At 40.5% G+C, this 57,671-nt stretch carries 48 protein-coding genes and 3 pseudogenes (1 of these 51 running past the window's edge); 9 read left to right on the top strand and 42 right to left on the bottom strand.

Features of this window, described 5'->3' with window-relative positions; translation table 11 throughout:
* From DOT_RS22475 to DOT_RS22425, 11 genes are all read right to left on the bottom strand, one after another.
* Window positions 1–711: the 5' portion of an FMN-binding glutamate synthase family protein gene (locus DOT_RS22475; RefSeq protein ID WP_040413239.1), read on the bottom strand. It extends 693 nt beyond the left edge of the window; the window shows 711 of its 1,404 coding nt (coding positions 1–711); the start codon lies at window positions 709–711; the stop codon falls past the left edge of the window.
* Between the two features lie 28 nt (window positions 712–739).
* The gene (locus tag DOT_RS22470) at window positions 740–2,128 is read right to left on the bottom strand and encodes a cbb3-type cytochrome c oxidase subunit I (RefSeq protein ID WP_009623817.1); all 1,389 of its coding nucleotides are present in this window, start codon (window positions 2,126–2,128) and stop codon (window positions 740–742) included.
* Window positions 2,125–2,520: a c-type cytochrome gene (locus DOT_RS22465; RefSeq protein WP_009623816.1), complete on the bottom strand. Its 396-nt coding sequence runs from the start codon at window positions 2,518–2,520 to the stop codon at window positions 2,125–2,127. Before DOT_RS22465 ends, DOT_RS22470 begins: the two co-directional genes overlap by 4 nt.
* A gap of 89 nt (window positions 2,521–2,609) precedes the next feature.
* Window positions 2,610–3,620 (bottom strand): hypothetical protein, encoded by a 1,011-nt coding sequence (locus DOT_RS22460; RefSeq protein ID WP_009623815.1) that lies wholly within the window; start codon window positions 3,618–3,620, stop codon window positions 2,610–2,612.
* 340 nt (window positions 3,621–3,960) lie between these two features.
* Window positions 3,961–4,848: a hypothetical protein gene (locus DOT_RS22455; RefSeq protein WP_009623813.1), complete on the bottom strand. Its 888-nt coding sequence runs from the start codon at window positions 4,846–4,848 to the stop codon at window positions 3,961–3,963.
* A 15-nt stretch (window positions 4,849–4,863) separates the two neighbouring features.
* On the bottom strand, window positions 4,864–6,144 hold the full coding sequence (locus tag DOT_RS22450; RefSeq protein ID WP_139024280.1) for a multiheme c-type cytochrome: 1,281 nt from the start codon (window positions 6,142–6,144) through the stop codon (window positions 4,864–4,866).
* Window positions 6,145–6,431: 287 nt separating this feature from the next.
* Entirely contained in the window at window positions 6,432–6,623 is a 192-nt protein-coding gene (locus DOT_RS22445; RefSeq protein WP_009623811.1) for a ferredoxin, read from the bottom strand.
* Between the two features lie 71 nt (window positions 6,624–6,694).
* A complete protein-coding gene (locus tag DOT_RS22440; RefSeq protein ID WP_009623810.1) occupies window positions 6,695–7,672 on the bottom strand; it encodes a bile acid:sodium symporter family protein in 978 nt (325 codons plus the stop codon).
* A 222-nt stretch (window positions 7,673–7,894) separates the two neighbouring features.
* Window positions 7,895–9,004, bottom strand: coding sequence for an alanine racemase (locus tag DOT_RS22435; protein WP_242833899.1), 1,110 nt, complete (start codon window positions 9,002–9,004; stop codon window positions 7,895–7,897).
* 61 nt (window positions 9,005–9,065) lie between these two features.
* Window positions 9,066–9,815, bottom strand: a complete 750-nt coding sequence (locus tag DOT_RS22430) for a hypothetical protein (RefSeq protein WP_009623808.1) — start codon at window positions 9,813–9,815, stop codon at window positions 9,066–9,068.
* A 291-nt stretch (window positions 9,816–10,106) separates the two neighbouring features.
* Entirely contained in the window at window positions 10,107–10,592 is a 486-nt protein-coding gene (locus DOT_RS22425; protein ID WP_009623807.1) for a ferritin family protein, read from the bottom strand.
* Window positions 10,593–11,016: 424 nt separating this feature from the next.
* Here DOT_RS22425 and DOT_RS29120 point away from each other — a divergent pair, with 424 nt between their 5' ends.
* On the top strand, window positions 11,017–12,933 hold the full coding sequence (locus DOT_RS29120) for a LytS/YhcK type 5TM receptor domain-containing protein (RefSeq protein ID WP_009623806.1): 1,917 nt from the start codon (window positions 11,017–11,019) through the stop codon (window positions 12,931–12,933).
* Between the two features lie 213 nt (window positions 12,934–13,146).
* Here the strand turns inward: DOT_RS29120 and DOT_RS22415 are convergent, their stop codons facing one another.
* From DOT_RS22415 to DOT_RS22360, 11 genes are all read right to left on the bottom strand, one after another.
* Window positions 13,147–13,827, bottom strand: coding sequence for a membrane protein (locus tag DOT_RS22415; RefSeq protein ID WP_040413235.1), 681 nt, complete (start codon window positions 13,825–13,827; stop codon window positions 13,147–13,149).
* 406 nt (window positions 13,828–14,233) lie between these two features.
* Window positions 14,234–15,949, bottom strand: a complete 1,716-nt coding sequence (locus tag DOT_RS22405; protein WP_009623803.1) for a HAMP domain-containing methyl-accepting chemotaxis protein — start codon at window positions 15,947–15,949, stop codon at window positions 14,234–14,236.
* Between the two features lie 336 nt (window positions 15,950–16,285).
* Entirely contained in the window at window positions 16,286–16,564 is a 279-nt protein-coding gene (locus tag DOT_RS22400; protein WP_009623802.1) for a hypothetical protein, read from the bottom strand.
* An 866-nt stretch (window positions 16,565–17,430) separates the two neighbouring features.
* Window positions 17,431–17,802, bottom strand: a complete 372-nt coding sequence (locus DOT_RS22395; RefSeq protein ID WP_009623801.1) for a hypothetical protein — start codon at window positions 17,800–17,802, stop codon at window positions 17,431–17,433.
* A 426-nt stretch (window positions 17,803–18,228) separates the two neighbouring features.
* Window positions 18,229–18,765 (bottom strand): universal stress protein, encoded by a 537-nt coding sequence (locus DOT_RS22390; protein WP_040413231.1) that lies wholly within the window; start codon window positions 18,763–18,765, stop codon window positions 18,229–18,231.
* A 379-nt stretch (window positions 18,766–19,144) separates the two neighbouring features.
* The gene (panB, locus tag DOT_RS22385; protein WP_009623798.1) at window positions 19,145–19,957 is read right to left on the bottom strand and encodes a 3-methyl-2-oxobutanoate hydroxymethyltransferase; all 813 of its coding nucleotides are present in this window, start codon (window positions 19,955–19,957) and stop codon (window positions 19,145–19,147) included.
* Window positions 19,958–20,288: 331 nt separating this feature from the next.
* Window positions 20,289–21,107, bottom strand: a complete 819-nt coding sequence (locus tag DOT_RS22380) for a TIM barrel protein (RefSeq protein WP_009623797.1) — start codon at window positions 21,105–21,107, stop codon at window positions 20,289–20,291.
* A gap of 290 nt (window positions 21,108–21,397) precedes the next feature.
* A complete protein-coding gene (locus DOT_RS22375) occupies window positions 21,398–21,979 on the bottom strand; it encodes a poly-gamma-glutamate hydrolase family protein (protein WP_009623796.1) in 582 nt (193 codons plus the stop codon).
* Window positions 21,980–22,066: 87 nt separating this feature from the next.
* Window positions 22,067–23,545 carry a long-chain fatty acid--CoA ligase gene (locus DOT_RS22370; RefSeq protein WP_009623795.1) on the bottom strand — a complete coding sequence of 493 codons (1,479 nt, stop codon included), beginning with the start codon at window positions 23,543–23,545 and terminating at the stop codon, window positions 22,067–22,069.
* Between the two features lie 450 nt (window positions 23,546–23,995).
* Entirely contained in the window at window positions 23,996–24,232 is a 237-nt protein-coding gene (locus tag DOT_RS22365) for a hypothetical protein (protein WP_009623793.1), read from the bottom strand.
* Between the two features lie 98 nt (window positions 24,233–24,330).
* A complete protein-coding gene (locus DOT_RS22360; RefSeq protein ID WP_009623792.1) occupies window positions 24,331–25,101 on the bottom strand; it encodes a hypothetical protein in 771 nt (256 codons plus the stop codon).
* Between the two features lie 54 nt (window positions 25,102–25,155).
* Here DOT_RS22360 and DOT_RS22355 point away from each other — a divergent pair, with 54 nt between their 5' ends.
* Window positions 25,156–25,518, top strand: coding sequence for a hypothetical protein (locus tag DOT_RS22355; RefSeq protein ID WP_009623791.1), 363 nt, complete (start codon window positions 25,156–25,158; stop codon window positions 25,516–25,518).
* Between the two features lie 127 nt (window positions 25,519–25,645).
* Here DOT_RS22355 and DOT_RS22350 read toward each other — a convergent pair whose 3' ends face one another.
* A complete protein-coding gene (locus tag DOT_RS22350) occupies window positions 25,646–26,401 on the bottom strand; it encodes a nitroreductase family protein (protein ID WP_009623790.1) in 756 nt (251 codons plus the stop codon).
* A gap of 268 nt (window positions 26,402–26,669) precedes the next feature.
* On the opposite strand from DOT_RS22350, the gene DOT_RS22345 reads away from it, so the two are divergent.
* Window positions 26,670–27,272, top strand: coding sequence for a class I SAM-dependent methyltransferase (locus tag DOT_RS22345; protein ID WP_009623789.1), 603 nt, complete (start codon window positions 26,670–26,672; stop codon window positions 27,270–27,272).
* 796 nt (window positions 27,273–28,068) lie between these two features.
* On the opposite strand, the gene DOT_RS22340 is transcribed toward DOT_RS22345, so the two are convergent.
* The 3 genes and pseudogenes from DOT_RS22340 to DOT_RS22330 all read right to left on the bottom strand — a co-directional run.
* Entirely contained in the window at window positions 28,069–29,184 is a 1,116-nt protein-coding gene (locus DOT_RS22340; RefSeq protein WP_009623788.1) for an amidohydrolase, read from the bottom strand.
* Window positions 29,185–29,198: 14 nt separating this feature from the next.
* A complete protein-coding gene (locus DOT_RS22335; protein WP_009623787.1) occupies window positions 29,199–29,651 on the bottom strand; it encodes a DUF1285 domain-containing protein in 453 nt (150 codons plus the stop codon).
* A 121-nt stretch (window positions 29,652–29,772) separates the two neighbouring features.
* Window positions 29,773–30,021: pseudogene (locus DOT_RS22330) on the bottom strand (aminoacyl--tRNA ligase-related protein); the annotation flags it as partial.
* A 714-nt stretch (window positions 30,022–30,735) separates the two neighbouring features.
* On the opposite strand from DOT_RS22330, the gene DOT_RS32550 reads away from it, so the two are divergent.
* The gene (locus DOT_RS32550; protein ID WP_282433489.1) at window positions 30,736–31,902 is read left to right on the top strand and encodes an exosporium glycoprotein BclB-related protein; all 1,167 of its coding nucleotides are present in this window, start codon (window positions 30,736–30,738) and stop codon (window positions 31,900–31,902) included.
* 693 nt (window positions 31,903–32,595) lie between these two features.
* Here DOT_RS32550 and DOT_RS22315 read toward each other — a convergent pair.
* Window positions 32,596–33,039, bottom strand: coding sequence for a C-GCAxxG-C-C family protein (locus DOT_RS22315; protein ID WP_009623783.1), 444 nt, complete (start codon window positions 33,037–33,039; stop codon window positions 32,596–32,598).
* A 93-nt stretch (window positions 33,040–33,132) separates the two neighbouring features.
* Between DOT_RS22315 and DOT_RS29115 the strand changes: the two genes are divergently transcribed.
* A complete protein-coding gene (locus tag DOT_RS29115) occupies window positions 33,133–33,441 on the top strand; it encodes a helix-turn-helix domain-containing protein (protein WP_083824252.1) in 309 nt (102 codons plus the stop codon).
* Window positions 33,442–33,953: 512 nt separating this feature from the next.
* Here DOT_RS29115 and DOT_RS22310 read toward each other — a convergent pair.
* From DOT_RS22310 to DOT_RS22300, 4 genes are all read right to left on the bottom strand, one after another.
* Entirely contained in the window at window positions 33,954–35,006 is a 1,053-nt protein-coding gene (locus tag DOT_RS22310; protein ID WP_009623782.1) for a fibronectin type III domain-containing protein, read from the bottom strand.
* Window positions 35,007–35,255: 249 nt separating this feature from the next.
* On the bottom strand, window positions 35,256–35,432 hold the full coding sequence (locus DOT_RS30760; RefSeq protein ID WP_009623781.1) for a hypothetical protein: 177 nt from the start codon (window positions 35,430–35,432) through the stop codon (window positions 35,256–35,258).
* A gap of 497 nt (window positions 35,433–35,929) precedes the next feature.
* Window positions 35,930–37,210: a serine--tRNA ligase gene (gene serS, locus DOT_RS22305; protein ID WP_009623780.1), complete on the bottom strand. Its 1,281-nt coding sequence runs from the start codon at window positions 37,208–37,210 to the stop codon at window positions 35,930–35,932.
* 468 nt (window positions 37,211–37,678) lie between these two features.
* Window positions 37,679–38,119: a YiiD C-terminal domain-containing protein gene (locus DOT_RS22300; protein WP_040413224.1), complete on the bottom strand. Its 441-nt coding sequence runs from the start codon at window positions 38,117–38,119 to the stop codon at window positions 37,679–37,681.
* A 537-nt stretch (window positions 38,120–38,656) separates the two neighbouring features.
* On the opposite strand from DOT_RS22300, the pseudogene DOT_RS29110 reads away from it, so the two are divergent.
* The 3 genes and pseudogenes from DOT_RS29110 to DOT_RS22290 all read left to right on the top strand — a co-directional run bounded on the left by DOT_RS29110 (window position 38,657) and on the right by DOT_RS22290 (window position 40,041).
* Window positions 38,657–38,958 (top strand): annotated as a pseudogene (locus DOT_RS29110) (NifB/NifX family molybdenum-iron cluster-binding protein).
* Window positions 38,959–39,015: 57 nt separating this feature from the next.
* A complete protein-coding gene (locus DOT_RS22295; protein WP_009623777.1) occupies window positions 39,016–39,369 on the top strand; it encodes a CGGC domain-containing protein in 354 nt (117 codons plus the stop codon).
* 306 nt (window positions 39,370–39,675) lie between these two features.
* On the top strand, window positions 39,676–40,041 hold the full coding sequence (locus DOT_RS22290; RefSeq protein ID WP_050809941.1) for a hypothetical protein: 366 nt from the start codon (window positions 39,676–39,678) through the stop codon (window positions 40,039–40,041).
* 643 nt (window positions 40,042–40,684) lie between these two features.
* Here the strand turns inward: DOT_RS22290 and DOT_RS22285 are convergent.
* Window positions 40,685–42,568, bottom strand: coding sequence for an acyltransferase family protein (locus DOT_RS22285; protein WP_040413222.1), 1,884 nt, complete (start codon window positions 42,566–42,568; stop codon window positions 40,685–40,687).
* A gap of 397 nt (window positions 42,569–42,965) precedes the next feature.
* Here DOT_RS22285 and katG point away from each other — a divergent pair.
* Window positions 42,966–45,115: pseudogene (gene katG / locus DOT_RS22280) on the top strand (catalase/peroxidase HPI).
* Window positions 45,116–45,600: 485 nt separating this feature from the next.
* On the opposite strand, the gene ligD reads toward katG, so the two are convergent.
* The 10 genes from ligD to DOT_RS22235 form a co-directional block, all read right to left on the bottom strand.
* A complete protein-coding gene (gene ligD / locus DOT_RS22275; protein WP_009623767.1) occupies window positions 45,601–48,042 on the bottom strand; it encodes a DNA ligase D in 2,442 nt (813 codons plus the stop codon).
* 405 nt (window positions 48,043–48,447) lie between these two features.
* The gene (locus DOT_RS30750) at window positions 48,448–48,603 is read right to left on the bottom strand and encodes a hypothetical protein (RefSeq protein WP_009623765.1); all 156 of its coding nucleotides are present in this window, start codon (window positions 48,601–48,603) and stop codon (window positions 48,448–48,450) included.
* A 36-nt stretch (window positions 48,604–48,639) separates the two neighbouring features.
* Window positions 48,640–49,677 carry an ABC transporter ATP-binding protein gene (locus DOT_RS22270; protein WP_009623764.1) on the bottom strand — a complete coding sequence of 346 codons (1,038 nt, stop codon included), beginning with the start codon at window positions 49,675–49,677 and terminating at the stop codon, window positions 48,640–48,642.
* A gap of 9 nt (window positions 49,678–49,686) precedes the next feature.
* Window positions 49,687–50,694: an ABC transporter substrate-binding protein gene (locus DOT_RS22265; RefSeq protein ID WP_009623763.1), complete on the bottom strand. Its 1,008-nt coding sequence runs from the start codon at window positions 50,692–50,694 to the stop codon at window positions 49,687–49,689.
* Between the two features lie 42 nt (window positions 50,695–50,736).
* Window positions 50,737–51,525: an ABC transporter permease gene (locus DOT_RS22260; RefSeq protein WP_009623762.1), complete on the bottom strand. Its 789-nt coding sequence runs from the start codon at window positions 51,523–51,525 to the stop codon at window positions 50,737–50,739.
* 10 nt (window positions 51,526–51,535) lie between these two features.
* Entirely contained in the window at window positions 51,536–52,351 is an 816-nt protein-coding gene (locus DOT_RS22255; RefSeq protein WP_009623761.1) for a DUF169 domain-containing protein, read from the bottom strand.
* A 421-nt stretch (window positions 52,352–52,772) separates the two neighbouring features.
* Window positions 52,773–53,354 (bottom strand): DJ-1/PfpI family protein, encoded by a 582-nt coding sequence (locus DOT_RS22250; RefSeq protein WP_009623760.1) that lies wholly within the window; start codon window positions 53,352–53,354, stop codon window positions 52,773–52,775.
* Between the two features lie 495 nt (window positions 53,355–53,849).
* Window positions 53,850–54,302 carry a hypothetical protein gene (locus tag DOT_RS22245; RefSeq protein ID WP_139024278.1) on the bottom strand — a complete coding sequence of 151 codons (453 nt, stop codon included), beginning with the start codon at window positions 54,300–54,302 and terminating at the stop codon, window positions 53,850–53,852.
* A gap of 221 nt (window positions 54,303–54,523) precedes the next feature.
* Window positions 54,524–55,399 carry a chromosome condensation regulator gene (locus DOT_RS22240; protein WP_040413218.1) on the bottom strand — a complete coding sequence of 292 codons (876 nt, stop codon included), beginning with the start codon at window positions 55,397–55,399 and terminating at the stop codon, window positions 54,524–54,526.
* Window positions 55,400–56,973: 1,574 nt separating this feature from the next.
* Window positions 56,974–57,528, bottom strand: coding sequence for a hypothetical protein (locus DOT_RS22235; RefSeq protein ID WP_009623755.1), 555 nt, complete (start codon window positions 57,526–57,528; stop codon window positions 56,974–56,976).
* Window positions 57,529–57,671: the final 143 nt, after the last annotated feature.

Raw genomic sequence — 57,671 nt, 5'->3', positions numbered from 1 at the left:
CTCTTGTGCTCGACCTTGAAATTCTAGGGCCTCGATACTGACTGCACCCATATCGGCACCTTGCCCCATTTGAACTTCTAACATATCCGCGGAGTCAATTTGCTCCTGAGTTCTTGCCCCCCATGCCCAGCGTGAAATTTGCAAGGTGTATTTTCCAGCTTCCATACGTTCTTCAGGCAAAAAGGGGCCTTCCCCTGAACATGTGCTTGTTTGCAGAGTCTTTGCTGCTCTAGCCAGAGCCCTCTTTGCTTCCTCGCTAAGAGCAATTCCATAGGCCATGGCACCAATCATAATGGGAATATTGATAACCAGCGGCTTGTTAGCTTTCGGACCAATCGTCACTTGCATGTTCATCGCGACACTTTCAGGCAAAGAAAGCCTCGTCATTAAGTGAGGTGCAAACATGAGGTTGTCGAACCCGGGAAAATGCTTAGGGGAGCCGAGAGGTCGGGTAATGATTTTTCCATTTTGTGCCCGAAAACCGAGTTCTAGAATGTTTAAAACGGAAATGCGTTTTCCCGCTGGCCACACTTCCATAAGATTCTGAGTGTATTTGTCCGAAAGTAGTCTGTCGATAAAATCACTAATCTGCTGCCCGATAAGAAAACGCAAAACTGGTTTTATAAAAAGTATTAGTACTATGAACAACTGAAGGGCTAGCAATGCTGTTAATAGCAACAACCAGAACGAACTCGTTATCGTAATTTGCATAGGTTGACCTCTTAAGCTTCATAGTTTACTACTTTTTATACTTCGTCGTTTGCCAAGCCTTAAAGATACGCCAAGACAGCAGAAGGTTGCCGAGAGTAAACATCGCCCCCCCCAATACTCGCATAATTAAATAAGGGTTAATAAGCAACCGCACTTCCATAAAATCCATACCTAAGATTCGCCAAAAATAAGTCTCCATGAAACCAGCAACCAGTAGAGCAGAGGCCATGGTGATCAGCCCTCCATTAAGCAAACATACAGCCAGGACTCCCCTCTTATAGCCTTTGAGTGTGGGTTCACTCCCTCGACTCAGAATGTAATAACACCCAGCTAAAACTACAAAACCAAGGCTGCCAAATAAGGCCAAATGGGCATGACCGGATGTAACATATGTTCCGTGCATATACAGATTGACCCAAGGTATGGTAATGAATAGTCCTAATAAGGAGGCGCCTGTTAGATGATAAAAAACACTGCTCAGCAGCAACCATAAGGTTAGTTTCTCTCTATTACTCCTAACTTTAACGGATTTTAAACCTTTATAGGTCATAATAGCTAGCATTCCTACGGGAATGACTTCTACTACGCTAACCAACGAACCAACGGCTAACCAGACAGCGGGAAAACCAATCCAATAATAATGATGTCCGGTTCCATAAAAGCCTCCAACCACCGCCATACTGGCCTCCAGATAGAGCCATTTTTCAACTTGAGCACGCGGAGCTAAACCAGAAACAACGTAAAACGTGGCAATGAAACCAGCCGATGTTAGTTCAAAGGCCATTTCCTCCCAGAGGTGAACGACCCAGAACTTGGTTACCTCATCGGTGATCGGATTTCTATAGGTTATGGTGTTCGGAAGCAATAGTAAAAACAAAAAGATGATTCCCACCGTCATTGTCGCCGAGGCCGGTGTTATATTCCTCTTGTCCGTCAGCAAAGTTCGGATGAGGTTATAGGAGGCTAGGGCCAATGCTAAACAGATGCCAACATAAAAGATGGGCATCCCTTCAAGAAATTCTCGACCATTACCAATCCGCAGAGCTAGGGTTCCAAAGATAGATACACTAAATAACATAACAATCCAATACTGCCAACGAGCCAGACGGGGAGAATAGATCTCCCGATTAAGTTCTGCAGTGGTAAAGAAGAACACCATTCCCATGGTGCCAATGAGGGGCCATAAGTCGGCCAAACCCAGATGGATCGCTCTTCCAAATTCAAACGGGATCGGTGAAGGTAAATCGGGTATCACTAAATCCAATGACCCTAGCAAAGCCACTACGCTTTGCAGCGCAAAAAAGCTTACAGCCGAGAAACAATACCTACGGCTAATTTTTTGGGCAATAAATTGCTGTTTTCGAGCAATAGATTTATCACCTTTACCTCTAAAGGAAAACCATTTTAACAGTTTCATGAGTCCTTCTCCGCCTTCTCTCGCTGGGGAGGCCACCCTAAAGTCGGTATGGTTTGCACAAACTCTAGGTAGTGCACTAAATTCACTGCATCCATCTCATTGAGAGCCGGATGATGGGCCAATTTATTGGGACGCATCACTGGCGGCTGGACAAGGTAGTTAATGAGGTATGCCGGAGTCTCCTTCGTTGCAACATGCGTTAAATCGTCCCCGACATACCCACCGTTTCCGAATAGGGTGTGGCAGCTCACACAATTATGTCTTTGCCAGACGAGTTTGCCTGCTAAGGCCTGTTCCGTCATTGGAAACGGAAGCCTTGCCGATATCAAGGTAACCCCGACAAATAATCCAAAGGATAAGATGCTTAATATCAAGAAAGTGCGCAGCTTCATGAGATTACCTTCCGATTCTGCCAAATATAGTTATTGTAGTGTTTGCCAAGATTATATAATTATACAAACTATTCATGAAGAGTTTATATCTAGCGTGTTCGTAGATTTTTGGATACTTCTCGCAATAAGCTAAATGAGCGCTCAATACTCGCTGTTCCGTCTCCATTAATTAGACAACAACGGGACGGGGCTAGCCATGATCTGTCAAATAGTAGTGCGTCATCCAATCCCTGCTGATTAAGAAACTTCCATAATTGGAGCAGACGATCCGTTAGTGAGTCGGCAGTCTCCGAACATAATTCGCTAGTCAATGTCGGAATGATTCCCCAGGATATAATTCCCCCGCTTCGCAAAAACTCCTTAACCTCATCAACGTAACGTACCAAGATGTGTCCCCAACTGAAAGCATCTACTGAGAGGATATCAAGCTTTGCTTTTAGAAGAAAAGACCAATCAGGATTACCACATAAATGAACCCCTTTAGGGCCCGGTAGCTTAGATAAGAATGTCCGATATTCAACTAAAGCTACTTCATAGGTGTAGGCACTCAACGAGTTAAAAATCATTTCTAATCCCGGTTCATCCAACCAAACAAAGGGGTTAGGATGAACTCGTTGTAATTGGTTATATTGCCACGTTATCTTTTGATGAAGAAACTCATATAAAATCTCCCGCACGAAATCATTGTAAATCATTGGTTTAAGTTCTTCATCACATATTTTGAGACCGAAACTGATAGGACCAACAGTCTGCCCATGAATCATCGGGTATGAGGAAAGGTCTGTCGACAAAAAACCATTAAACGCTGCAGACGAGTCTCTGTCCAAGGCAAAATACTCTGGAGTGACACCTTGCTCCAGATATTCATCAAGTTCCTGTGCAAATCGTTGGCTGGAGAAAGAAAGCCTTTTGTTAGCTTCGTCTATACTCATTCCTGGAAAATGTTCCGCAAATTGAGCATACATATCTTCTTTGAATCGAAAGTGAGGTAATTGAGGCCAAAAAGGAATATCTAAACTAAGCGCCAACTTCTGTGCATCTTCTAAATTTGTATGTGGTAAAATCCCCATAGCTGTTGTCAACGCTTGACCTAATAACATAATTTCTACCTCTTTTCGTATATTTCAGTAAATTCTGAAATTTTTATTCTTACATATTATTATATCGGTCGCGCTTTAACCGTATAGTGAGTAAAATCACATATTCTTAACATTTTACGGATTAATGAATAAACAACATGAAATAAAGAGATAACCAGTAAAAACAGGTTATCTCTTTATTTCTCTTTAAAATCTTTTGATTCAATTCATAACCCTCGATTTCAACTTGTTTTAATTTTGGGAAAATAACGTTAGTTGCTCCAATATGCTGCATGTGTTTCAGCGAGCACACATCTTAAAAATTATGTTTTTTGCAAAGATGCGATTACATTTTTTGAGTTTAACTTTTAGGACTCTCAGTTCTATTGGGGACCTCGCTTAAAGGATCTAAAAAGACCAACACTCCCCAAATCCCTAAATCAGAAAATAAGAGGGGTACTAGGCCGGGAGCCTGGTAAAATATTCTTGACCATGAGATGTTCCCCCGCCCAGCTAGATCAGCACTCAGATGAAAAGCGAATCCTAATAAGCCCACAATAAAGCTAAGCATCATTGTTGTTCCCAGTAGAATCGATAGTCCATGTTCCGGATGACTATAAGCCTGTAAAAGCAGGATTACTGCGGCGAAGATTCCCATATAGACGGGAATCCACGTATAGTTATTGGTAAACCCTGTTCGAGCATGATCAAAATAAGCAACCATAGCGGTAGCAAGAAACCAAAATGATGTTGCCAGTAGTAGCCAACGGGTTTTTTGAGTCAGGTTATACCTTCTTGAATTAGGATGATCATCTAAAGTCGTTAATAACCCGATACTTCCTAAGGCCACAAAAGCCAAGGGTGCAAAGACAGGATTTCCGCTGGTTAAACCAGAAAAGGATACTGCATCTCCAGCTGAAGCACCTTGGAGATGAAACCCGAATCCCAAGATCCCTATAATAACGCCGATCGCATTAGTAACAAAGTTAAAGAACTTTGTCATACCGGGTTTAGGTTTTACGAACAATAGAATGGCTGAAAGTGCTGCAATGGGGGAAAAAATGACCGGAATCCATTCATAAACCGGGAAAAAACGGTTTAGAGCGTGGGCGATAAAGACATCTAAAAAAACAATAAGATAATTAATACTAAGATAGAGAAGAATGATTCGTGTTTTATCCATAGGTAACTTTATGGGCTTTTGAGTTAACCACTGATAGGAAAAACGCCTCGCAATTGAGGATTTCATAAAAGACTCTCCTTTTTAACGACCTTCTATTTTAGTCGATTTGCTGGTATCCTGCGTCGTTGTTGCAGCTATAGGTAATTTTTTGCCACGAAGGTCAGCATCCCTCTCCTTCAGTTCCGTTAGATCTATTAACTGCTCATAGATTCCATGCCACTGTACATAATCGGGGCCATTCATAAATGCACCAAACCGCATGCGCCGTCCTTCATGGTGCCAAATTTCAAATCCTTTATAATCAATAGAGCTTGAGAAGGGAGCCGTGGGAATAAGGCCATCATCTTTTAGATTCTTAATAATTGTCTGAGCGGTTTTGATGTTCTCATTTCCTGCTAACACCACTTTGTCCGCGTTATCATATAGTGTTTTTATCGATGTTTGAGAATGACACTCTAAACAAACTGTTTGCATGTTAAGACGATGAGTCTCCCAATCCACGCGTTTTTCTGCTTGGGCTGGAGCTAATTTCCAGCTGAGGCGCTGACCAACATCGTGAGTCCCTGGGGCTGAACCGAAGGTCGCCATATGGCAGATTGCGCAGGTGGGGGCATCAAAGTTTTTACTGGATAATGTTCCAACAGGAGCATCCCAATCCCATTGGGCTCCTTTATTGGCATAGAGTGTACCGTGGATTGACTCGTCGTAAATTTCTTTCATTGGATGATCCGGACCGAGGTGACAAGACCCACAGATCTCAGGTTTGCGAACTTGTTCTAAAGAAAATTCATGTCCGGCATGACATTTTGCACAGTCCCCAAAGGTACCGTCAGCGTTAGGTTTGCCGATACTATGGCATATTTCACAACCCATTTTAGTAATTTCAGGACTTTCCATATGATAAAGGTCATTATATTTACCGGCGGCTGACAATCCGTAACGTTTGAGTTGTTCATCAGTAAAAGAGGTTGGACCCGTCTGAGCATACCATGCCGCTGCACTATGACGGCTATGGTCAAACTGAGTCGCTTGACTAGGGTGACACCGAGAACAATTTTGTGGGGTAGGTCGTAAAACGATATTATTATCGTAATGGTTAACAGTAAGCTTACTGCCCGGTTCACCTCGATGACAGTCAATACAGGCAACCTTGTTGGCGGCATGTTTACTTTCGCCGTACTGTTTGACGATTCCAGGTGTTGTTCGATTATGACAGGTTAGACAACTTCCTCCGTTCCCTGCAAAGGACGAGGTGGCGGGATTTACTTTATTAGAAGTACTCCACACTTTGAATACATAACCTGCGGCAATCGTAACTATTAAGGCAATAATCAAATTTCGCCAAAATTTATTGTGATACATACTATCCGGATAAACCGGAACACCTCCCCTGATTAATGGTATGAGGTAGTTTGTTTTAGTCACTTCCTCATTGTTTGATGAAGGTTATTATGTTCTAGAGCTGCTTTTTTATGTATTTAGGAAAGACTGGGCCTTATGTTTCTTGAAGTTTTTAATACTCAAGTCAATGAGCTGATCATCCTTGTAAAGAAAATGCCGTCTCTTCTTAAAATAAATAAAAACTGTAAAATCGAATGATTATTAACATCCGATTTTACAGTTTTTTCATGTTACTTACCTTGTCAATCTTATTCCTCGATAGAAATACAGTGTGCTGGGCAGCCCTCGGCAGCTTCTTTGGCTGATTCCTCACACTCACTGGGGACTGGGTTTGTGTAAGCTACTGCTAAACCATCGTCCTCCATCTTGAACACCTCAGGACAAAATGCCGGGCACGATTCACATCCGATGCACTCATCTTTGTCAACTTCAGCAATCATATTGTAACCTCCTTAAACTATTACTCCCATTGTCAAAAGTAAACATTCCCAATATCTTATCATAAGATGCATTATTTATAAAGTTTCTCATCTGGGCCCATTTGTGCGAATTTACTTCGCGACCAATAATACCCGATTATGGCAGCTAGGGGCTGTTGAAAGAGTATGCCGAGGGTGACCGGAATAGCAACGTCCGGGGTGAAATAGTTTACAGCTATGACAGAACCGAAGCTAATGTTGCGCATACCAACATGATATATCATGGCTCCAATCGTTGCGGGACTGGGATTACGATAAATATAACTTCCGAAATACCCTAGGGCATACCCACAAACAACCAAGAGCAATACAGCAAACAGCATTTTTACCAAGGAAATATTCCAATGAATATCCGGCCCGACTACAGCGGCATTTATTAAGATAACTCCAAACATAGATAGCTTTGCCGAAAGCCCGCCGACGGACTTTGCAAACGAAGTGAGCTTACCCCGAGTCATATCATTGATAAGCATGCCGGCTAAACTTGGACCTGTAACCATTATAAGAAGTTGTAGGGCCATATGCCAGAAATCGATATGTACTGCTTGCCCCACAATGGCAAGAAAAAATGCAGGCAGCCATACAGGTACAATAAAGGTATCGAGCGTAACCACCAGCAGTCCCAGCGCAACATCTCCGTTGATAATCGATGTCCACATGATAGATGTAACTCCAACAGGAATCGACGCTGTAATTAAAAATCCTAGTCTCATCGCAAAATTATCCGGATAAAATATCAAACCAATCGCCCATGCCACAGCGGGAGCTACAATATGAACGAGAAAAAGGGACCAAAGCGGCATATGGGGTTTATTTAGTATACGCATAAATTCCCTCATGCTCGTACCAAGGGCCGTCATAAAAGTCATATAAGAAAATAGGGCGACAAGTAAAGTATTAAACAAGGCGTTAGGACCAGGTGACCAAACGAACCCTATTAGTAATGCCGATAAAACTACTAGAAACATGTGCTCAGCGAGCCAACGATTCCAACCTGCAAATCTATCCATTATTTCATTTTCCCCTTATGTACTACACATTTTTTATCCTACTGTTATTTTCAACCCAAACAATTTTGTCCCCTTAGTCTATCCTTCATATGGGACTCTTACTTATCTCACCGCTTAGTAACTATTCGGCGGAACTTATCGTTTCACAAGGAACGTGGACTGATAAAAAAATGCAACCAAGTAGCATCTTCTACCGAGTACAGCAGTGTACAGGAATCACTATCAGCTATGAAAAGCTTTTGTGGTTGAGTTTCCTCTCATATCGATTTCGATGAGCCTCTCTACTGTATCACCTCTGCAACCTATCAGAAAACTGGTGAGGTTAGCGGATGAACAAGCGTGATTTGGAATTATTTCCACTTTATCGCCGACTCTTAGCGTTGTGGGGCATTCAAGATGTAATTTGGCAACTTCTTCAGAAAGGCTGTAAACAGTAAGTTCTGGATGGCCTTTAACGAAACCAAATCCCTTTAGAGCGTTGTTACCGTGAGCACCTTGATCAAGTCCTAGACATTTGGCACCGGCATCGCAAATAAACAAATCTTTAGAAGGGTGAGAAATTACCGTGGCGTATACTGAAAGAGCGCATTCAGATTCTTTGGCTGTATTTGTTGACATTTGGATGTTGTCATTAAACACATAATTACCAGGATGGAATATATTAATGTTTTCATCAGAAACAGAACCAAAGAAGGTCGGGGTGGAACCACTGGTAATCATCTCAGGATTATAACCTTGAACCCTGAGTATATCAACAGCTCTTCTAACTGCCTTCTTCTCTTGGTCGACATATTGTTGAATATCTTCCTGCTTTATAGCAGAGTAAACATGACCAGGATGCGTGGAAATTCCCTTTAATACTAGGGATTTGAAATCTTTTAAGGAATCCATAAAAACATCGACTTTCTCCGGTGAAATTCCGAAGCGATGTAATCCGCAATCAATGATGATGGTGTAACTCACCATTACCTCAGCTGATTTTGCCGCGGTATTAAGCATTTTAGCTCCTGCATAGTTATCAATACGGACAATGAAGTGGCATTTCTTAGCCAGTGCGATCACTCTTTGAATACTAACATCACTGGCGACTGGGTAAGCATACATTATGTTTTTTACACCTAAATCGCAAATACCTTCACATTCGTCGAGCGTACCACAAAGAAAACCTGTTGAACCTGCAGCTTCCTGCATTTTCACTATTTCTGTGCTTTTATGTGTTTTAATCATCGGCCACAGTTGTTTTCCATTTTCATTACATAACGATTGAAACCTGTTTATATTGTTATCTAGAATATCGAGATCAAGCAAAATAGCTGGTGTTTGAAGTTCCATTTTTTTCAAACTAAATCCCTCCATATCTACGAGTATCTCCACCAACTTCTGCGCATTTCGGTCATTCAAAAATCACCGAACCCTTTTCTTTAAAGGGGTTTCTTCTAGTGGCAAGCGAAAATAGATATGGATAGTCAATCTTTAAGTACTTCATGTAGCATACCCATTCAATTGTTAGGAGGCGATATGCTCTCATGACATCGTTTGACAAATGGGCCATATCATTCTTAGGCAGCTCCTCTAAGCTATCCCTGCTTTCCAGTTCTTCCGAGACATGTAACAGCGCCCAAAGCATTTCGGTAAAGGCATCATGTTCCAATAAATTTGGATTGTCAAACATTCGTAACAAATAGGGTTTATAAGCATGCAAAAACTCTCTCAAGGACACAAGCTGCCTGGCAGTGCACTCACCCTGGAATTTAAAGCCTTTAACCACGTTCGAAGCCTTCTTGAATTCAGCTTCCTTCCATTCCGAATTCACACTCAAAGCACCCTGCAAGTCGGATATATCTAAATTAGAACCAGACATAAGAGAGATAGCAGCAGTACCAAGCTCACTAAAAAAAGCACTTATTACGGTATTCAGCTTCAGCAGTTTTTCTCGTTTCTCTCTTGAAGTCAGCAGCTTGTCCAGAACGAGGGTGACAATGATTACCTGAAGTGGAACGAAGCCCAGATCCTGTAAAAGGTAGAAGAAAGTATCTCGTGGCGATTTAAAGATGTAATATTGAATGCAGTACAATGCTAAGGAACTGATAATTAGCAGGAGTCCAATACGTAGGTTTGCGCTAAAGTTTTTAATGCTAGACACCTCCTATGTTAACCGTCAGTGTCATCACTGACCACCTTTACCTTATCAACCTACTTAACTACCCACAAATTTTTTGGGGCATTCGGAAAAGTCTCTGCTTTGTTCATCTTTTTCTTATCTTCTCAGTTATTCTCAGCAAATCATAACAGAACATAATTTTCATTTCAACTCTACCACTCTATAGAAGCTCCTGTATTTGTGGAACACTGAAACCGGTATATTTTTCCCAACATCAAAAAATCCTCGTCAGCATTTTAATGCTAATCGAGGATTCTTATAATATCTTCAAATCTAGATTTCTCGAAACAAGAGATTGATTTTTTTGATATGCCCTTTCTCTTCATTTATTAACTGTTTTATTATGTCATTACCTGCTTTATCCACGAAATTTTCAAATTCTTGAAAGATCAGGATAGAGTCTTTTTCAAAGCTTAAAGCGAGCTGAAGAATCTCACGATTAGATTTTATTCCCTGAACTATATCTTCAACGTTACTTAGATTAAATATGTGACTATTAATCATTGCCCTCAAGTAATCTCCATATTCTCCGACATAACTCTCATTAGGTACGAATTCCTTAGATAGTTTCTCTGCCAATCTTCCAAAATCAGCAATATGTTGTTCTTCCTCTTTGGCAAGATAGCCTAGCATTTCCTTTAACTTAGTACCTTCTGCATAAGATACGGACTTTTCGTAAAAGGTTTTGCCCGAACGCTCCATTTCCAATGCCAGTTCAATAATTTCTTCTCCGGAAAAATTAATAAGACTCCAAGACATCTGCATCGACTCCTTCTTAAACTAATCTTTGCTATAGGATGCATGTATACTATGAACCTATCCATTTTCTAAGTACGGCTACTCAACTTCAATTCCTCATTTTCAATATTTTATCCCTCCATTTCAAGGTAATGAGTTTCCGAAAGACCGTTTATATTAATCATTATAATATCATATATTTAGAATGATTACTATATTTTTATTAATATTTTATAATATTATTTTCATTATTCTTTTCAGATTAGCAATGTATTTGATGAGACTCTGTGGACATAGAACACTAGAACACCTCCCTTGGCCTTTATTAAAATTCACAGCTCACATTTGTTTTCAAGTTATCTGACAAATGCGACAAATTTCCGCTATCATGTGAGGTACAATTTAAACACTTGACAAGTATTATTCCCAAAGGGAGGTAGGTATTTTGTACTATGACTTTGTAACCAATGTGATTGTTGTCTTATTTCTCTGTGGCTCTGTCATATGGATAGACTTATCTCTCAACAGAAAATACTCTCCTTACATATTAGGGGTTATGTTCGGCCTAGTAACTATTATTGTAATAAACAATAGAATCGTTGTTGTAGAAGGTCGCTTTTTTGATTTTAGACATATCACCATGACTATGGCAGGCTTTATTGGTGGCCCAGTGACCGCTGCAATAGCAACTATCATAAGCGCACTTTATCGGTACAACATGGGTGGAAGTGGTACGATGGGTGGAATTACCAACATTATGGTTTTTGCTTGTTTGGGTAGTATCTTGGGGAAATATTTTAAAGATAAACCAAAAGAAAGACCTCCATTGTATTGGTTTATCATCGGCACCGTCATGGCCTTGATTTTGCTATTAATCATGATATTTATTCCTATATGGCAGAGTGACTCAGCGAGCGTCCTGCGAGTTGTCGCGGGTCCTTTATTAATCATCACTCCGTTAGCAACGACCATAATATTTCACTTCTATTTCCGAATCTATAATTTCTTTGGCAAAGCATCGATTCTAAACAAAATAATTAACTCGAGTCCAATAAACTTGATGATCTTTGACGCTCATGGGCCAATTCTTGTTAGCAAAACTTTTAAAGACCAACCCCAAGATCCTTTAAATATCGAAGATTTGTTTCAATTAAAGGATGCCGAGAAAACGTGGTTGGACACTAGAGAACAACAGCATAGGGAAATCGCTACAGAAGACGGAAGGTACTTCGACGCAGACTTGTCTAGTTTTCAGATGCCTAGTGGCCAATACGCATGTGTAGCGATTGTTAATGAAGTTACCGAAAGAAGATTATCCTATGAAAAACTAATGAAATCTCAAGAAGAAACGGTTTCTATCCTCGAAAGTATGACAGATTGTTTTGTTGCCATTAATAAAAACTGGCAAGTCACCTACATAAATCGAGCAGGAGAAATAGCCTTCGGAAAATCCCGTGATGAGTTATTGGGCCAAACAATGGATGAAATACATAAGCTCAATGGTACGGCACGGATACACTATAATGAAGTAATGACCGAAAAGAGAACAGTTACTTTTGAAATCATTTCCGAGGCCTTGGGTAATAAATGGTTTGAAATAAGTGCTTACCCTACTGAAACAGGAATGATATGTTATCTGCGAGATATTACCAGCCGCAAGATAGCTCAGAACGAAATGGCTCGACTCGACCGTCTTAACCTTGTAGGACAATTAGCTGCTGGAATCGGACATGAAATAAGGAACCCCATGACTACAGTACGTGGTTATCTCCAACTGTTGGGCGAAAAACCTGATTATGCTGCTCGGAAGCCTACCTTCGAGCTGATGATCTCCGAAATAGACCGCGCGAACTCGATTATTACAGAATTTCTCTCGCTGGCGCAAACAAAACAAACTGAACTCAAAATTCAAAACCTCAACGACATTCTTAATCATTTATATCCTCTATTAGAAGCCGACGCGTTTACACAAAATAAACAAATCAAATTTATTCCAGGGGAGATTCCCAACCTAGCCCTCAATGGTAAAGAAATCTCCCAACTAGTTCTTAATTTAACCCGCAATGGATTTGAAGCAATGGAGGAAAGAGGTTGTCTGACCCTTGAGAGTTATTTACAAGATGACAAAGTAGTGCTAGTAATTGAGGATGAAGGATGTGGTATGCTCCCTGAAAATATTAGCAAGGTAGGGACCCCCTTCTTTACCACTAAAGATAATGGAACTGGTTTGGGTCTGGCAACATGCTACAAAATTGCAGAGGCTCATCAAGCAAAAATCTGCGTGGATTCTAATCCCAGAGGGACAACCTTCTTGTTACGATTTCCGTTACCTAAGCAGGAACATGATGAAATGATCACCTAATTAAAAAAATAAAGCATTATTCCTCCCCTTCATCCCACTCTTACTCAAAACAAAATGCGATGGTTGAGAAACGTCATCTTCTCAACCATCGCATTAAATTTCATCTAATTATTCGAGTAGTGTTATGAGCTACGATTACTGCTAAAGGACCCTATTCTAAACACGCACAAAGTATTTCTTAAACACTTGTGTGCCAATATTAATTCCCTAAATTCATTTAATATACGCATCTGCATAGACTATTTTTGCTAGTTTTTCTTTCAGATTCTTGACATCCTCATCAATGAACCTATGCTTGATGCTGCTTACATCGAATTTCAAAATCTTAAAGGCAAACTGAATAATGTATCCTAAAGTTAACGCCATAATCAAGGTTCCTGCTCCCGCATAGCCACCTAATATATATCCTACAATTAGTGCGCTTAATTCAATAGCATTTCGCACGAACCTTACTGACTTACTTGTCTTTTTGGTTAGAGCAATCATTAAACCATCCCTCGGACCAGATCCTAATCCAGCTCCGATATAGAAATAACTGGCAATTCCAATGACTACCATTCCCCAAACCATCATTATTACACCTGATATGACTCCCTTGCATATCGGAATCAAGTGATTAAGCATTATCAGATCCATAAATAGCCCAATAAACAACATGTTGCATAAGGTTCCCCACCCTAATCTCTCTCCTAGGACCGCGTCTAATATTACCAGAATTATTCCTACAGCTATACTTGCCTGACCCATAGTAATACCGACAAGGTGAGTCATTCCCTGGTGAAAAACATCCCACGGCGCCAGACCCAGGTTTGCGTTAATTGTCAAGACTATACCCACGGAATACAAAAAAAGACCTATGAAGAGTCTTATAACCTTTTGCAACATTTGTTTCATTGCTTACCACCATAACCTTATGCAAATTATTCACCCACCTTGGAATTTATTCGCCAGCGAGTAATAAATTCCCTTTTTTGGGCTCACGGGTCAAAACAGAAATCATCTCTGCCTTTCTGCATAGTTTGCCGATTATGGTAAACATTAAAATACAACAAATATTGTGGGGTGATTATATGTTCCTGAAAAAATCGTTTTCTAAAATGCTATCCTATTTGGCCCGGTGTGATCCACACTCATACTATATCCCTTATCCTCTAGAAGAAAGTGAAAATCAAACAAATACTAATGGCCCCAAGATTTAGTGGATCTCTATGAGGCAGAACATATCGTTCCGCGAAAGATCCTTGAACTGACGCGGAACGATACAAATGACATTCCTCATTTACAGATCAATGTCGTAGTTTTATATAGTAAATTTGTTGATGACTTCTTGAAGTTCGAATGCCAAAGTGGACAGACTTTGGGCCGAGGAAGCAACTTGTTCCATCGAAGCAGTTTGTTCTTCTACCCCTGCAGAGACCGTTTGCGCTTGATTTGCCGTCTCCTTACTTATTGAATCAACTTCACGAACCGAACTAACTATTTGCTGGTTACCGCTTGCTATTTGTTGAATGGTAGCAGCTATTTGATCCATTTGAGCGGACACATTTTGAACGAGTTGGGCTATTTCACTAAAAGATTCTCCTGCCACATTGACAACTTCCATGCCCACTCTTACATTTTTCACTCCATCTTCCATGGCATCGACCGCTGTACTAATATCACTATGGTTTTGATTGATTAGGGTCTCTATTTGTTTTGTTGCTTCACGTGATTGTTCTGCCAGCTTTCGGACTTCTTCAGCCACAACTGCAAATCCACGACCATGTTCACCAGCTCTCGCTGCTTCAATAGCTGCATTTAGAGCTAAGAGATTTGTTTGGTCAGCAATCCCAGTGATTACTTCAATAATGTTTCCGATCTTTTTGGAATTCGTCGATAGTTCCAGTATACTGTGTTGTACGCGGTCAGTTCCTGAGCTAATATTGTTCATCTGTTCAACAACTCTATTTAAGGCTTTTTGTCCTGAATTACTTGTTTTCAATGTGTTGGCCATAGAATGAGTAATATCAGCAGAACTGACAGCGACTTCTTCTGTGCTCGTGGAGATCTCTGCAACAACAGATGACGTTTGGTTAACCGCATCTGCTTGTTTTTCTGTCCCTTGGGCTACAAGTTCAATAGACGATGCTATTTGGGTCGAAGCTTGAGTATTTTGTTCAGCTATAGCAGTTAGCTCTTCTGATGAAGCCGCTACTTGTTCCGAGGATTCGGAAACTTGCTTAACCAATACATGTAAATTATTTTTCATCGTATTAAAACTAGTGGCTAACAAACCCGTTTCATCATTTCCTTTGATTATTACATCTTCAATCGATAAATCTCCTGTAGCAACCCGTTCAACGCTTGCCAACACTTTCTTGATAGAATTAGAAATCAGACTCGCCACCGCAAAACCAATCAATAGACATAATATTGCAGATGCGATGGATATGGCAATGATAAGGTTTATGGACATGACATAATCTTCAGTATTTTGCGCTTGAGCATTATCAGCCTTTTTCACACTATAATCTGCCAATTCTCTCAATGTTACGCTAAAGGAATCCAGGTGAGCAAAAGCATTATTAATATAATACTTGTAAGCACCTACTTGGTCTCCACCAATTTTCATATCTAATGCTTTTTGCCTTTCGAGTCTATAAGTAGCTAACTCTTGTTCAAGTTTAGGTAGTTTTTCTTTCTCATAAGGATCAAGATCTAACTTTGTATACGCACTATAATTTGCGTCATAAGCGTTCGATCGTGTTTTCATATCCGCTTGAAGTGTCATTTGAGTAGCTTTATCCGAGGACAGAATAAAATTAAATACGTCCGCTTCTCCAGCTCTGGAATTCACCCGAGCTTCATCTAGATATTTGACCGACATTAAAACATTTGAATAACTATTATTCATTTGGCCGTTTGCCTTAGCATTAAAATAGTAACCTACAAACCCAACGCTGCCTATAAATAAGGTCATCAAAGTGACAAGTGTTAGAATCTTAGTTTTGATTTTCCAACTTCGTAACCAAAGCATTTTTTAAATCAACTCCTTTTTAATAACCCGCAATCTTGATATTCAACTGGGATTTCCAGATTGCACATTGAGTTAATTGTAATAATTTTAAGATTTGCTGTACACCTTATGCTCAAATTGGCCATCGCCCCTGATAGAAAGGTAAATTCCTTACGAAAATAATTCCTTTTCAGGAGATGAGCTTTCCTTATGCTATATTACAACACAATACTATATATTCCTACAGAATATATTCGACATATTTCTTAAACTCCCATGACTAATTCTGGCAACATCTGTATAGCAACTCATCAAGGCCGCCTGACTTTATCAGGCGGCCTTGATGAGTTGCTATAACTAGATAAGGTTTAATGGAGAAAACCACATCTGGTCTTTGTCTACATAGGCAGTGATGCCATTTTGACATCCTATGAAATGAGTCAGTTCACTCTGTACTCGGGTCAATTCATTTTGAAGCTCAATTTCTGTCGTCTTTCCAAATAAGTTAATCCAATTCTCGTATTCCCTTTCGAGCTCTTTAATAGTTGACTTGCTCCTAATCTCCTTTAGGACTTCATTAGAAGCGCATTCGTCCGCATCACAGAGCAGAAATATTCGGATCGGAGCATCATCCATCCACTTTCCTCCTTATCCTCATTTTCATTTTAATTTTTATCAGGTTGTCCACAGGTTTGTGCTAAAAAGTTGCTATATTGCTACGTATGTTTGAAAACTTAATTTTATTCAAGCCACCCATTATAACAGGCGACTTAATTGCTATCTATACAAGCAACATTGACAGATAACCTGCCCTCTTAAACAGAAAAGTGTTCTATTTTGGCACACTATGGTAAGCAACTCCGAAAACCAACTATTCTTCATAAATAAAAATGACGCTTAATACAGCGTCACTCTGTCAGGCAAATCTATAACTTCCTCAATGAATAAGCAACATACCCGGTGATCTATCCCCTTATCCTCCGGGCTTCGCAATAACCAAAAGCCGCCCCACAGCAAGGGCGACTTTTAGTCTTTTTCATGTAAGTTGTTTTCTTTGATTATATCTAGGATATCCTCTGCTATAAGAATACAATAAAGTTCTTGATATTTGATCATTATCATATCAAGAACTTATTAAGATTTTTGAACAAGATACAAAACAAAGACCACCAATCTAAGGCGGTCTTTCGTTAAGGTAAAAGAGACTTGCCTAATTTGCTATTAGACGAGCTCTTCAAAAAGTCCCTCCGAATTGCTGTCCCCGGAGGGCAAATAGGAGCATTACATGAAAAAGACTTAAGGGATTAAACGTCCCTTGACCTTATTATACCATGATAAAGGGCGTTAGCCATTGGTAAGTATAGGTATGATCAATTGTTGAATTTTCTCTGATCATCGCTTGCCATCGCAATAACCTCCACTTGCACCAATTGGACTTTTGATTTGTAATACAGTTATTGCCCCATGAGAGCATAGAGGAAATGTGGCGTGATTTACCTTAATTACAATATGGATTTTACAGCCTCAAAAAGGGCGTCAACAGGCTCTTTCTCCGTAAATATTCTATGGTCTTCTCCAATCCAAATTTCTAGGTTCCATAAACTATGTTCTCCATATTTCATGCCTAGTACTGGCGCACACGGTTCCAACAGACTTAAACACTGACCTATGGTAAGAAGCGGGAGACTAAATGGCTTAATTTTTACATTAAATAATTTCAAATTTTCTTCGTCTTCAGCATCAAACAAATGTTCATCGCAATATTCTTCAAAGGCAAACAAATCGCTAAACTTTGGCTTCCACCATTCTTTTAGTTTATCCTGTTGTTCAGTAGTAAGTTGTTGGAGTTGATCAGCGGTAATTCGTTGCTTCATTTTACATTTACACCATCCTCATAAAGCGCCCAGCAGATAGGCGCATCGTTAAGATACCCACTTTTTCACATATTCCACAAAACCACTTACTGGTACACAACTCAAACTATTCACTCAACTCAAGACTAGCATACTAATCTAACTTAGTATAGTGGAAAAATAATCTTTATATTTGTAGATAATCAAACAAACCTTACTAAATTTTGTTACTTTTTCTTGTGGCTTAATCTTCTCTACAACAATCAAATAAAACTGATCTAAGCCGCCTGTTTTAAACAGGCGGCTTAGGTTTAAGGCAACAACACTAATGATCCTAACAAGCAGGCTTTTAGGGACCATTAAACATAGTTTATGTATTAACAGTCTGATTAAATGATCACAAATCCAATGCCCTTTGGCATATGCGGTTTACAATATCTTTTGTTTTTAATAGTTATCGATAAATTTTTGAGGTAGCTTTTTAATAAGCTGCACCGGCATTGGCGCCCGATTGAGCACCGTGTGGGCGAAACTCCCAAATATTAGTCCTTTGACTTCCGAAAACCCTCGTGTACCTATAATAATCAGTTCAAATGAGTTTTTTTCGGCATAATCAATAAGCGCTTCTGCTGTGTCCACAACATTGTTCTTAGCTACTAAAATTTCATGTTTAACGCTATGACTTCTTCGGGAGAATATCTCATTGGTTCTAGTTAATATGTCTTGGTACTGTTTTTTCGTCTCATCATCAGCATCATTAATAATTTGTTGCATCCAAACAGAGTTAGGACTAATAGGCCAAATATCCATGACGTTATATTCAGACGCAATCACTTCGTCTTCAATACTTTCCTGGAACTGCACAACCGTTATATTCATATTTGAAATATGTTTTAATAGTGTCGCCGCATAAACCGAAGCAGAAAATGAATATTGTGACCCATCAACATAAAGCAACACATTAAACGTAGCATCTTCTGTCATCCCAAATACCCCTTTCATTACTATTACTGATTTTCCCTTAGTATAAACGCTTTCAGGTCATTGAGCCAATTATGTCCAGTAATAATTTTGATAGTCATATAAAACAATCTTATGGTGCATAAGCCTATCCCTAAATAAAATCGATCCTCACACAGATAGAAATAGCTGTCCTAATCACTCAAAATATCATCATTCTACAATTATCATAGATTTCTGTATAAAGTAGTTCGCAAAAACAAAAAAACGGAGCGGCTGAAAGGCTCCGTTTTTTTGTTAAATGCCACACCCACCAACTTCACTAAGCAATGGCATTAATTCTTTTTATGGCTATTAACAATTAACCACGGTTTATATAGTGTTCGACTTTGGTTCTGGGTTATTAAAAAAGGGCTTTAAATTCATGTAATTCATCTGCATCCATATTTCGTACATTATTTTCATGCGGAAATATCCGATTTTCAACTTCATCCTTATATTTTTGAACAGCTTCAAATGTTGAGTTTTTGTAATCTGCATATTCTTTAACGTGAACAAGTTTTCTTTGGGTCATACCAAGCAAATCATTAATGACTTGAACCTGTCCATCGCAATATCTACCCGCTGCAATTCCAATCGTTGGTATCATTAAATATTCCGATATTAATCCCGCAACTTCTTCCGGAACCATTTCTAAGACAAGTAACTTTAACCCCGATGTCTGGAGGCTAAGCGCGCTTTCATACAGTTCTTTGCCTTGCTCGAATGTTTTTCCCTGCATTGATACTTTTTCATGAGTCTGTGGAGTAAATCCTATATGCCCAATAACATCAATATTATTTTTTGTTAGGTACTCAACAACCTTCTCTTCTCGACCTTCAAGCTTTACCGCATCAGCACCTGCCTCAATAAATAACTGAGCATTTTTTAAAGCTATTTCCTTAGTTTCATATGACCTATAGGGCATGTCGGCCACTAGTAAAGCTTTCTCAACTCCTCTTCTGACTGCTTTTAGGTGATGAAGCATATCCTCCAGAGTTACTTCGGTAGCACTCTTATATCCCAGCATATTTGTGCCAACACTATCTCCAACAAAGATAATGTCGATCCCTGCATTCTCCTGAATTACGGCAGTAGGGTAATCATAACAAGTAAGCATAGTAATCTTTTGACCCGCTTTTTTCTTATCCATCATAAAATCAATCGTTTTCTTCATAATCTTTCACATCATCCCTTCTTAAGTCTATTCTCCATGATCCTCCATCCTTGAGTTTCCAGTCCTCATGGCACAAATAAAATAGCCCCCCAACGTAAGTCAGAAGGCATACAGGAATAGCAAAGCCCCCCTTCCGTCTCAGTCCTCTTCAGGTACAAGCATTCGGGTATAAATCTACTGGACTCTCCTTTGGCAACATGTCGGTATGGTCGTTTCAGGTACCATCCGGGTTGTCCTTAGGGAGAAACCAAATATATTCTCACATTATCATATCGCGATCATCGTATCAACCTTTTGTTTATTGTTTCTAAGATATCCTTGAACCTCGGTTTCAAAGCTTTTCGTAGGTTCCCTTTAGTAACAGTGCATCTTTCTCCACCATTGGGCCTTCAGATATTATACAGCCTTTTACGTTGAAGTACTTTATAGCCTTCAGGCAATCCACATAATTGAAGTCACTTTGTAACAACGGGAGATGATTCCGCTCACCTTTTTCATTGTAATTTACTCCGCCTATATGAATATGTAAGTCTTCCAAAGCCGATTCTCCGAGTTCATCCGAGACATACTTAAGTATCTTAACAAAATCAATAAACCCTTTTAGGTTGCCATTATATCTGGCATGGATATGTGCAAAATCAATGCACAATTTACACGAGCTAATTTCCTTACACAAAGATACTAATTCCTCAAGGGTGCCAAATTGTGTTCCCTTGCCAGTTGTCTCTAATCTGAAATCCACCCCTGTTAGGGGAAGACGTAATAAATTATCCCTAATAGTAAAATACGCCTCCTCTTTGGAGTCATTCAAATAAAAGCCTGGATGAAAGATTAGACTCCTCCCCCCAACTTTGGCCAACCCTTCCAGAGCCTTCATAATCCTTTCTAAGGATTGTTCCTGTTTATCCGGCTCATTAGCATTCAAATTGATGTAGTGCGAGCCATGTGCTGATAAGTAAAAATTATTTCTTAATTTAGCTTCTAATATAAGGTTCTTATTGTTATCCGTAACATTAACGTTTCTGACAAATAGAAGCTCCATTGCATCAAGTCCTATCGACTTTGCATAGTCTATCCCACGAGCATAATTAAATTTAATAGAACCGTCCCCTAGCGGAAGACCGGATATACCAAATAAAAGTGTATCCATTATCCTCCTCCTTCTGACCTTACTGGTCTATGCCATGCCATCAATCACCTTACTTATTATTATGTCCAAATGTCAATCTCACTTTTGACTTCTTTTTTAACAAAATTTCATGAAGGGGCAGATGTCTGCAATAAATTAATAATGGCGCCAAAATGCAATCTGCTTTGAAGATATACGCAAAAAATAAACGTTAACCCTACTCGAAGTAGTGTCAACGTTTTGGGACACAGTTCTTAAATATCGTATCTCAAAAAACTCCTCAGCATTAATTAGCTGTGACGCTTTGTCTCTCAACTTCGATCTTTAATGAGCGATTTGATTGTGTCGGTAAACCGAACACCACATTCTGTGTCTTCAACGATTCTTTTTCTTAGGGCAAAACTAATTTCTAATTGAACTCCTTTACCTGTACGTCCTCTGTTACATATATTTGTAGTCCTTACACCACGATATTTTTGTCCACTTTCTTTTACAATGTAACCATAGTCTTGAAGAGTAATTTGCAATTCAGTACCAAGTGTTGTATCTAAGCCTCCAATCATTAAGAATTCGTCAGTAGAATTCTTAAGACCGTGAATTGTCAACACTGTTTGGGCTTGTTGTAGTCCTTTAAGTAGTAACGGCTCATCAAAGTTATGACTGGTAATATGAAGCTTTCGGACATCGACATCTTTAATACCTTCAAAAGAATACCATGCAAACTCTTCGCCTGCTATCCTTTGGGCAATATCCGATGTATAGGGTTCAATTTTACCGCCGTGGGGAGCAATGATTAAGACTGAGTGCCAATTACGGCTCGTTCTTATTCTATAATCTCGTCCTTCTTGTTCATGCAACCGTAACTCTTGGAAATTCGAGTAAGAATCAGGCATAAGTATATTCCTCCTAGTCCAACCAGTGGGAACCTAACTCTAGAGTTTGGGCCGAGTCTCTTTGTCGCACAAAGGTTAGTGGATTAATCACTGAGTTTTAAGCATTCTTTTCAGTATTTTACCAGCGCTATTTTTGGGAAGCTCAGAAATAAATTCTATTTCACGAGGTAATTTATAACCAGCAATATGTTCTTTCAGATAACTGATTATTTCCTTGGCAGTACATTCTTTACCATCTTTAGGAACAATGAATGCCTTTACATATTCGCCTCTCAATTTATCGTCAATTCCCACAACCGCGGTCTCTTTTACCTTAGAATATTGATATATAGCCTCCTCCACTTCTCTTGGATAGACATTCAAGCCTCCAGCGATGACCATATCTTTTTTTCGATCGACAATAAAAATATATCCGTCTTCGTCCTTCTTTGCTAGGTCTCCGGTATGTAGCCACCCATTCTTCAAGGTCTCTTTTGTTTCTTTTTCCTGCTTGAAGTATCCCAACATTACATTTTCACCCTGTACAACAAGTTCACCGACATCACCAACAGTCAGTTCCCTATCGTTTTCATCAACAATCTTGCATTCAACAAAAGCAATCGGCCGACCTATCGAGCCCTCTTTCTTTACTCCATCCAAAGGATTAAAACAGACTACAGGGGATGCTTCTGTCAAACCGTATCCTTCAACGACAGGAAGTTTCAGGATATCCTTAGCCTGTCTAAGTACTTCAACAGGCAATGCTGCTCCCCCGGAAACCGCTAAGCGAAGCTTAGAGAATGTAACATTATTCTTACATGCTTCCAACAAGACGATATACATGGTTGGAACTCCCATGAAAACTGTAATATCATCATTTAACAAAGACTCAATAACTTCTTTTGGCTGAAATTTTTCCAATATCGTAACCGTTGCACCGCTCAATAACGGGTTCAGAACACAGGTTGTAAAGGCAAAAACATGGAACATTGGAAGCACGCACATGTAATTGTCAGTTTCTGTTCCTTGAAATGCAAGACGACACTGTTCAGCATTTGTAACAAGATTTTTATGGCTAAGCATTGCAGCCTTCTGTTTTCCTGTAGTACCGGAAGTATATAAAAATGTTGCTACTGAATTCTCATCCGAAAATTCCTCAAATGATTCAAGAGAGCTTTCAGCGATAGTCCTCTGAAACTCCTCATCCAGAACAATAACTTTAATGCCCAAAAGATCTCGGATAGATTCTTTAGTATGATTCATTTTTTGAATAATCGCAGGATGAAGAATCATAAAAGCAGCTTCCGAATCCTTAATAAAATTTAAGATTTCTTTCATTGTAAGTTGCAAATTAATTGGAACAACAATTCCTGCATTTTTTACCACACTCAAGTAGGAATAGATAAATTCAGGTGAGTTCGGGCAACACAGCAGTACTCGTTCTTGGGCCTTCACTCCCAGCGTCAATAAATGACTTGAATATTGATTAACTGTTTTATCAAGCTGTTCATAGGTAATAGTATTTCTCTTGAATTTTAACGCGATAGAATTAGATTTATATGCATTTTTATAAATGTTGCCTAACATAATGCCTCCCATAATATACTACAATTCGATTATTTATTCTTGAATAAACAAGGATAACAGATAAATTATACTATACATAGCCCGCTAATAATACAAGTTAACATGATAAGACCTTTAATTATTCAAGCATCTATGATTTACCGCTTCATGGAGCATTACCATACTTCATTTAAATAAGGTGGTAATCTATTAGTAGCCGACATTTTGCAATCCCAATAAAAAAGCAGCTCGAAGCAGGACATTTTTTAGTTTAATTATAATCGAAATAATAAAAAGTTGTCTAAACCATTTAGTTTAGACAACTTTTCAACCTTGGCATCGTTACCTCGATCTTATTGTTCTTTTGTATTTTTGTTTTCTTCACTTTGACGCACGGGATTCTCTCCCTTTGAAGCCCCTCCACAATGACCGTGTTTAAAGGGGTGTTCTCCGTGGTGACTACCATGCACTCTACCATGATGTGCATGGTGTTGATGCATGGTGTTGATGCATCGTCTTAAGAAATTGATGAATAGGAGAACCGCTGCCATGATGCTCGAAGCCCGCCTGCTTAGCTTTCTCTTTGAAATTCAGGAACGCCTCAAACGCTTCCAACTTCATTCTTAGCTTATCTTTGTCCCCTTTAAGGAGGACAGTGAAACCTTCTTCTGTTTCTTTGTAGGTAAAGTTAAAGTTCTCTTGACTCATAAATACCTCTCCTTTTCCAATTTGATTTTAATTTTATGGCCTCAAAAGATTATAAGTTTTCTCCTGAAGCACAAGCTTAAGCTCCGGAAACCTATTTCTTAAGGATGAAAACGCGGTTTTCGAAACCCTGAAGATTCGCGCATAGTCCTACTTTTTGGGCCCATTCTCTTTTGCCCTGTAAAGTTTGAGTTGCGTTTCAAAAAGGATAGAAAGATTAGGGCCGAAAGAAGAATCAGCACCATCCCAATCTTAAAATATGGTCTCTCTAACAAAATCACTCCTGATATTAAGAAGCCCATGCTAAAGATCGCACGTACAATCCGGTTGGCCTGGTCTCTCTGGTTTTGTAATAGATTCAGTTCAAAACTCTTTGACGGATGGATTTTAAGCTCACCGACTTCAAATCCCGTAATCAGTCGGTTCAGTTTTTCAGGTAGAGTGATAAACTCGGTGAGTGTTTTCTTTGCTTGGTCGAGAAATAAGCCTTTAGTACCTTTCCCAGATTCTTCTCCTGAAAGCAGCTCCTCCGCATAGGGCCGAAGTGTTTTAACCAAATCGAGCTGAGGGTTCAACCCACCACAAATCCCCATAATCGTTAAGAGCGACTTACCTAGAAACAAGGTTTTCGCTGGAATTTGGAACGGCTGGGAATACATAAATTCTCTTAATTCTAGAAGGAACTCCTCTGAATTGATTCTTTTCAAGTTTGTATCTTCAAAGATGTTACCTAATATGAGTTTAAGTCCTTTAGCTAGGGTTTGTTTATCAGCATGGGGTCGAAGGAAGCCAAGATTTTCAAAGACAGTCACCATTTGATCTATGTCCTTCTTGAATAAGGCTATGACGAAGGAAATCAATTCTTCTCGCATGCTTACAGCAATAAAATATTTTTGTAACTAATATTTTATAAGAGGAAGTTTATTATGACAGAACAGAAAATTCGTGAAGATCAACTTATTACAGCTTTTGAAATGATGTGGGGCAAATATCATGAACCCGTAAGATTAATTCGTCGCGACTTTACAATTATAGCTGTGAATAAAGCTTGCGAAGCTGTTGGCGGTGTTCCTGGCGTAAAGTGTAACGCTACAAGTCCTGAGTTACACAAAGGTTGTCAAGCTATGGAGGCTTTAAAAACAAATGAGCTTAAAATAGTAAATAGTGACCGGGACGGTATCCACTGGACAACTTTCTGGATTCCTGTTTCAGGGATTCCGAATTACTACCTTCACTTTACCAACGGTCTGAACGAATATATGGAAAAACTTAAGGCCACTTCAAAATAATCCACTTAAAACAAAAAGCCAGTTCATCCTGAACTGGCAATACATATTGTCTAAATCAATAGGCAGATGAAGATCGGTGACCAGATATTCTGCCCCCGTCATACAATTCCGTGCCCCAAACTATAATTTAATTTTTACTAATTTTGACTTTAGCCATGAATTCATACCCATTTGGTGCGACATCTTCATCAAAATAATAACTTGCCACTTTGCCTATGCGCTCAACTGAGAGCCCCAAGTGAAAAAGTGCAATGCCAATATCAATCTGATTCATCTTCCCATACACCTGTGCTTTGAGAAGATTCAACTTCTTCCGACTCACTGTAATAACGTCTGAATCTCCACTAAAAAACCAAGCCTGTGTGTTAGAAGCTGATGGAGCGAGGCGAGCAGGCTCTAGCAATGCATCAGCACCAACTACACTAGATATTTCAGACAAATTTTTACGATTAAATTCGGAGGTATTCGTTCTGTGAATTATCTCCGTGGTATTCCCGAAAGCGAGCATAATTACAAACTCCAAGCCGTTCATAAGCATAGGTACGCCTTTTGCGGGCTTTGCCATCCCCAGCCAGCAACTGGCCAGATTGTTATCGGAGAAGTACAGGTCCATCTGCTGGAGCAAAAACCCTGTATTCATCAAATAGTTCCCCTTTTTCTCGGAATACAGACAAATGTAGTGCGGTGCTTTGATAGGAAGGAGATTCCTTACATCTGCTGAACCCAGGTAGGCAAACTCATATCGAATGCTTTCGTCAAGCGGCCTAGCGTTACTAGCAAACTCCTTCAACCTTACAAGCGTGTCGGCGGGGAGTGGGGCCATGTCATATTTACGGGTGGATTTTCTGCGAAATATTGCATTATAGAGCTGAGAATTTGTCATACAGTTACCTCCAGATCTATGAGTCTTTCAATTGTTCATATAGATTAGTTATATCCGTATCTAATAGGTTACATCCAGGTCATCAATGCTTTAACTCCAATATAGCAATATTACGTACTTCACCAACCCCGAATTGGAAGGGCCGTTGCTTTGAAATTTAAATAATGTATAATATTGGATAGAAGAATGACCTAGCAATTTGTTCTGGAGGATGGCGCCAAAAGTAATTCTTAAGAGCACTTTATATGCTGTAGGAGGTAAAAACAAGATGACAGAGGAACATTTCAATAAAAGATATGAATTAGGCAATACTCCCTGGGATATTGGCAAACCTGATTTCAACCTTATTCAAATTGTATCCACAATGGCCATAGAACCCTGTAAAGCACTGGATATTGGTTGCGGAACCGGTAATAACTCCCTCTGGCTTTCTCAAAATAACTTTGACGTGTTAGGTATTGATACTTCAGAGATTGCAATACAGAAGGCTTTAGAAGAAGCTTCAAAAACTAATGTCAAATGCACCTTTTTTGTGAGTAACTTCCTTACAAACAAAATCGAAGGGGCGCCATTTGGCTTTGCCTTTGATAGAGGTTGTTTTCATGCATTGAAATCAGATGAAGACCGGAAGATCTTTGCAGAAAATGTTGCTGCCCATTTATTAAATGATGGCCTGTGGCTGAGTATCGTTGGCAACGCTGATGAACAGCGTGATAGGCCAGGTCCACCGCAGCTTACTGCCAGAGATATTGTTAACTCAGTGGAGCCCTACTTCGAAATCCAGTCGCTCGTTTCAAGCTATTTTGGATCAAATCACCCAATCCCGCCTAGAGCCTGGGTTTGCCTAATGCGAAAAAGGAGCCTTAAATAATGCCCAGCGAATGAACGAATACACAGTGTCAAGAATTCCTTGACACTGTGTATTCGTTTAGTAGTAGTTTATCTTGATAATAAGTAGTTAAAGACTGCAATTAAACAATAACATCCAATCAAGTCCAAAGATGTCACTGTAAAAAATAATCCTTTGTCGATATAAATATAACCTGCTCTATAGGCAAAATATTGAGCTATAAATAAACACGACAAAACTAACGTTTTCACTATCCAATTAAGTTTAGATTTATATAAAATCATTAAATAGTTAAGCACAATAAATTGGTAGACAAAACCAGATGATGTATTGTTTCTATTTACGTCTGTAAAAAATATATTATTCCTTAAGAGTTGGATACCTAATAATCTTTGACCCAAAAAAATAGAAAAAGTACTGAATGAAGCGACACTGAAATAAAGCGAACTATAATTGATAAAGCGGTTAGTTGACTTCTTTGCTATTACATACCATTTTTTGGCCAACAATGAAAAGATGACGAAACCAAAGGAGAGGGATGTCCGTTTAATATCTGTTTTGATGCGAATATTGTATCTTGCCTATTCGTTTTAATATCATGCTCATCTCACCTACTCCAAAGTCAGAGATTCTAAACTAAAAAATTCTAATGTTATAGTTTTATCCCACTGTTTTGACATGTGGATCAAGGTGTAAATCACTTTATCTGGCCTCTACGCCAAACAACCCAAAATTCATAACCAGTTGAAAAAAGAGTTACCTAAACTTAGTGAGATAACTCTTCTGTAACTTTTAAATTAAATTTGATCGTATAAAGTTACAGTTCAGCCAATCCCTTGAATAACTCAACCGCGGTTTCAATGATTTCATCCGGGAAGTCATATTTTAAGGTATGTATAGGAGGATAGTCTTCACCGTTTCCGATGTAGCAGATTGCACCTTTTGTCTTCTTTAGATAGTGGCCGAAATCTTCGGAGGCACGGAAGGCTTCCTCCATTTCAACGAGCTGAATGCCTTTTGCCTTACAGACCAAACGGATCTTGTCCGAGCTTTCAATGTGATTTTTAGTTGCTGGAAAAACATCATGATAAGCGAAACTTACCTTCAGCCCGTACTTTTCTGCTTGAGCCAAAGCAAGTTCTTCTAGGCTTTTTCGAAGCAATTCCATTTCCACTTCATATAGAGCACGAACCGTTAAGAGAAGGTCTCCCTTACTTGCGGATACTCCGAAGGCTCTTTCGCCGATATCTACCTGAATCACGGTGCAAAGAACCATACCCTTGTTGTTCTCCAAAGAGCTGAACATAGGAATGGCATCAATAACCTTAGCAATCGCGAAAGCAGGATTTGCTCCCAGTTCCGGTTGGCTGGCGTGAGCTGGAGAACCTTCCATATGAATTGTCATACCTATTGATGCGCAATTACTGGTTCCATTGATTACGTTGACAGACTTGAAAGGCATGCCACTCGAATTATGGTAAGCAAAAATTTCTCCGATGTTATTTTCCTTAATAAAAGCGACACATTGATTTGCGCCATCTCCGGTTTCCTCAGCATGCTGGAAGAGGAAGAAGATGTTTTTGTCGGCACCCTTCTGGTCGATTTCCAGGGCAAACCCAGCGAGACTTGACGAGTGTCCATCATGCCCACATTTATGGGCGATTCCGGGAAATTCGGAAGCATAGGGAATATCTAAGGTTTCCTGCATGGAGATCGCATCAAAATCCGCGCGAAACGCGATGGTCTTTTTGCCTTTGCCTGCACGATAAATCGCGTAAAACCAAAGCCCTTTGTCTACGATTTCCAGTCTTGTATTTGCTTTGAGAAAATCGATTAAGTGCTGTTTTGTCCAAGTTTCCTGATTTGATAGTTCAGGATGCTGATGCAATTCATGACGTAACTGTTTGGTTAATTCCAGATTTTTCTTTTCCATAGACTGAACTCCCTTTAAAAACCCTTTTGTACCACTATCTCTTCAACCAGCCATTCGTCAGCGCCGTATTTGATAATATATTGACCATCCCGCTCGATCACATTTTTACACAACTCACAATAGGAAGGATGAGACAGTTTCGAATCATGCTGCCAGAACAAAGAGATGTAGGGAATATTGTTTTTCATGATAAGATTACCCGGGGGCAAGGGAAATTTTCGGCCATCATAAAGCTGTATCCTAAGCCGCCCCTCCTGTTCGGTTAAAGATTGAACGAAAAAAGGAGCGTCCTCCACCCTCACTGGGTACAATTGATTCTGCCAATCTATATGATATTTATCAGGACCAGCTTTTCTCAGATGGGAAGCAAATAACATAATAATTTCTTTGTTGATCATAAGCTCACCATCGGCGTACCATAGTCCATCCTTATCAATGTAAAGTTCTGGGGCGCGTAAAATATCCAAAATATTGCCTCCTCGCAGTATGAAAATCTACTTTACAAGTATAAACCAAAAAGGTGATTTTGTGGATAATTCTACAAACTAACTTTGAAGGTTTACCTTCATCTCGGATACAGCATCATACAACGACTGTATTGTTAAGCGTATGCGCAAAATAGTTTCCACTTTCTTTATTCCTAACACGAACACCGAGACGCCGTGCTTGAGCATCACCTAAATTAGAACAGCTTCCAACTTCAAAATACTTTTGTTGCCGAGGCGACCATGCTTCCACATCGACACTCTTTACTTTCAAGTCTGCCAAGTCGCCTGAACAACACTCCAATGTACGTACTGGAATATCCAATGAGCGAAAAAAATCGACCGTATTTTTACTGTCTTGTGCGACGACCTAGCAATTCATGTTCATTATATACTTCTTCACTGCTCCATGTAATTACAGTAAACTACATTAGCGACATTCACATAACCGACAATAACGACATACGGCTTTGATGTCATCTCCGCCTTGTACCCCCATCACACGGCGTCCTTGATAGAGGTTACAACAAAATTCAGGTCTCAACCTGGGTTAATTCGAAAACATTACATCCATTATTTTTCAGTTGTTAAATGTATCAAACATCCTATTTAAATAGTTACACAATTCACACCCGCACCATAATTATCTATACTATAGAACAGTATGACTTCATCGTTACAAGGAAGCCATACTGTCTCTATTTCTATTGTGTTATGTACTATGTTTTCTGAGACGTACTACGGTCTCGACAGGCGTTGGTGTTACTTCCCCTGTGAGTTTCTCAAAGTCCATTTAAAGAGCAAAGGTTTTTCGGATCTACACGTCAAAAAACACAGGGCCACATAGATAACCCTCTGTCTTATTATGGCAGAGGGTTATCTATGTGGCCGATATTAAAATGCTGTAATAGATGACTACTTTGCAGTACTAGTGTAACCTTTTTATGGTTATGGAATATTCTGGCATAAAAACTATCTTGCAATTAACCTCCAATACCCTTGTCTTATAGTGCAATAAATCTATTCCAATGGATATTAAATGGAATCCACTACGCCCCCTTTTTAATTGTTTAAATCACTTATTTACGGAAATTGTAATTTTCTAGCAAAGGAAGAAAGGATTCTTTTGTCGTCATCTATTAATATTTCTCCGACTGATAGTGTTTATATTTCACAATTTTATCAAAAAATAAACTTTGGAGCTATTAGTCAATTATTTACAGGAGAATATCTTAGAACTCGAGTGAATCATTGTAAGCCAGATGCTTATAGAACGTTACTGAAATTTTCTATTGATTTACCTTGCTCAAGTATAATATGTAGTGCTATTCTTCACCTTTTTATTAATAGAAAAGATAAACCTGATAATGATCTTTCACCCCAAACAGTAACAATATATGAAAATGAAAATAATTTTAGCCAAGCGACTGTAACCTGGGACACTGCACCGAATACTATCATTACCCTTTATTCTTTTAATGTAATTGATAGCGATGTTGGAACTTATATATCTATTGATATAACGGGTTTAGCTCAGGGTTGGAGCAATATGTGTCATGCAAATTTTGGCGTTACACTTATAGGAAATGAAGATAAGTCAGATACGATCATTGGGTACGAAAGTACCGCTAATGCCAATCCACCATATTTGATTGTAAATTATAGCTCATGTGCAGGAGTTACCGGCGCTACTGGCGCTACTGGATTGGCAGGCAATGGAGCAATCATTGCTTACGCGTCAGGGATACCTGTTTCTCTAACTACGATTGCGCTTGGGTTAGTAGGCATACCTGGCTTCCTTGGATTTGGAAATTCAGCTCCAGGTCTTACCGTTCTCGGAGCAACAATTGACCTTACAGGTGCAGGAGGTACACTTCTAAATTTCGCATTTTCAGTTCCCCGCGATGGGACCATCACGTCAATCGCAGCTTATTTTAGCACTACTGTTGCTTTATCCCTCATCGGAACATCAATAACTATTACAGCTCAACTATATGAGTCGACAACACCAGATAATATTTTTTCGCCAATACCAGGTACCGCAGTAACATTATCTCCACCTATATCTGGTATTGTTTCAGTTGGCACGATTAGTAATGGCATTGTAACAGGATTATCAATTCCTGTCGCTGCGCAGATTCGATTGTTACTCGTATTTTCCGCAACCGCTTCAGGCGAAATACTAATTAATACCGTAGCAGGTTACGCAAGCGCAGGTGTCTCGATTTCATAAATTAACACTTGCGATAACTATTCTAGACACACTACTAAAGATATTGTGCTGAATGTTATGGTTTTAATCGCACACCCGCACGGGGGTGGAATCATTAGCATTTTTCAATTAGTCAGAAAAATTAGCTTATCCGCTTAATGTTAATAAGACTGCCTAAGAGCCAACAATGGAACCAAACGTACTCTTAGTCAGTTTTATTTTTCTTGGTATATGCCGAGTCAGAGAACCATCAGCCTTGAATTCAATCCAGCACTCTTGGATATAACCCCCCTTATTATCGTCTCCAGCGTGCATCGAGACGATATAGTGCTATATTTTTTATACTCATATTGCCGTGACCAGGGTGCCCTGTCTCCGAGATATAAATCTCATCTAGAGATACTAATAACCCATAATAACCATACGAAATCGTTTAACAAGATTGCAACCCCGGCGGCTTTTATCCCTATCATTCTCCCATCTCCAAAAGTTTTGTTCTGCAATATTTGCCATATTTCTCCCACTATCACTATGCAATCTATTATTACAGGTCGACAAACTTCCTCCACTATACAGCACTCCAACGTTGAAATCGGAGTGGATGGGGATATTTTATATAGGAATATAAATCGGTTACTAGGGCTACAGGAAATTTTCTCTTATAGTGATGTGTATGATTTTTGGTTACCATCAATTGCGGTGGCCGTTTTTCTATTACCACATCTCCTCTACTATTTCAACAGTATCTTTTATTACATTAAAACAAAGCCCGTTTTTCTCCCATATGCCTTTCTCCTTAGCAAGCTTTCGGCCTTCCGGCATCGTAAAGTCTATACCGGTAATACCTTTGCATGTATAACAACCATACTTATCTTTGATTTTTTCAATAAATTCCTGGGCAAGAAAGGTTGTTTCATTTTTTGCATATTCATCGGAACCCTCATAATGACCATGCTTTAATCCAATTGCCATAATCGCCCCACTCACTGCTCCACAAATACTTCCTTGGGAAGCTACTCCTCCACCAAACCCAGCAGCAATTTTAAGGGCTTGCTTCCTTTCTATACCTAGCTGTTCACCTAACGTAGCAAAAACAGCCTGGCTGCATACAAAACCAGATTCATAAAACATCAACGTTGCTTTATTAGAAATACTCATTTAGACGCCTCCTAATTCAATTATTCTAAATAACTAGATCTATCGAACTATTATAAATTGAATGTTATCATATAATCTGGTATAATTCAAGACATGAAAGAAATTTATCATCTACCAACAGAGCAAATTAAATTAACGCACGTACTTCATGCCCTAAGCGACCAAACTCGTTTAAGAATTTTCTTGAAATTAAAGAACATTGGAGAACATAGCTGCCAAGATCTAGACGTATCAATGGCTAAGTCTACATTGTCACATCACATTAGAGTTCTACGAGAATCGGGGGTAATCAAGATACGTAGTGAAGGAACGCAAAGATTTGTTTCTTTACGTTGCAATGACCTTGAAGCCCGATTTCCGGGACTTTTAGAGGTTATTCTTAGTGCGTCCGAGCCATTTTAGGACCAATATGTAACTATATATGCAAAAAGACCAGAATGTCAAAATAGAGACCACTGAAAAAGGGGCAAAATCCAGAAAGGATTTTAGTCCTTTTTTCAGTGGTCTCTTCAAAATCGCCCTGGCAGTTCATGCACTATATACTTCCCTACATTGAAGTAACACCAACGTGCCCTGTCACGTTAAAAGCGCTATATTATATATGTCATTTTACCGTGACTAGGGTGCCCTATCCACCTTTAAAAGAATATTAAGGAATTTAGTTTGTTTAACCAATTGCATTGGAGTTCTCAAAAGATAATATATAGTATACTTAATATTCACCTTTCGTGCGATGTCTCTAGTTACCTTTAAATTGAACAGCTTCTTTCATCGGGGTTAAATAAAATCTTAAATCACTATTTCAGTTACAAATTCATCTTCTTTGTTTTGTTTTTATGAAAAAAAGAACCTCCAAAACTCAATAATTTTAGTTTCGGAGGTTTCTGTATTCCATTAATAAATATTTATTGTTACTAGTCTTCAGTAGTTGCATGAACTGCAGGTGAGTAATTGCTTGTTCCAGAACTGTTTACAGCCTTTACTTTATAATAGTAGGTTGTATCATCAGACAAATCATCATCGGTATAACTTGTGGTTGTAACGGTATCAACTTTGGCGTAAGTTCCGAAAGAAGAAGTTGCTCTGTAAATATAATAGGCGGTTGCATCACTAACAGAATCCCAGTCTAGGTATATTTCGCTGGAACTTTTAACTGTAGCAGTAAGATCATCCGGTACGGACAGTTCATCAGACTCATCAGAAGTTGTTGCATGAACTGCAGATGAGTAATCACTTGTACCAGAACTGTTAACAGCCTTTACTTTATAATAGTAGGTTGTATTATCAGACAAATCATCATCGGTATAACTTGTGGTTGTAACGGTATCAACTTTGGTGTAAGTTCCGAAAGAAGAAGTTGCTCTGTAAATATAATAGGCGGTTGCATCACTAACAGAATCCCAGTCTAGGTATATTTCGCTGGAACTTTCAACTGTAGCGTAAAAGTTAGTTGGCACGGACAGAGAACTGTTAGATGTGCCTTCTACGAGTTGTGCTAGACGTTCAGTTAATTGGCTTTCCATTTCTATGGCTTGAGCTTCGGTAATAGTGCCAGCGGTAACTGCATCATCAATAGCATCCCCTAAACGTGCCTCGAGGTCTGACAACAGAGTGCTTTCATTAACACCGTAACTTTCAGCGATTTCAACCAAGGTATTGCCAGCTTGTAATTTACCAATAATGGTTTGTTCATCGACGCCTAGAATACTTGCCACTTGAGAAATGATGTGAAATTGAAATAACGATTGATGTTGCACCTGTTGTCCAACTCGTTGACCTGGCTTTTGATTCTGTTGTCCAAGTCGTCGACCAGGCTTTTGATCCTGTTGGCCAATTCGCTGACCCGGCTTTTGATTAGCTTGCATGGAAGCAGCATTTGCCACTGGAACATTTGACAGTATACCCCCAGCAAGTAAACATCCTACTGCTAAAACACTGACTAACATTTTTCTTCTTGGTTTGGACATTAATATATACCTCCTCTTCTAAATTATGGTTATATTAATAATACGTATTAATTATTCTGTTTAAGTGGGTGTATAAGGAGAAATATGTAAAACTCTAAAAGCCAGTTATTAAAATGTACAGGCCAAAGTTCTTTTTTCAAATAACGTCGATTTACTATAGTGTTTGTTTCGGAACTATTCCTATCAGTAAACGTCTAATTCTGGTAGCATAGTGCCAGACTTAGCATAACACTCCATAAGATCGAGTATTTAGATAGGGATGCACACCTGATTGTGAACTCCTAAAAAAACAAAATGCGTCGGCACGAGAACTTCTATCTTCTCAACCAACGCATTAAATATTTCATCGAACTCTTCAAGAAATGAATCCCTGCTGTTTATCGTCTCTACAATTTCGTCAAACCTTTGTTTCAACTCGTCCTTCATGTCGTTTACCCTATCATGCTCTAACCTTTTCTTTCGTACTACCGCTTTGGCACCACAGACATCCTTGCCCTAATTATGTAGATTTCGCACTGCCACACAACTTACTTTGATGTATAGGTGGTGTTCTAATGCCTTCTTTGAAATATATTGCCACATTGACCGCAAAACACCTTCAACGTAGGTTATTGGAACACAACGATGCTCTCTGTATCGTATATTCCTTTTTATTTGCCAGATCTTATATGTAAAAAACCAGAAACACCTTAAACGCTCCAGCTGATATATATGTAATTCAAGGGGACCTCCCCTCCCCTCTACAAACCGACTTCGAAGGGGCTACCCACATCTCGGATACAGCATCGTGCTCTTCGAGCACAATCTTAGCATAAACCACCCAACGCTCCCGGCAGGTGATTTGTCTTCGGGGGGTTGTCTGACGTTGCCGTGTTACATAGTCCAAAAACTTGCCTGAATTTGTTATCCACTCATGGACGGACCTATCCGATAACATTCTTTCCACCCATATACATTTTGAGCGGCTTGGGGATTGTTACTGTACCGTTTGAATTCAAGTTGTTCTCTAGAAATGCTATCAGCATACGTGGTGGCGCAACAACTGTATTGTTAAGCGTATGCGCAAAATAGTTTCCACGTTCTTTATTCCTAACACGAACACCGAGACGCCGTGCTTGAGCATCACCTAAATTAGAACAGCTTCCAACTTCAAAATACTTTTGTTGCCGAGGCGACCATGCTTCCACATCGACACTCTTTACTTTCAAGTCTGCCAAGTCGCCTGAACAACACTCCAATGTACGTACTGGAATATCCAATGAGCGAAAAAAGTCGACCGTATTTTTATATAGCTTGCTAAACCACTGGGCACTTTCTTCTGGCCTGCAAACTACGATCATCTCTTGCTTTTCAAATTGATGGGTTCGATATATGCCTCGTTCTTCAATACCGTGAGCACCGACTTCTTTGCGGAAACAAGGTGAATAGCTGGTTAAAGCTTGCGGGAGTTGTACCTCATCTAAAATTGTATCAATATATTTACCAATCATAGAATGTTCACTTGTTCCGATTAGGTATAAATCCTCTCCTTCAATTTTATACATCATGTTTTCCATTTCAGAAAAACTCATTACCCCAGTTACTATATTGCTACGAATCATAAATGGCGGAACGTAGTAGGTAAATCCCCTGTCAATCATAAAATCGCGCGCATAGGAGAGAATTGCAGAATGTAGACGTGCAATATCACCACAAAGATAATAAAAACCATTTCCACTGGTTTTTCTAGCATTTTCGAGATCAATGCCCTGTAATTTTTCAATAATGTCAATATGGTAAGGAACCTCAAAATTAGGCACCGCAGGTTCTCCGAAACGTTCAAGCTCAACGTTTTCACTATCATCCTTACCAATTGGCACTGACGGGTCAATGATGTTTGGAATAACCAGCATTCTTTCACGGATTTGAGCTGTAAGGTTGTCTTCCATCTCTTTTAACTTCGAAAGTTCGTGTGCAATGCTCGCAACCTTCGCTTTTCTTTGTTCGGCCTCCTCTTTTTGACCTTTGGATAATAAGGCACCAATTTCTTTACTAAGAGAATTTCGCTGGTTTCTTAAAACATCACATCTGAACTTTGCGTCCCGGATTTGTCGATCCAGTTCGATCACTTCATCAACCAGCACTAACTTATGTTCTTGGAATTTTTTTCTGATATTTTCTTTTACAACTTCTGGATTTGTCCGAAATAACTTCATGTCTAACATTCAATCATTTCCTTCCTCTTACGCTACTTATCCGGTGATTTTGCATGAAAAAATATAATCCTTCCGCCCCATGTTATTCACATGGGACGGAAGGATCCGCGTTGCCACCCAAATTGTCAGCCAATGAGCCGACCACTCGAACGTGCTATAAAGGGCACAGACCTTCGGTTCATCACCGAGAGCTCCAAAAGTGGAAAGGCTTAACCTCTCGTCGGTTCGCAGCAACCACCGATTCTCTGTAGAGATTAATAAGCCATAGCTTTTATCATCACTAACTACTCATTTTCAGTTTTTTGACTTCTGTGAATTGAAGTTATTATATTTGGTTTGCTAGAGGTTTACAAGAGAAAATCTTATTTCTGTGAAAACTTATTTCTTTCTGTATTAGAGCTCGTACCACAGACACCTTGAAAGCCAACCGCCGCCCCTAGAATACGCTCTCATGAAAAAGTCATAAGACACTTATAGCTATCTAAACACTACATACTGTCCTTCAAGTTTTGATAATAGTTTATTTTCATCTTTGCAATATACATTTAACTTTATTCGAGCACGACTGAACTTGTTGAAGGTCAGTCGCAACTTTTCTATGTCCTGTTTATTATCTATATTGCACTCTGCTACGAAGTCCTTTTCAATAGGAAATAAGTATTCAATATTGCTCCTTTGGATTACAATATGCGAATTTGGAGCAAATTCCTTCACATTTGCAAAGACAACTCCCCAGCCACACAGGGTCATCAAACTATTAATACTACCGGCAAACGCAGTACACTTGTGATTGAAGTTGGGTTCTAGCCTAGCCAGCATTTTTACACTATATGGGTTGAACTTAATGACCTCAAACCTCATTTTCTCAGTTATAGGTATTTGTTCATACAAAAATTGTTGAAATGCTAATTCGTCCATAACTTCCCTCCAACTTAAAATAACCAACAATACTCATCAGCATCTACATCTTCCTTAATACTTCGCTAGGGCACTAATTTTTATCCTTGTATTTTATGCTGTTTAGTGGAATTAGTACCAGGTACTAATTCCACTACTCTGATTTTACCATACTTTACATATTTATCAATACCCTCGTTTGTGAATATATTACCTAGTCGGTGTTACCTATGCTCCCCAAAAACTCCAGGATGCCTTCAGTAAATCGCTTGTTCTCAAACATGAAAAAGTAGTAATTCACCACATGTCATTCCTTCTAAATCAATAGGCCGGATTGTTTCCTATTCATCCATTGTCATAGCAATAATTTCGCTATTTATCTCCCCGGCGTTAATTGGTCCAAATAATTGTTTTCCGGTAAACGACATACCTTTTTGCATTTTCTAGGTCTTGGCATTTTTTAACCCTCTGATGATTTAGTTATTGACATATGACCTTTATGGATTTATTATGGTCATATGTCAACAACATTAGAAGTATATTGGTGGAGTTATTAGTATCAAAATTGCATTACCTTCGCGCCAGAATCTTATTGATGATCATTTTGGGCATTGTGAATATTTCACTATTTTCACGGTTGACAACAATAACAAAGAAATAGTTGATCAGGAATTGGTGTGAAAGTTATGCTAGCAGGCAATATGGGTGAGGGAGCAGTGTGGGGTATAAACAACTCAGCGTTAAAAGTATTACGTGGATGTTCCGGAGATGTTAAGACGGTCGCTCTTAAATGGCTTGCAGGATCACTTACTGACTCAGGTGACTCTTGCCACGATCATGAGCATGGTTGCCAAAGCTAAAGAAACATCTCCTTGTAAAATATATTTCGTAATAAATAATAAAGGGGGATTAAATTAATGGCTAATATCTTAATTGTTTCCTGTACTAAAATTCGTGATGTAAGTTGTATTGCTTGCCTAAAGTGCTTTAAAGCCGCTGCGCTTAAAGAGGGTGAATTTGCAAAATACGACTCCGTTCAGATTATGGGTCTCAGTGGTTGTGGCGATTGCCCTGGCTTAGTTATGCCTAAAGTCGGCCTAGTTATGGAAATGGCTGATTATTTGATGCAGGATATAGATGCTATTCATATTGGAACCTGTGTAGTCAAGGCCAAAACCACTGCCGCCTGTCCCATTGACCTTGACGGGATTAAAGCCAAACTGGAAGGAAAATTCGGTAAGCCAGTAGTTATAGGTACACATAATTATTAATAATTAACTGGGGTACTGTTTTCCTTTTACATTGTATCTGTTAAGTCATTGATACAATTATTGAAAATAGATCATGGACTAGGTTAAACCTTTCGAATTAATCCTAACAATCATACAGTAATATTTTCGTCCACCCTCAGCCACCTCTTCAACTCAAAAACAAAATGCGCTGGTGTGAGAATTTCCATCTTCTCAACCAACGCATTAATTATTTCTTCATCATACTATAAGGCCAAAACATAATCAGCTATTGAAAAAGCAGGTGCTGGAATAATTGATCAGTTTTAAGTGGGGGTGGGAGACTTTTTGCGCCATGTTAATATTAGTACTGTTTTACAGCAATATTTAAGCATATTTTCTTATCGCCCACCCATTTTATTTCATTTATTGTTCGAAGAGCATAGCATTTTGGCGAACACCTATTCACTGATACTTGAACAACTTGGTAAACAGTTTTCAAATAAGTTAAACCCTTTTAACCTGTGCCCGGAGTCTATTATTTTTTGGTTCTCGGTTCCTCCTTACAGTGCCATTGGCATTACAATTTTAGGTCTTGACCAGGTTGAAGTGTTTTGGCGGCAGCAAATTGAGCCCAATGAAACAGTCTTTGTGTCGTTCAAGATACAAGAATTCAAGCCGCCTTTCCCGCTTACGTTACTTGTTATGTCTTAACTACAAAGGGAAAACTAAGTTGACAAATGATGAAGAAAAGCGACTATATTATGAAAGACCGCTTCTACTATGGATTTATTGCAGAGATAATAGGAGGTTTTTTTTCAATCAATAGATCTAATAAATTTTCCCCAGCTGGGTTTACTAGTCATGGACCGGATGCGCTCAGACAATCAGTGCTTGTATTATAAGTTCTCTAGATTATAAGTTCTCTAGATTTTAAATCCTCTAACTTCTTTGTCTAACTCATTTGCTATTTCCCTTAATTTTTCAGCTGCTTGAGCGATTTCTTCCATCGTAGAGGTTTGTTCTTCAGCAGACGCAGAAGCTTCTTCCGTTGCAGAAGCGGTGCTTTCGGATATTCCTGAAATATTCTTAACCAGTTATTAACAGCATCGGAAATAGCAAGGGTATACTCGAAATATTGTAATTGCTGAATACGTCCAGATCTAATTTGTAGCACCGCTCCAGTGGTTACCAGAGCGGTGTCTCACCATCCCTATCTAATAAAAATTATACTAGGGGTAGCACCAAGATTTTTGACAAGACATATGCTAATACAATTAATTCCAATTATTATATGAAGCGACGCAAACATACCTTTGCGTCGCTTTTTGCATAGGAAACTGGTCAACAGTTAACATTAGGTTTTTATATAACACGATTTTTTTCCCGGTTGATATGAGCTCAAGGCTTCGATCAGTATTTCTCCGTAGGCTTCCACCCCCGTCTGAGTCAGATGAACACCGTCCGAATAAAAGTAATCGTCATGGCCGCTGCTGACCGAATGCCAATCGATCAGCTTAGTCTTGGGGTAAGACTCCGCCACTTTGGTCAGCTTCTCATTCACCACCGTTTCCCAAGGCCTAGGGACACGGGTATTCACCAGCACGATCTCCGCTGTTCCTTGCAGGGAGTTCAGGGTCTCTGTTAACTGTTTTTCTGTAAACGAACCGTTTGTTCCTAATTCAATAATTATGATTTTCCCCAACTTACCTTCTTCCCGTAGCCTGGAAATGACCTCCGGTGCCTGATACATCTGTCTGCCAATTTGGGCGTCGATTACAATCCCGGGTAGGCGTTTTTGCAGAACAGGGTCGACATTAATCATTAAGGAATCTCCAATGACCGTAATTTCATCTCCCTTAATATCACTCTTCTTATCTGCCGCAGCAGGTTCCCCCTTGACAGCACTATCTTCCTTGCCCTTCCCTGGAGTTTGAGCTTGAGCTTGTTCTGCATTCACCTGGCTCTCCGCTAAAGCTTTTGCCGAAATTTGCGTGCCTTCATCGGGAGTCACAAGCAACAGCAAAAACATCAACCCTATACTGAAGGTGATTTTGGCGCTGTGGGCCAATGGCCTTTGCCACCACTGACGGGCCGACCTCCGCCTCCGCACTCGTTTCCGTCGTCCGTAGCGGATCGGGTCCTCGATCAGGTAACGGGACAGGGCAGCGAGGATAATGCTTAGGGCAATTTGCCAGAGTGTGCGGGAAAGGTTAAAGCCTTCCGTATTCACCATCGGATTGGTCAGAATGATGACTGGGTAATGCCACAAGTAGATCCCATAGGAACACTCTCCCAGCCAGCGCAAGGGTCCCCATCCGAAGAACCGCCCCAGATAGCTGGCCGGGTGGGCCAGAACTGCCACCAGACAAGCCCCCGCCACCGAGAAGAGCAAAAGTCCGCCCTGGTAGAGAGAAGTCTGGTATTGACTGGTTTTTCCGATCATCAAAAGGACCACCAATAACCCCAGACTTCCTGCCCCATCCAGCGCCAGTCTCTTTTTGCCGGACAGGTCCGGGTTCATCTTCCTGCCGGGCCATACCATGGCCAGAACAGCCCCCACGAGCAAAGAAAAAGCACGGGTATCCGTTCCATAATAGACCCGGCTGGGATCATGACCCGGTATATAAAGCAGCGCCATGGCTGCAGCTGAAATCAAGGCGACAGCAGTTGTGCCTCCGATCAGCCATTTGCGCTTCCGGAAACAGCGCAGCCCCCATCCCAAGAGCAGGGGCCAGAAGAGATAAAATTGTTCTTCTACTGCTAAAGACCAGAGGTGACCCAGGGGAGACGGCGGACCGAAGCTTTCAAAATAGGATATCTGATGGAAGACCAGATACCAGTTACTGATATAGAATACCGCAGCCAGGACTTCCTGCTTCAAGGCCGCCAGGCGTTCCGGAACCCAAAGCATCCCCCAGAGCATCACCCCTGCGAGCATCAAAAAAAGGGCCGGCAACAGCCGCCTAGCCCGGCGCAGCCAGAAATCTTTCAAATCAATCGCTCCGGAGTGCTCCCATTGCTTAAGCAGAATATTGGTGATCAAATAGCCGGACAGCACAAAGAAGAGGCTTACCCCTAAAAGCCCTCCCGGCGCCCAGGTCAGATTGAGATGGTAAGCAATCACGGCAAAGACCGCCAAGGCTCTCAATCCGTCCAATCCGGGCATATAGCCACTGGAATCCGCCCGCAATCTCCTTTGGTGTAAATTCGATTGATTCGTTTTCTTGCTGCAATTCATATTACCTTCACTCTCCACTTGTGCCTGGCTTCAGATTTTTCTCATCATGCCATAGCTATTCCTTTCTTTTCACCTTACCAAGTTTTGAGTTTCAGTGCTTTACAAAATATTTAAAATTCCTTACGAAAAAGTAAAGATTCGCGAATTGTGGCAGATCGAGAGCTTTTCCGTATCTAAAAACAGATTCTTTGCCAATTCCGGTTTACCACTTAATCTGTCTTCAACTTTTTCAAAAAGATGGCAAATTTACTTACTTGTTCATCCTGCTCTTTTTTATTGCAAGCCATGCTATTTAACTATATAATGAATGAATTATAATAATTACATTTTGCACTATTTTACCAAAGCGGGGGTTTTGCGGCGATCTAAAAAATTATTTTGTAGGGGAGGAAATTTTATGGGAGAAAACAGCAAATGCCCGGTAACCGGCAGCATGAGAACTACCAATGCAGGCGGTGGCACTACGAACAGGGACTGGTGGCCGAACCAGTTGAATCTCAAGATTCTTCATCAGAACTCAAACTTGAGTAATCCGCTGGACTCAGGGTTCAACTACGCTGAAGAATTCAAGAAGCTTGATCTGGAAGCTCTGAAAAAGGACCTCTATGCGTTGATGACCGACTCCCAGGATTGGTGGCCTGCCGATTACGGTCACTATGGGCCGCTCTTCATTCGGATGGCGTGGCATAGCGCAGGTACATACCGTATGGGCGACGGACGCGGCGGTGCGGGGAGCGGTTACCCAACGTTTTGCCCCCCTCAACAGCTGGCCGGACAATGTGAACCTGGACAAGGCACGCCGTCTGCTCTGGCCGATCAAGCAGAAATATGGCCAAAAGATCTCCTGGGCCGACCTGATGATCCTCGCCGGCAACTGCGCCATCGAGTCCATGGGACTGAAGACCTTTGGTTTCGCCGGCGGGCGCGAGGACGTTTGGGAGGCGGAAGAGGACATTTATTGGGGCTCTGAGGCCGAGTGGCTTGGCGACAAACGCTACTCCGGCGAGCGGGACCTCGAAAATCCCCTGGCTGCTGTGCAGATGGGTCTGATCTACGTGAACCCGGAAGGACCGAACGGCAACCCTGATCCCGTCGCCTCCGGCCATGACGTTCGAGAGACCGTCGCCCTCGTCGCCGGCGGACATACCTTCGGCAAATGCCATGGTGCGGGGGACCCAGCCCTTGTCGGTCCGGAGCCTGAAGCCGCCGGCCTCGAGGAGCAGGGTCTCGGCTGGAAGGGCAGCTTCGGCAGCGGTAAGGGCGGCGATACCATCGGCAGCGGCATCGAGGGTGCCTGGAAACCGAACCCGACCAAATGGGACATGGGTTATCTTAAGGTGCTGTTCAAATACGAGTGGGAACTGGTCAAAAGCCCCGCCGGCGCGCATCAGTGGCTGGCCAAGGATGTGGCCGAAGAGGACATGGTGGTTGACGCCCACGATCCCTCGAAGAAGCACCGGCCGATGATGACCACGGCGGATCTCTCCCTGCGCTACGACCCGATCTACGCACCGATTGCCCGGCGCTACCAGCAAAACCCCGTGCTTCGCCCGGGCCTGGTTCAAGCTGACCCATCGGGACATGGGGCCGCGTTCGCGCTATCTCGGTCCTGAAGTTCCTGCGGAAGAACTGATCTGGCAGGACCCGGTGCCCGCAGTGAATTATGAATTGATTGACGAACAGGATAGCGCAGATCTCAAGGGCAAAATCCTGGCTTCCGGCCTTTCCGTCTCCCAGCTTGTCTCAACCGCCTGGGCTTCGGCCTCCGCCTTCCGCGGCTCCGATAAACGGGGCGGGGCCAACGGAGCACGCCTTCGTCTTGCCCCACAGAAGGATTGGGAAGTCAATCAGCCAACTCAACTGAATACTGTGCTTTCGGTCCTGGAAACGATCCACTGGTCGTTCAACAGTTCACAGACAGGTCAAAAGAAAGTTTCTCTCGCCGACTTGATCGTCCTGGGTGGCTGTGCGGGTATCGAGCAAGCCGCTAAGAATGCCGGTCACCCTGTGGTCGTTCCCTTTAGTCCGAGCCGCACGGACGCATCCCAGGAGCAGACTGAGGTGCATGCCTTCGAGGTACTCGAACCCAAAGCCGATGGTTTCCGCAACTACCTGAAAGCCAAATTTTCCGTATCGGCTGAGGAAATGCTGGTTGATCGTGCCCAACAGTTGACCTTGACCGCTCCGGAAATGACGGTTCTGCTTGGCGGCCTGCGCGTCTTGAATGCCAATTACGAACAGTCTCCCCACGGCGTCTTCACCAAGCAGCCGGAAACCCTCACGAATGACTTCTTCGTGAATCTTCTCGACATGAACACGACATGGAAGGCGACATCTGAAGACAAAGACGTGTACGAGGGCCGTGATCGCGCAACAGGTGAACTCAAATGGACCGGCACCCGGGTTGATCTCATCTTCGGTTCCAATTCCCAGCTCCGGGCCCTCGCGGAAGTCTATGCCTGCGGCGACTCTCAGGATAAGTTCTTACAGGACTTCGTGTCTGCCTGGAACAAGGTGATGAACGCAGATCGTTTCGACCTTGCCTGAATCAGAGCATAGACAAGAAATTAAAGGTTAAATAGCCCATCTTGCAATGATTATCTGTAATTGTCCAACCAAAAACGACTTAAAAAGGGACGGCAACTGCTGTCCCCTTTTTATTTCAGAATTGAATTTCAGAATATGTTTTGTTACACTTTAACCAATCAGTTTAATGTGGAGGGATTACGTGTGTTGATTTTTTCCCGCTAAAGAAAGTATGCAAATCATTGCACTTCTTTGCTCTGCCTGTTGGATTTTTGTTTTTAGTCGAGTCAACAGTGCTTTGACTTGCATAGGCAATTGCAGTGGCACCGAGGCAGGTGTTCCTTATCACGAAATCCATCACAAACAATGGATAGCTTGATCAGTGTCCTCGTTATTGCCAGAAAACTCTGAATTCATTCCTCCTGAAAGAAGATACTGGAATATAATATATTCAAGCTCTGAAAAAACAAAATAGAGGGGGAGTTCTTGTGTTTTCATTGCAACCTTCATTGAAGCTGTTGATTATTCCGAAAAAAATCGTTCCAGGGATCGTTGCCGCCGATCCTCCGGAGCGCCTCCGCCATATTGACCCCGTCAGGAGCCACCGTGTCCAGTTCATCCCAGGTGATAGGCATGGACACTCCGGCCCCTTTTCTCGCTCTTATAGAATAAGGGGCAATGCTGGTAGCGCCTCTGCCGTTGCGAATCCAGTCGATGAAGATCTTGTTGGTGCGCTTGGCCTTTCTCACATTGCTTGTGTAGCAGTCAGGCCACTTCTGCTCCATAACTTGGGCAACGCGCCTGGCAAAATCGTGAAACCCATCCCAGGCAACAGCAGGTTTTAAAGGGACGACCACATGGTAGCCTTTGCCGCCGCTGGTCTTGAGGTAGGAGTTCAGGGAAAGCTCGGCAAGAATAGCTTTCACATCCCGCACGCCCTGGCGTACCCTGCTCAGATCCATTCCTTCATCCGGATCCAGATCAAATACCATCAGATCAGGCTTTTCCAGCTGGTCCACGCGGCTTCCCCAGATATGAAATTCCAGCGTGCCCATTTGCGCTTCGGCGATCAGTCCGGATGGGTTCTCAATATAGAAGTAGTCTTCCGTTTCTCCGTCACCGGTGGAAATAGGCATGGTTACAATTCCTTTGCTTCCCGGACCGGGATGCTTCTTATAGAAGCAGGTCTGGGAGATGCCCTTGGGACAGCGCACAATGCTGAGGATCCGGTGGCTCACATAGGGCAGCATGCGCTCTGCTACCTGGGCGTAATACCGGATCACATCCGCTTTGGTGATTTCCGGGTCGGCAAAAATCACCTTGTCCGGGTTGCTGATCTTGATTCCTTCGATGATGATACTGTTGGCGTTTGCTTTCATGGGTCTCTCCGCTTCTTTAGCGGATGATTGAGGCTGTATTTCGTCATCTGCTTTTTCCCTTTTTATATCCTTAGGATTCTTATCCCTCCGCAAGCCTTTGAAGCTGGCCTGCCTTAACAAATTGTCTTCGGTCCATTCAGCAAATTTAATTTCCGCCACCAGTTCAGGTTCAAGCCAGGTGATCTTTTCATTAGACCTGGGCTTGGGCGCGAATTGAAAAGAGGGCTCCATTCTCTTTATGCACGCAAATTTTCCCTCCAGCTCTTTCATGGTGGATTCGCTCAGGCCGGTGCCGGCACGTCCGGCATAGACTAATTCACCGCCTTCATAGACGCCAAGGAGCAGGGAACTTATCCCGCTCGTTTTTTTATTGGAAATGGCATAGCCACCGATCACAAATTCCTGCCTTTGATCGCATTTAAGTTTGATCCAGTCGGCGTTTCTTGTTCCGCTGTAAATGGAATCAGCTTTTTTACCGACGATCCCTTCCATGCCTGCCGCACAGGCTGCAGCGAAACTTTCTTTGCCGTTTCCACTGATATGCCGGCTGTAGTGGAGGTTTTGGGGGGCATCCTTCAGCAAAGTTTCAAGGTTTTCCTTCCTGTCAATCAGGCGGTGTCCCCGGAGGTCCGCCCCATCCAGAGCCAGGAGATCAAAGACGATATAGGTCAGATTTTTGGCCTGGGGCTTTTTCAGATAGTTCTGCAGAGCCTGAAAATCCGTCTTGCCCGCTTCATCCGTGATGGCCATTTCGCCATCCAGAATCATCGCCCTTCCCTTAGCCCAATCCATGAGGGAAGAGGCCACATCCGGGAACCGCGTTGTATAATCATTGCCGTTCCTGGTGATAAGCCGGACGCTGTTGCCTTCACTATAAGCCAATATCCTGTAACCGTCGTATTTCAACTCATAAAGCCAATCCTTACCCTCAGGAACCGTATTGACTAATTTGGCAAGCTGCACGCCGGTGCTGCTGAAGGGGTTGTGCGTGATCCTTTCCTCTTCCCCTTCTTCAATTTCCGTCATGGTGCGTCCGGTTCTGATGCTGGTAGTAAAATCGGAAATCCCGTTGCCAGTATTAGCATACTCGTCTTTTTCCTTAAGCAAAAGCCAGTTTTCCTGCTTCTCGCCAGCTTTCCCTCTCAAGCGTACCAGAGCCCACTTGCCTTTAAGCCTGCGTCCGTTCAGAACAAATTTCAGCATCCCTGCACGGAGTCCGTCCTCCACATCCCCAGAGGGTTCCCAGCCGCCTTCATCCCAGAGCATAACCACACCGCCGCCATATTCCCCTTTGGGAATTGTCCCCTCAAAGTTCCTGTATTCCAAAGGATGCTCCTCTACCCGTACGGCAAGCCTCTTGTCCCGGGTATCATAGGAAGGGCCCTTGGGCACTGCCCAGCTCAAGAGGGCTCCGTCCCATTCCAGACGGAAATCGTAGTGATCTCTGCGGGCTATATGGTGTTGCACGACAAACCCTAGACCTGCTTCGGCCATTTCTGTCATGCCTTCCGGTTCTAAGGTTCTTGCAAAATTCCTTTTCTGGTTATATTCGTTGAGTTTTGCATTCATATAATTAAGCCGGTTCCTTCCCTTTTTTGGCCTTCTCCACACTGCTTTAAGGGCCTCCATGAGGTCGATCACTTTGCCGGCACTCGGGTTCCGAGGCGACCCCCTTGCAACAGTGGGCACAGGTCTTCTTAAATCGGATGTGGCCATTGTCTTCCTTAAAAGTCTAAATTACAATATATCAGTAATCTATTTGAATCTCATGGAAAGATGTGCGGTTCGCGAAAACTAAATTAATCATGCTACAAACTAAAAGCACACCTATTAAGATGCGCTTGAGCATTTTAACTTATTCTGTTATCTCTTTCTCTGTTTTTTAGAGAGTAATTAAACGCTAAGATTTTGCCATTAGACTCTTCAATCGAGCTAATAACATTCATTAGGATTCCCTCAACAAAAGTCTTTTCTTCAATTGTTCATATTCGATGCATAGTTATCTAATAAAGGTGTACCTTTTTGAAATATATTTTCACTTTCTCTTGCTCTCTCATAAACTGATCCGCTATCTCTATAGCCATATGCTCTTTCCCACCACTGTCGCAGTAAGACAGCCCCTTTTTTCACGGTCTGTGGGATGCCTGAGCATCCCCTTAATTGTTTTTAAACGCTATCGAAGAAGATTATCAGCTCTTTATCAATTGACAAATATACCTCGCTATTTCTAGCGAACTGATTGTTGACTTCAAACAAAGTATCGACATCGATAAGATTCCCATTAACCAATATTGTATAACGAATAATATTACCCTGAGGGATAATGCGCTTGACGATTCCTTTAACGTAATAATTATTTTCGGTATGTTTTGTGTTCTCCTGCAAAGTCATCCCAATATTCTCAGGACGAATTGCATAGAAACCTTTCTTAACATGCTCACTTGCAGTTACTTGTTGAAATACTTCGTGGGATAATAGATTGCAATGCCCCATGAAACTTGCGGCAAAAGTTGTCTCGGGATTTAAGTATAAATCCATTGGCGAACCCATCTGTCCAACTTTGCCATTGTTAATTAAATATATCCGATCAGACATCCGCATGGCTTCTTCCTGATCATGGGTTACAAAGATAGTTGTCATACCTAATTCATGATGAATTTCCTTAATTTTTATCTGCAGAGCTTTTCTGAGTTTGGCATCTATTGCACTAAACGGTTCATCCAAAAGTAAGACTTTGGATTTGGTCACAATGCTTCTTGCTAAGGCTACTCGTTGCTGCTCACCGCCCGATAATTGTCCGGGGTACTTATTTTCACTTCTCACAAGATCAACCATTTCCAGGGCATTGGCAACCCTTCTTTTAATCTCTGCTTGCTCAAGCTTCTGCATTTTTAACCCAAAGGCAATATTTTTTGCGACTGTCATAGTCGGGAATAAACTATACTGCTGAAAAATCATATTAAGATTTCTTTCTTTGGGCAAAGCATAAGTAATATCTCTGTTGTCCAAAAAAATCTTACCACTATCTACTCTTACTAAGCCCGCCAAACAGCGCAGCAATGTAGTTTTCCCACAACCGGAAGGACCTAACAAGGTAATAAACTCGCCCTGCTCAATGGAAATATTGATATTATCTAAGACCTTTCTGTCATCAAAAGATTTTTCAATGTTTTCAAATCTTATATAGCACATAGCTTTTTCCATCTTTAAAAGTTATTTGATTGCCTTAACAAATTGCATATCAATAATTTGATTATAAGGGATTGCTGCTTTTATTACGCCAGTGTTGATAGCGAAGTTTTCAACAGCTGTTTGGGATTCTTCAGAAATATAGCCAGTTTTGGTGATACTACCTTTTAAGATTGCTATTTTCTTAGCTAAAACATCTTCTGTCATCCCTTGAAATAAAGGTGAAATCAATTTAGCCACTTCTTCTGCACTATGTTCATTAATCCATTTGGTACCTTTGTTTACTGCATTAACAAAGCCTTGAACGGTTTTAGGGTTTTTAGCAGCAAACTCGCCTGTAGTAGCAATAATCTCTCCGGTAAAAATATCTGCTTTTAAATATTTGTCCGCATCGCTGGGCTTGGACGTATCTACCAACATATGGACATCCATATGTTGGATCTCCACTCTGTTGTCTACATTAATATAACTCGCTTTGATTTTTCCTTGACTTAAGGCTGACATCGAAGCACTGTAATCCATATTAACAAAGGTAACATCTTTTTGTGGGTCTAAACCGCCTTCTCTAAGGATTGCAGAGACAAAAGAGTAAGGCGCTGACCCTGGCATGCCTGCAAAAACTACTTGACCTTTAAGGTCTTTCACACTTTTAACATCCTTAGCGCCAACAAAGCCATAAAGTCTGGTATCTAAAACTGTATAAATGATTGAAGAATTTAAGCCTTCTTGTTCTGCCTTCAGAACTGGCTCCTGTGACAATAAACAAAATTGGGAATCTCCGCCGTGCATACCCTGGAAGGCAATTGGTCCATCTTTATATAAGGCGAATTCAGGAGCTATGCCTTCTTCCTGAAAATAGCCATTTTGATAAGCGACATAAACTGCAGACCAACTTAAATTTCTGAACTCCGAAATAACTACCTTTGTTAAATCCTGATTCGCTGTTTTAGTCGCTGTTTCTTTTGTGCCACATCCGATCAAAAGCGTTACTGACATAACCATTATGAGCATCATTGCGATAAATCTTTTCATTTCTTTTTCTCCTTTAAATATATTTGTTATTTTACGACAAAATTACCTTTCCGTACTCATCGATAAATTGGTTTCCACCTTCCAGCGCAGTGCAAATTCCTCAACTTTATCCAAGCACCGATTTAATACAATGCCTACTATCAACAAGATGGTGATACAGGACATAACTCTACGAACCATAAAGAAGGAGGTCGCATAGGTTACCATCCAGCCAAAGCCACCGGCAGCACCCATATACTCACCTATAATTGCACCTACCATACATGCTCCTACCCCAGCACGGATACCCGAAAGAATCCAGGGCAAGCTAGCTGGTAATACTACGTACCACAAAGTTTGGAGGGAATTAGCACCTAAGATATGGGCGGACTCAACTAAATTTTGTTCGATGTTTTTGATAGCATTATAAGTGGAAAAAAACACGCAAAAGAACACCATTAAACCTGCCAAAAAAACCTTGGAAGTTAACCCTAGCCCAAACCATAAAACATATACTGGGGCTAATGCCAGCTGAGGAATACCATTAATTGCCGTCAAAATCGGGGTAAAGATTTTTCCAAGGGTTACAAACTGACCAAATAGCACTCCTAACAAGATTCCGAAGATTGTTCCATACAACAAACCTAGGAGTGATTCTTTCAATGTAATTGAGGTATGATAGACTAAATCCCCACTTTTTGCAAAAATTATGAGATCTTTAAGAATTTCACTGGGATAACTTGTGAAAAATGGATTATACAATTTACTTTTCGCAGACAACTCCCATAAGGCTAGAAACCCACACACTAGCAAAGTTTGAATGGCTATAATCAAGAATCGCTTTTTATCCATAAGCCTCCGATCAATTAGCCTCCCTTCTTTGCTTTTGCTTTTGTTTTTGTCTTTCTAATCTCAAATAATAAGGGTCATCAAAACTTATTTCCGAAGCAGCATAACCCAACTTGACTAGCTTAGCTTGGATAACCTTTTTACGCTCATTCATTTCAACCGCACTGACGGTTAAACGGACTCCTTCAATTACCTTCCCAAACTTTTCAAAAGGAATTCCTACTGCTACTTCAGTATTTAGCCATTTTGCTAAAAATCTGGTCCCTGAGCAAAAAACTGAAAAATTTATTTGATTTGTCATTAAGGGATAAGAGGTGCATTCCACACAAACTGCTTGATTCCCCAACATATTAAAATTCGGTAGTATGCCGTAGACATAGGAATACCCTTGTATGACGCGCATAATCTGATAACTATCGCCCACCATCAAAACAACATCCGGGTCTATCTCAAATTGGTCCAGTGGTTTAATAATGACACCATATGTATCAGGAGGACAAAATTTCATTTGCTTGGCAACACTTGCAGCAATTTCGGGCGATGCATATAAACCTAAGTCACAACCATCTTGACCATTAAAAAAACTTTCTGTAGGTAGAGTTAAGCCGAGAGCTCTCGTACTTCCTCCACACCCTGAAAATTCTTTGGTCATTTTTAGGGCAATCCCATTTGTTGCATGCTTAACCGCTACACAATAAGCAAGCGGATAGGTCAATTCTTTGGCTTGAATTTGCTCGAATTCAGTTTTAGACTTAACTATCTTAATCCCAACTATTTGCCTGTCCAGATTTAATAATGCATAGGCCTTTTCAACATCGGCTTCGTTCATCACACTATTTTTCTCCTGATTTCTATTTAATGATATTTGGAATTCCATTAGTAATTATATCAAACCCCCCAATTTTCAGTCAATACAATATAATTTTTTTATTATTTTTATTCATAATTTTTTTATTATAATTAATCGTTTGGAGTTAATTGGTTATCCTGGAATATGAGCGAACAGCTACTGAGAGAAGTTAATCAAAGTATAAAACAAATCATTAATATTCACTCCTGACTAATGCTTCTATTCCAGAAGATCCTCAAAATCGTTTATCCCTAAAACAAAAAAATATCCGCAAAGTTAGCACATCATGCTGCCAACCCTGCGGATGTTTTTGTCTGATTGATATTATTTTTTGATGTTATTTCATTATTATTTTATATAACTGGTTTCGCCCAACTCCTCATATCCAAACAGATAACCCTTATGAAAAGCCCATTGCTTTTTTAACTACTTCCGTCTGTTCTTTGGATGTCAATAACTCCAATAGTTTGAATGCAACACCTGATGCAGTTTCCGGACAATAAGATGTAATAATATTCTTATCTATTACAATGGGTTCATTAACTACATCCACTAAAAATTCTGCCAATTGCTTTTGACGATACCCATCATTCAAATGGTAGGTTGTAGCTTTACGATTCTTCAACACCCCACTCTTCCCCAAAGGTAAGGCTGCAACACAAATCGTTGCAATTATTTTTCCCTTAATATCAAATTCCCTAATGAGATTTAAGAACTTCTCATCATATGCTTCTTCATAAAATCCATAATCTTCAAATCCACCTGGAATTGCTAATGCATCATATTCATCAACATTTATTTCATCTATTATCCTATCTACTAATATAGGGATATTAAAAGTACTCATAACTTCTTTCTTAAATCCACAAGTTTCAACTTGTACATCAGATCCATAATCATTTCTTGCCCATCCTAATACATCTACAAAGACACTAAATTCCATCGTTTCAAATCCTTTTGCTAATAGTAATAGTGTTTTCATACCATTCTCCTTCGTGTTATATAAATCTTTGCTTCACAACTTCCAACAAATATGCTATATTGAATATTTTGGTGTGGCAGAGCCACCAGTAAGTTCGCCTATCATCCCTATTTTTGTATCGGTGTCTTGCTCTCACAAATTCTTTAAGAGTATGTTTATAATTGTTTATAATTATATGCTATTCTTCCGGATGAAGCTTTTGAAGGACCGTAGCAAACTGAGGAAAGTTGATTTCGTATTATACTCTTTAAGTGGTCTGAAAAATCATCTATATGACATATAGCATATTTATCTTCTTTAAGAAATCTTATTCCAGGTATTACAGGTGCTGAGGTGATTTTTTCTTCCCACTAAACCATAAAACGACAATAATTGCAAATCACACATCCACCTGAATATCTTTCACACGAAATATTAGAAAGGATGTGACTTATATACTGCACTCAAATAGTCAGGCAGTTAATTTTTTGCCCCGCTAAGCATGCAGCGGTAGCCCTATGATGACCATCCAATAATGCTGAGAAAAAACCATCCATAATACTTATTATCATTACAACTCCAAAAGAAACTCCCTTCTCCATCGGTAGGTGACATTTCAATTCTTGAAATCATATAAAGGCCATTTTCTAATAACGCTAGAAGCGGACTAAGCTTATCAAAGACTTCATTTATATCACTTTGAGTTTGTTGAGATTCTTTTACACTTTGTATCAACGAATTGTCGATATTCTGAAGTCCATAGCCATTCTTAATTAGTTTTTCGCACGTTGGACAATAATAATTATCTGAGCATAATGCCATAAGCGGCTTGCCATTTAATAAAAGTGAAAAGGTTACTTTCTCTCTCTCAGATAGAGTTTGCGTTTTAAGTTTTCCCACCCCTTTCTGAACATATATTAAGAGAGCATCACTACCCCAAACGGTATGAGTTTTATCAATTGTTTCCAAATTTACGACTCTTTCTTTGAATAAAGATATCATTTAATACACCCCAAGTTAACATAACTGCACATTAACCTATATTGGGTCACGAATAAGAATAACTGAAAGATAATGGGTTAGAGCCATTGTTTGTATAGTACCAATACAAATTAAGGTTTCACTATCCAGGAGACCCTACTATATTGCATTTACTTAACGGCGCATGGCTTTCATTATTATATGTATTATTAATATTGAAAACTAATTGCCGGCAGTTGGATGCCACGCCAACCGCTTACATCGCATTGGCCATATTCATTATCACCCACAGCAACCACCGTGCCGTCCGATTTAAGGCCGAGAGTATGAGCACAACCCGCTGCAACCGCCACAATATCACACCAGCCACTTACATGGCATTGGCCATGCTCATTCCAACCCACAGCTGCCACGGTACCGTCCGATTTAAGGCCGATGGTATGATGACTACCCGCCGTTATCGCCACAATACCGCGCCAGCCGCTTACATCGCATTCTCCTTCCTTATTGCGACCAACAGCCACCACCGTTCCGTCCGATTTAAGTCCAACAGTATGAAGGTAACCCGCCTCAAGCGCCACAATATCGCGCCAGCCGCTTACCTTGCATTGTTGATACCGATTATTACCCACAGCCGTCACCGTTCCGTCCAATTTAAGACCGATGGTATGCCAGTCACCCGCAGCGACCGCCACAATATCATGCCAGCTGCTTACATTGCATTCACCTTCATTATTTCGCCCCACAGCAACCACCGTGCCATCCGATTTAAGCCCAATGGTGCGACGCCAACCCGCCGCAACCGCTATAATATCGCGCCAGTCGTTTACATCGCATTGGCCATGCTTATTCCAACCAACAGCCGCCACAGTACCGTCAGATTTAAGACCGATTGTATGAGCATTACCCGTGTTCGTCGCCATATGAACATTACCAGCCGCGATTGCCACAATATCGCACCAACCGCTTACATCACATTGGCCATAATTATTATCACCTACAGCCGTCACCGTTCCGTCAGATTTAAGACCAACGGTATGACGACGACCCACAGCTATGGTATCTTTGTCTTTATATAAGTCCATTCCACTACCTCCAGTGCGCATGGTTCCAATTATCCTACTATTATCCTACTAACTATATCTTAGCCTAAGCTTATCCAATATCCCGGTTATATACAAACAGTTAAGTAAAATAATCCCCACAGGTCAGTTTCCTGTGAGGATCACTTCAGAAATATGTAACATTTAGGAAAGCATTATCTTTTCACAAAACAAAAATTTATGAGTATTGCCACAATTAATTGTATCAATTATTGAGTACTTAATTGTCTAATAACTCAACTATTGATACAAATTAACGATACACTCCGCTTTTGATAAAGGGGGTGCATATGTGTTTTTGGGGGTGCATTAAATTCCTCAATTTTCTTGACACAGTTAACCGCAATCTCTGAGCAGAAGCACCGTCTTAACGTGCTTCGTCCGGACACAATGTCGTAAAGTGTCTCAGCAGAAAACACAGTGAGACTGAAGTATGTCGCTTTAGAAAACTCTTGACAAATTCAGTTGATAGACGATGTTGATATAGCAAATGTAACAGATAGTCTTTGACAATTGAAGACTTTGCTGGCTATTTTTTTACGATAAATTGATGTTAAATCCGAATAAAAAGTATTGACTTGGAGTTAACTCCAATTGATAAAGTATGACGTAAAGGTAAATCAATGATTTATACGAAAGCGATAAGAAGTAATCTTATTGAAGGAGTCATTAAATAATGCATATAACTGAAACAGGGGGTCGTTTTACCTAAAATCAAATACTATTTGGCAAAACACCCATTATTTCCGCGCAATTGTTTATTTCTGTGTAAAAGTACGACCCCTAAAACAAAAAGTTCCCTCAAAACAGCTGTCCTAGGGAACATAAAACACACTATCAAATTATCCCAAAACCCTGAAAACCGCTGATACCAGCAGCTATACCCGCTCTATCACCACGACTGTCTCCACGTGCCCTGTCTCTGAAATATAAATCTTCTCTAACTATAATACCTCAACGTTCCATTACCACCGATACGCCACCCCGGCGGTGGCTACGCCATGGCTGGATGCACTATTTCTCCATGTTAGAGATACTAGTGACCTAGATATATAAATACGTATCTGTTAACACAGACAGAAACCCCAGCGGGGTTTACCTGCCAATACAAACTCCCACAATTTGTGACAGGCAGTTAATCTAATAAACTCCACTCAGAACAACCGATAAAAAACGCTCCCGAAGTTCCTAATCTTGAATAAGTGCTTTACTAATTTCATGTTGTTCAATATTCCTTAACGGAAGTGACTCACTGGGCGTAGAATTGTGCGGTTGAAGAAAAAGCTCCCACCAACCGTCATCATGCTTATCGTTCAAGTTTAAATCCAACATTTTTAAAGTGACCTATCTTATTAAATCCAAAATACTCGTGTATTCCAACGCTCACTTCATTTGGTAAACAGATCGCTGCGTAAGCATTATGGTAACCTTGAAGCTTTAAGATTGAAAGTAATGCAGTATACAACTTTTTACCGATTGCTTGATGACACAAAGAAGCAATTATTTAAAAATTACACAAATACACACTATATAATGAATAATAAACCTTCTACATACTAATTCTTTAATTTGTAGTGCATTAGATTAAATCCTTCTAATTTTACCTTAATCTGTTTACTCGAATTAAATATTTCTTTATTTACATTAAACCCATAATTATAAGTGCTACCTCCACCACCCCATGAACCGTGTATTGATTGACCGTTTTCGTTTACTGCCTGAAATTTTGTATTTGCATCAGAATAAAGCCTATTACCGTTTAAATCAGGTTCTTGCAAACTGCGAAACGTAAAGCATGTGCCTTCTTGTTTGTCCCAGTTATTATCGAAAGACCAGCTTATCCAGTACTCATCCCCCATATCTTTTAAAGGTTCCAAATATACTTCAGAATCATACTTTTTCATTAGAAGTTTGCGTTGTCCTAATTCACTTTGTTTTATGTAGTTGTTGGGAATAATTATAAAGTCTAAGACGTCGGCTGCCTTAGAGGTAGTTGCGGTATATAGCAAAGTGTTTGAAACGATTCTCCTTTCAATACTCTCCGCACTCGGGCTTGTAATTAAAATAAAACTAATTATTATTAAAGTAGTAATTGCAAATAATTTCTTCAAACTCACCCCACCTGACGTAATTATTAAAAATAATTCTCTTTAAACCCCTAATACTCCAGGCATCCCAATGGAAGCATCGAGAATCTGTGAACAGAGACTAATATCACAAAGCATTACAGATAATCCTTCCTTCTTAAACTTAG

It is taken from the genome of Desulfosporosinus sp. OT (assembly GCF_000224515.1).
Classification (GTDB): domain Bacteria; phylum Bacillota; class Desulfitobacteriia; order Desulfitobacteriales; family Desulfitobacteriaceae; genus Desulfosporosinus.
The sequence above is the reverse complement of the archived record's forward strand: the minus strand, read 5'-3'. Positions and strand labels throughout refer to the sequence as shown.

Excerpts from the sequence above, each read along its gene's own strand:
- DOT_RS22450 (WP_139024280.1), bottom strand. The coding sequence starts at position 6,144 with ATGTATCACAATAAATTTTGGCGAAATTTGATTATTGCCTTAATAGTT.
- DOT_RS22400 (WP_009623802.1), bottom strand. The coding sequence starts at position 16,564 with ATGGATGATGCTCCGATCCGAATATTTCTGCTCTGTGATGCGGACGAA.
- DOT_RS22355 (WP_009623791.1), top strand. The coding sequence starts at position 25,156 with ATGACAGAACAGAAAATTCGTGAAGATCAACTTATTACAGCTTTTGAA.
- serS (WP_009623780.1), bottom strand. The coding sequence starts at position 37,210 with ATGTTAGACATGAAGTTATTTCGGACAAATCCAGAAGTTGTAAAAGAA.
- DOT_RS22415 (WP_040413235.1), bottom strand. The coding sequence starts at position 13,827 with ATGAAACAAATGTTGCAAAAGGTTATAAGACTCTTCATAGGTCTTTTT.
- DOT_RS22285 (WP_040413222.1), bottom strand. The coding sequence starts at position 42,568 with ATGAATTGCAGCAAGAAAACGAATCAATCGAATTTACACCAAAGGAGA.
- DOT_RS30760 (WP_009623781.1), bottom strand. The coding sequence starts at position 35,432 with ATGAAGGACGAGTTGAAACAAAGGTTTGACGAAATTGTAGAGACGATA.
- DOT_RS22365 (WP_009623793.1), bottom strand. The coding sequence starts at position 24,232 with ATGAGTCAAGAGAACTTTAACTTTACCTACAAAGAAACAGAAGAAGGT.
- DOT_RS22425 (WP_009623807.1), bottom strand. The coding sequence starts at position 10,592 with ATGTCTTGGAGTCTTATTAATTTTTCCGGAGAAGAAATTATTGAACTG.
- DOT_RS22250 (WP_009623760.1), bottom strand. The coding sequence starts at position 53,354 with ATGAAAACACTATTACTATTAGCAAAAGGATTTGAAACGATGGAATTT.
- DOT_RS22390 (WP_040413231.1), bottom strand. The coding sequence starts at position 18,765 with ATGACAGAAGATGCTACGTTTAATGTGTTGCTTTATGTTGATGGGTCA.
- DOT_RS29115 (WP_083824252.1), top strand. The coding sequence starts at position 33,133 with ATGAAAGAAATTTATCATCTACCAACAGAGCAAATTAAATTAACGCAC.
- DOT_RS22255 (WP_009623761.1), bottom strand. The coding sequence starts at position 52,351 with ATGAACGAAGCCGATGTTGAAAAGGCCTATGCATTATTAAATCTGGAC.
- DOT_RS22395 (WP_009623801.1), bottom strand. The coding sequence starts at position 17,802 with ATGAAGCAACGAATTACCGCTGATCAACTCCAACAACTTACTACTGAA.
- DOT_RS22260 (WP_009623762.1), bottom strand. The coding sequence starts at position 51,525 with ATGGATAAAAAGCGATTCTTGATTATAGCCATTCAAACTTTGCTAGTG.
- DOT_RS22340 (WP_009623788.1), bottom strand. The coding sequence starts at position 29,184 with ATGGAAAAGAAAAATCTGGAATTAACCAAACAGTTACGTCATGAATTG.
- DOT_RS22315 (WP_009623783.1), bottom strand. The coding sequence starts at position 33,039 with ATGAGTATTTCTAATAAAGCAACGTTGATGTTTTATGAATCTGGTTTT.
- DOT_RS22405 (WP_009623803.1), bottom strand. The coding sequence starts at position 15,949 with ATGCTTTGGTTACGAAGTTGGAAAATCAAAACTAAGATTCTAACACTT.
- DOT_RS22360 (WP_009623792.1), bottom strand. The coding sequence starts at position 25,101 with ATGCGAGAAGAATTGATTTCCTTCGTCATAGCCTTATTCAAGAAGGAC.
- DOT_RS22300 (WP_040413224.1), bottom strand. The coding sequence starts at position 38,119 with ATGGACGAATTAGCATTTCAACAATTTTTGTATGAACAAATACCTATA.
- DOT_RS22440 (WP_009623810.1), bottom strand. The coding sequence starts at position 7,672 with ATGGATAGATTTGCAGGTTGGAATCGTTGGCTCGCTGAGCACATGTTT.
- DOT_RS22465 (WP_009623816.1), bottom strand. The coding sequence starts at position 2,520 with ATGAAGCTGCGCACTTTCTTGATATTAAGCATCTTATCCTTTGGATTA.
- ligD (WP_009623767.1), bottom strand. The coding sequence starts at position 48,042 with ATGAATGCAAAACTCAACGAATATAACCAGAAAAGGAATTTTGCAAGA.
- DOT_RS22270 (WP_009623764.1), bottom strand. The coding sequence starts at position 49,677 with ATGGAAAAAGCTATGTGCTATATAAGATTTGAAAACATTGAAAAATCT.
- DOT_RS22470 (WP_009623817.1), bottom strand. The coding sequence starts at position 2,128 with ATGAAACTGTTAAAATGGTTTTCCTTTAGAGGTAAAGGTGATAAATCT.
- DOT_RS22240 (WP_040413218.1), bottom strand. The coding sequence starts at position 55,399 with ATGGACTTATATAAAGACAAAGATACCATAGCTGTGGGTCGTCGTCAT.
- DOT_RS22370 (WP_009623795.1), bottom strand. The coding sequence starts at position 23,545 with ATGTTAGGCAACATTTATAAAAATGCATATAAATCTAATTCTATCGCG.
- DOT_RS22350 (WP_009623790.1), bottom strand. The coding sequence starts at position 26,401 with ATGACAAATTCTCAGCTCTATAATGCAATATTTCGCAGAAAATCCACC.
- DOT_RS22265 (WP_009623763.1), bottom strand. The coding sequence starts at position 50,694 with ATGAAAAGATTTATCGCAATGATGCTCATAATGGTTATGTCAGTAACG.
- DOT_RS22380 (WP_009623797.1), bottom strand. The coding sequence starts at position 21,107 with ATGGATACACTTTTATTTGGTATATCCGGTCTTCCGCTAGGGGACGGT.
- DOT_RS22455 (WP_009623813.1), bottom strand. The coding sequence starts at position 4,848 with ATGAAATCCTCAATTGCGAGGCGTTTTTCCTATCAGTGGTTAACTCAA.
- DOT_RS22295 (WP_009623777.1), top strand. The coding sequence starts at position 39,016 with ATGGCTAATATCTTAATTGTTTCCTGTACTAAAATTCGTGATGTAAGT.
- DOT_RS22435 (WP_242833899.1), bottom strand. The coding sequence starts at position 9,004 with ATGGAACTTCAAACACCAGCTATTTTGCTTGATCTCGATATTCTAGAT.
- panB (WP_009623798.1), bottom strand. The coding sequence starts at position 19,957 with ATGAAGAAAACGATTGATTTTATGATGGATAAGAAAAAAGCGGGTCAA.
- DOT_RS22310 (WP_009623782.1), bottom strand. The coding sequence starts at position 35,006 with ATGTCCAAACCAAGAAGAAAAATGTTAGTCAGTGTTTTAGCAGTAGGA.
- DOT_RS22445 (WP_009623811.1), bottom strand. The coding sequence starts at position 6,623 with ATGATTGCTGAAGTTGACAAAGATGAGTGCATCGGATGTGAATCGTGC.
- DOT_RS22345 (WP_009623789.1), top strand. The coding sequence starts at position 26,670 with ATGACAGAGGAACATTTCAATAAAAGATATGAATTAGGCAATACTCCC.
- DOT_RS22460 (WP_009623815.1), bottom strand. The coding sequence starts at position 3,620 with ATGTTATTAGGTCAAGCGTTGACAACAGCTATGGGGATTTTACCACAT.
- DOT_RS22375 (WP_009623796.1), bottom strand. The coding sequence starts at position 21,979 with ATGCCTGATTCTTACTCGAATTTCCAAGAGTTACGGTTGCATGAACAA.